Annotated in this window: 49 protein-coding genes (2 of these 49 running past the window's edge); 31 read left to right on the plus strand and 18 right to left on the minus strand. The window is 75.2% G+C overall.

Annotated elements, in window-relative coordinates; translation table 11 throughout:
- A protein-coding gene (locus tag VKZ81_RS33980; RefSeq protein ID WP_324245865.1) for a glycoside hydrolase family 78 protein crosses the window boundary here: on the plus strand, positions 1-1,228 show its final stretch. The gene continues 1,568 nt to the left of window position 1, outside the view; only the last 1,228 of its 2,796 coding nucleotides appear in the window; its start codon lies beyond the left edge, outside the window; it ends in the stop codon at positions 1,226-1,228.
- Here VKZ81_RS33980 and VKZ81_RS33985 read toward each other — a convergent pair.
- Positions 1,206-2,432: an MFS transporter gene (locus VKZ81_RS33985; RefSeq protein WP_324245866.1), complete on the minus strand. Its 1,227-nt coding sequence runs from the start codon at positions 2,430-2,432 to the stop codon at positions 1,206-1,208. The two genes, VKZ81_RS33980 and VKZ81_RS33985, sit on opposite strands and share 23 nt — an antisense overlap.
- 238 nt (positions 2,433-2,670) lie before the next feature.
- On the opposite strand from VKZ81_RS33985, the gene VKZ81_RS33990 reads away from it, so the two are divergent.
- Together VKZ81_RS33990 and VKZ81_RS33995 are read left to right on the plus strand one after the other, a co-directional pair.
- The gene (locus VKZ81_RS33990) at positions 2,671-4,629 is read left to right on the plus strand and encodes a hypothetical protein (RefSeq protein WP_324245867.1); all 1,959 of its coding nucleotides are present in this window, start codon (positions 2,671-2,673) and stop codon (positions 4,627-4,629) included.
- A gap of 10 nt (positions 4,630-4,639) precedes the next feature.
- Positions 4,640-6,196: an ABC transporter substrate-binding protein gene (locus VKZ81_RS33995; protein ID WP_324245868.1), complete on the plus strand. Its 1,557-nt coding sequence runs from the start codon at positions 4,640-4,642 to the stop codon at positions 6,194-6,196.
- A gap of 6 nt (positions 6,197-6,202) precedes the next feature.
- On the opposite strand, the gene VKZ81_RS34000 is transcribed toward VKZ81_RS33995, so the two are convergent.
- Both VKZ81_RS34000 and VKZ81_RS34005 read right to left on the minus strand, forming a co-directional pair.
- Positions 6,203-6,955 carry an IclR family transcriptional regulator gene (locus VKZ81_RS34000; RefSeq protein ID WP_324245869.1) on the minus strand — a complete coding sequence of 251 codons (753 nt, stop codon included), beginning with the start codon at positions 6,953-6,955 and terminating at the stop codon, positions 6,203-6,205.
- Positions 6,952-8,400, minus strand: coding sequence for an APC family permease (locus VKZ81_RS34005; RefSeq protein ID WP_324245870.1), 1,449 nt, complete (start codon positions 8,398-8,400; stop codon positions 6,952-6,954). The genes VKZ81_RS34000 and VKZ81_RS34005 overlap by 4 nt, the downstream gene beginning before the upstream one ends.
- A gap of 211 nt (positions 8,401-8,611) precedes the next feature.
- Between VKZ81_RS34005 and VKZ81_RS34010 the strand changes: the two genes are divergently transcribed.
- The 8 genes from VKZ81_RS34010 to VKZ81_RS34045 all read left to right on the plus strand — a co-directional run bounded on the left by VKZ81_RS34010 (position 8,612) and on the right by VKZ81_RS34045 (position 20,170).
- Positions 8,612-10,567, plus strand: coding sequence for a primary-amine oxidase (locus VKZ81_RS34010; RefSeq protein WP_324245871.1), 1,956 nt, complete (start codon positions 8,612-8,614; stop codon positions 10,565-10,567).
- Complete coding sequence (locus VKZ81_RS34015; RefSeq protein WP_324245872.1) at positions 10,557-12,140, plus strand: APC family permease; 1,584 nt, start codon at positions 10,557-10,559, stop codon at positions 12,138-12,140. Before VKZ81_RS34010 ends, VKZ81_RS34015 begins: the two co-directional genes overlap by 11 nt.
- Before the next feature lie 197 nt (positions 12,141-12,337).
- The gene (locus tag VKZ81_RS34020; protein WP_324245873.1) at positions 12,338-13,531 is read left to right on the plus strand and encodes a hypothetical protein; all 1,194 of its coding nucleotides are present in this window, start codon (positions 12,338-12,340) and stop codon (positions 13,529-13,531) included.
- Complete coding sequence (locus tag VKZ81_RS34025) at positions 13,528-15,933, plus strand: serine/threonine-protein kinase (protein WP_324245874.1); 2,406 nt, start codon at positions 13,528-13,530, stop codon at positions 15,931-15,933. The genes VKZ81_RS34020 and VKZ81_RS34025 overlap by 4 nt, the downstream gene beginning before the upstream one ends.
- A 3-nt stretch (positions 15,934-15,936) precedes the next feature.
- Positions 15,937-17,019, plus strand: coding sequence for a PP2C family protein-serine/threonine phosphatase (locus tag VKZ81_RS34030; RefSeq protein ID WP_324245875.1), 1,083 nt, complete (start codon positions 15,937-15,939; stop codon positions 17,017-17,019).
- Positions 17,016-17,195 carry a hypothetical protein gene (locus VKZ81_RS34035; RefSeq protein ID WP_324245876.1) on the plus strand — a complete coding sequence of 60 codons (180 nt, stop codon included), beginning with the start codon at positions 17,016-17,018 and terminating at the stop codon, positions 17,193-17,195. Before VKZ81_RS34030 ends, VKZ81_RS34035 begins: the two co-directional genes overlap by 4 nt.
- A 106-nt stretch (positions 17,196-17,301) precedes the next feature.
- A complete protein-coding gene (locus VKZ81_RS34040) occupies positions 17,302-19,341 on the plus strand; it encodes an acyltransferase family protein (protein ID WP_324245877.1) in 2,040 nt (679 codons plus the stop codon).
- Between the two features lie 10 nt (positions 19,342-19,351).
- Positions 19,352-20,170 (plus strand): right-handed parallel beta-helix repeat-containing protein, encoded by an 819-nt coding sequence (locus VKZ81_RS34045; RefSeq protein ID WP_324245878.1) that lies wholly within the window; start codon positions 19,352-19,354, stop codon positions 20,168-20,170.
- A gap of 15 nt (positions 20,171-20,185) precedes the next feature.
- Here the strand turns inward: VKZ81_RS34045 and VKZ81_RS34050 are convergent, their stop codons facing one another.
- A complete protein-coding gene (locus VKZ81_RS34050; RefSeq protein ID WP_324245879.1) occupies positions 20,186-20,602 on the minus strand; it encodes an archease in 417 nt (138 codons plus the stop codon).
- Complete coding sequence (locus VKZ81_RS34055; RefSeq protein ID WP_324245880.1) at positions 20,599-22,035, minus strand: RtcB family protein; 1,437 nt, start codon at positions 22,033-22,035, stop codon at positions 20,599-20,601. Before VKZ81_RS34055 ends, VKZ81_RS34050 begins: the two co-directional genes overlap by 4 nt.
- Before the next feature lie 485 nt (positions 22,036-22,520).
- Between VKZ81_RS34055 and VKZ81_RS34060 the strand changes: the two genes are divergently transcribed.
- Positions 22,521-23,690: a polysaccharide deacetylase family protein gene (locus VKZ81_RS34060; protein WP_324245881.1), complete on the plus strand. Its 1,170-nt coding sequence runs from the start codon at positions 22,521-22,523 to the stop codon at positions 23,688-23,690.
- 31 nt (positions 23,691-23,721) lie between these two features.
- On the plus strand, positions 23,722-24,627 hold the full coding sequence (locus VKZ81_RS34065; protein ID WP_324245882.1) for a TIGR03619 family F420-dependent LLM class oxidoreductase: 906 nt from the start codon (positions 23,722-23,724) through the stop codon (positions 24,625-24,627).
- On the opposite strand, the gene VKZ81_RS34070 is transcribed toward VKZ81_RS34065, so the two are convergent.
- Genes VKZ81_RS34070 through VKZ81_RS34105 form a run of 8 tightly spaced genes read right to left on the minus strand, consistent with a single transcriptional unit; the run spans position 24,596 to position 31,822 of the window.
- A complete protein-coding gene (locus tag VKZ81_RS34070; protein WP_324245883.1) occupies positions 24,596-25,369 on the minus strand; it encodes an alpha/beta fold hydrolase in 774 nt (257 codons plus the stop codon). The two genes, VKZ81_RS34065 and VKZ81_RS34070, sit on opposite strands and share 32 nt — an antisense overlap.
- Positions 25,370-25,389: 20 nt before the next feature.
- Positions 25,390-25,758 (minus strand): MmcQ/YjbR family DNA-binding protein, encoded by a 369-nt coding sequence (locus VKZ81_RS34075; RefSeq protein ID WP_324245884.1) that lies wholly within the window; start codon positions 25,756-25,758, stop codon positions 25,390-25,392.
- A complete protein-coding gene (locus VKZ81_RS34080) occupies positions 25,755-26,762 on the minus strand; it encodes a methyltransferase (RefSeq protein ID WP_324245885.1) in 1,008 nt (335 codons plus the stop codon). Before VKZ81_RS34080 ends, VKZ81_RS34075 begins: the two co-directional genes overlap by 4 nt.
- Positions 26,759-27,145: a VOC family protein gene (locus tag VKZ81_RS34085; RefSeq protein ID WP_324245886.1), complete on the minus strand. Its 387-nt coding sequence runs from the start codon at positions 27,143-27,145 to the stop codon at positions 26,759-26,761. Before VKZ81_RS34085 ends, VKZ81_RS34080 begins: the two co-directional genes overlap by 4 nt.
- Positions 27,146-27,203: 58 nt before the next feature.
- Positions 27,204-28,028, minus strand: coding sequence for a helix-turn-helix transcriptional regulator (locus VKZ81_RS34090; RefSeq protein WP_324245887.1), 825 nt, complete (start codon positions 28,026-28,028; stop codon positions 27,204-27,206).
- Positions 28,029-28,077: 49 nt separating this feature from the next.
- Positions 28,078-29,199 (minus strand): DUF3500 domain-containing protein, encoded by a 1,122-nt coding sequence (locus tag VKZ81_RS34095; protein ID WP_324245888.1) that lies wholly within the window; start codon positions 29,197-29,199, stop codon positions 28,078-28,080.
- A gap of 17 nt (positions 29,200-29,216) precedes the next feature.
- Complete coding sequence (locus tag VKZ81_RS34100; protein WP_324245889.1) at positions 29,217-29,459, minus strand: hypothetical protein; 243 nt, start codon at positions 29,457-29,459, stop codon at positions 29,217-29,219.
- Between the two features lie 35 nt (positions 29,460-29,494).
- Entirely contained in the window at positions 29,495-31,822 is a 2,328-nt protein-coding gene (locus VKZ81_RS34105; RefSeq protein WP_324245890.1) for a transglycosylase domain-containing protein, read from the minus strand.
- 277 nt (positions 31,823-32,099) lie between these two features.
- On the opposite strand from VKZ81_RS34105, the gene VKZ81_RS34110 reads away from it, so the two are divergent.
- The 10 genes from VKZ81_RS34110 to VKZ81_RS34155 all read left to right on the plus strand — a co-directional run bounded on the left by VKZ81_RS34110 (position 32,100) and on the right by VKZ81_RS34155 (position 44,373).
- Positions 32,100-33,485, plus strand: coding sequence for a hypothetical protein (locus tag VKZ81_RS34110; protein ID WP_324245891.1), 1,386 nt, complete (start codon positions 32,100-32,102; stop codon positions 33,483-33,485).
- Positions 33,486-33,594: 109 nt separating this feature from the next.
- Positions 33,595-35,646, plus strand: coding sequence for a threonine--tRNA ligase (gene thrS / locus VKZ81_RS34115; RefSeq protein ID WP_324245892.1), 2,052 nt, complete (start codon positions 33,595-33,597; stop codon positions 35,644-35,646).
- A gap of 20 nt (positions 35,647-35,666) precedes the next feature.
- Complete coding sequence (locus VKZ81_RS34120) at positions 35,667-36,242, plus strand: HIT family protein (RefSeq protein ID WP_324245893.1); 576 nt, start codon at positions 35,667-35,669, stop codon at positions 36,240-36,242.
- A gap of 50 nt (positions 36,243-36,292) precedes the next feature.
- Entirely contained in the window at positions 36,293-36,937 is a 645-nt protein-coding gene (gene pgsA, locus VKZ81_RS34125; protein ID WP_324245894.1) for a phosphatidylinositol phosphate synthase, read from the plus strand.
- Entirely contained in the window at positions 36,934-37,866 is a 933-nt protein-coding gene (locus VKZ81_RS34130; RefSeq protein WP_324245895.1) for a phosphatidylinositol mannoside acyltransferase, read from the plus strand. Before pgsA ends, VKZ81_RS34130 begins: the two co-directional genes overlap by 4 nt.
- 14 nt (positions 37,867-37,880) lie before the next feature.
- Positions 37,881-39,014, plus strand: a complete 1,134-nt coding sequence (locus tag VKZ81_RS34135) for a glycosyltransferase family 4 protein (protein WP_324246008.1) — start codon at positions 37,881-37,883, stop codon at positions 39,012-39,014.
- Positions 39,011-39,547: an NUDIX hydrolase gene (locus tag VKZ81_RS34140; protein WP_324245896.1), complete on the plus strand. Its 537-nt coding sequence runs from the start codon at positions 39,011-39,013 to the stop codon at positions 39,545-39,547. Before VKZ81_RS34135 ends, VKZ81_RS34140 begins: the two co-directional genes overlap by 4 nt.
- 75 nt (positions 39,548-39,622) lie before the next feature.
- Positions 39,623-40,549 (plus strand): pyridoxal 5'-phosphate synthase lyase subunit PdxS, encoded by a 927-nt coding sequence (pdxS, locus tag VKZ81_RS34145; protein ID WP_324245897.1) that lies wholly within the window; start codon positions 39,623-39,625, stop codon positions 40,547-40,549.
- Between the two features lie 624 nt (positions 40,550-41,173).
- On the plus strand, positions 41,174-42,037 hold the full coding sequence (locus tag VKZ81_RS34150) for a glycoside hydrolase family 16 protein (RefSeq protein ID WP_324245898.1): 864 nt from the start codon (positions 41,174-41,176) through the stop codon (positions 42,035-42,037).
- A 50-nt stretch (positions 42,038-42,087) separates the two neighbouring features.
- Positions 42,088-44,373 (plus strand): ATP-binding protein, encoded by a 2,286-nt coding sequence (locus VKZ81_RS34155; RefSeq protein WP_324245899.1) that lies wholly within the window; start codon positions 42,088-42,090, stop codon positions 44,371-44,373.
- A gap of 3 nt (positions 44,374-44,376) precedes the next feature.
- Here the strand turns inward: VKZ81_RS34155 and VKZ81_RS34160 are convergent, their stop codons facing one another.
- Positions 44,377-44,931, minus strand: coding sequence for a helix-turn-helix domain-containing protein (locus VKZ81_RS34160; RefSeq protein WP_324245900.1), 555 nt, complete (start codon positions 44,929-44,931; stop codon positions 44,377-44,379).
- Between the two features lie 53 nt (positions 44,932-44,984).
- Here VKZ81_RS34160 and VKZ81_RS34165 point away from each other — a divergent pair, with 53 nt between their 5' ends.
- From VKZ81_RS34165 to VKZ81_RS34180, 4 genes are all read left to right on the plus strand, one after another.
- Positions 44,985-45,665, plus strand: a complete 681-nt coding sequence (locus tag VKZ81_RS34165) for an AzlC family ABC transporter permease (protein WP_324245901.1) — start codon at positions 44,985-44,987, stop codon at positions 45,663-45,665.
- Positions 45,662-45,970, plus strand: a complete 309-nt coding sequence (locus VKZ81_RS34170; protein ID WP_324245902.1) for an AzlD domain-containing protein — start codon at positions 45,662-45,664, stop codon at positions 45,968-45,970. The genes VKZ81_RS34165 and VKZ81_RS34170 overlap by 4 nt, the downstream gene beginning before the upstream one ends.
- 135 nt (positions 45,971-46,105) lie before the next feature.
- Complete coding sequence (locus VKZ81_RS34175; RefSeq protein ID WP_324245903.1) at positions 46,106-46,657, plus strand: TetR/AcrR family transcriptional regulator; 552 nt, start codon at positions 46,106-46,108, stop codon at positions 46,655-46,657.
- A 1-nt stretch (position 46,658) separates the two neighbouring features.
- Positions 46,659-47,600 carry a glycoside hydrolase family 113 protein gene (locus tag VKZ81_RS34180; RefSeq protein WP_324245904.1) on the plus strand — a complete coding sequence of 314 codons (942 nt, stop codon included), beginning with the start codon at positions 46,659-46,661 and terminating at the stop codon, positions 47,598-47,600.
- Between the two features lie 79 nt (positions 47,601-47,679).
- On the opposite strand, the gene VKZ81_RS34185 is transcribed toward VKZ81_RS34180, so the two are convergent.
- The 3 genes from VKZ81_RS34185 to VKZ81_RS34195 all read right to left on the minus strand — a co-directional run bounded on the left by VKZ81_RS34185 (position 47,680) and on the right by VKZ81_RS34195 (position 51,133).
- On the minus strand, positions 47,680-49,788 hold the full coding sequence (locus tag VKZ81_RS34185; RefSeq protein ID WP_324245905.1) for an elongation factor G-like protein EF-G2: 2,109 nt from the start codon (positions 49,786-49,788) through the stop codon (positions 47,680-47,682).
- 123 nt (positions 49,789-49,911) lie between these two features.
- Positions 49,912-50,355: a hypothetical protein gene (locus VKZ81_RS34190; RefSeq protein WP_324245906.1), complete on the minus strand. Its 444-nt coding sequence runs from the start codon at positions 50,353-50,355 to the stop codon at positions 49,912-49,914.
- A gap of 13 nt (positions 50,356-50,368) precedes the next feature.
- Entirely contained in the window at positions 50,369-51,133 is a 765-nt protein-coding gene (locus tag VKZ81_RS34195) for a DUF4328 domain-containing protein (RefSeq protein WP_324245907.1), read from the minus strand.
- A gap of 112 nt (positions 51,134-51,245) precedes the next feature.
- On the opposite strand from VKZ81_RS34195, the gene VKZ81_RS34200 reads away from it, so the two are divergent.
- Entirely contained in the window at positions 51,246-52,646 is a 1,401-nt protein-coding gene (locus VKZ81_RS34200) for an NAD-dependent malic enzyme (RefSeq protein ID WP_324245908.1), read from the plus strand.
- Between the two features lie 454 nt (positions 52,647-53,100).
- Positions 53,101-53,733, plus strand: a complete 633-nt coding sequence (pdxT, locus tag VKZ81_RS34205) for a pyridoxal 5'-phosphate synthase glutaminase subunit PdxT (protein ID WP_324245909.1) — start codon at positions 53,101-53,103, stop codon at positions 53,731-53,733.
- Positions 53,734-53,736: 3 nt separating this feature from the next.
- Here pdxT and VKZ81_RS34210 read toward each other — a convergent pair whose 3' ends face one another.
- Positions 53,737-54,747, minus strand: a complete 1,011-nt coding sequence (locus VKZ81_RS34210; RefSeq protein WP_324245910.1) for an ABC transporter substrate-binding protein — start codon at positions 54,745-54,747, stop codon at positions 53,737-53,739.
- Between the two features lie 104 nt (positions 54,748-54,851).
- Here VKZ81_RS34210 and VKZ81_RS34215 point away from each other — a divergent pair, with 104 nt between their 5' ends.
- Together VKZ81_RS34215 and polA are read left to right on the plus strand one after the other, a co-directional pair.
- Positions 54,852-55,601: a YebC/PmpR family DNA-binding transcriptional regulator gene (locus VKZ81_RS34215; RefSeq protein ID WP_324245911.1), complete on the plus strand. Its 750-nt coding sequence runs from the start codon at positions 54,852-54,854 to the stop codon at positions 55,599-55,601.
- A 307-nt stretch (positions 55,602-55,908) separates the two neighbouring features.
- Positions 55,909-57,671, plus strand: the 5' portion of a protein-coding gene (polA, locus tag VKZ81_RS34220) for a DNA polymerase I (RefSeq protein ID WP_324246009.1). Its footprint extends 952 nt past the window's final position; the window shows 1,763 of its 2,715 coding nt (coding positions 1-1,763); the start codon lies at positions 55,909-55,911; its stop codon lies beyond the right edge, outside the window.

A 57,671-nucleotide genomic window follows, 5' to 3' on the forward strand; every position in this document is an offset into this window, starting at 1 on the left:
GCACGTGCTGCACGAGCGCTTCGGCGACCTCGGCGTGCTCGCCGCGCAGTACGACAGCATGCGCGACTGGGTGGAGGTGCTGCTGCGCCGCGCCGGCCCGAGGCTGCTGTGGGAGGGCGGGTTCCAGTTCGGCGACTGGCTCGACCCCGCCGCCCCGCCGGAGCGGCCCGGCGACGCCACCACCGACCGGGACCTCGTCGCGAGCGCGCACCTGTTCCGCTCCACCGACCTGCTCGCCCGCGCCGCCGCGCTGCTCGGCCGCGACGACGACGCCGCCCACTACCGGAAGGTGGCCGAGGAGGTGCGGGCGGCGTTCCTGCGCGAGTACGTCACCCCGGCGGGCCGGATGATGTCCGACACCCAGACCGCGTACGCGATGGCGCTGGTCTACGGGATCGTCACCGAGCCGGAGGACCGGCGGGTGATGGGACAGCGGCTCGCCGAGCTGGTCCGCGTCGCCGGGTACCGGGTGGCCACCGGGTTCGTCGGCACCCCGATCGTGCAGGACGCGCTCACCGACACCGGGCACCTCGACGCCGCCGCCCGGCTGCTGCTGCAGACCGAGTGCCCGTCCTGGCTCTACCCGGTGACGATGGGCGCCACCACGGTCTGGGAGCGCTGGGACAGCATGCTGCCCGACGGCACGGTCAACCCGGGCCAGATGACCTCGTTCAACCACTACGCGTTCGGCGCGATCGCCGACTGGCTGCACCGGGTCGTCGCCGGCCTCGCCCCGGCCGCCCCCGGCTACCGCGAGCTCGCGATCGCCCCGCACCCGCTGCCCGGCCTCGACCGGGCGCGCACCGCGCACGAGACGCCCTACGGGCGCGCGGAGGTGGGCTGGGAGCGGCGCGGCGACACGATCGTCGTCGACGCGGTGGTGCCGGCCAACACGACCGCGACGGTGCACCTGCCCGGCGCCGAGGAGTCGCTGTCGGTCGGCTCCGGCACCCACCGGTGGGAGGTGGCCGCGCCGTCGACCGACGGCGCGCCGGGGCCGGTCTCGCTCGACACGCCCCTGTCGGAGGTCGTCGACGACGTGGAGGCCTACACCGCGGTCATCGGCGCGATCCGCGCCCGCGATGCGGCGAAGGTGCGGTCGTTCCTCGACGAGACCCGGTGGCTGCCGGGCATGTCGCTCGGCCACGGCCTGGACCGGATGACCGCGGAGATCCGCGAGGACGTGCGCGCGGCGCTGGAGGAGATCAGCCGGCGGCGGGCCGGGTAGCGCCCGCCCGCGCGCCCGCCGCGACGCCGCCCGCCACCGCGAGCACGCCGATGGCGGCGAGCACGACCAGCAGCGGCGCGGTCCAGCCGCCGGTGGCGGCGTGGACGGCCCCCAGCACGGGCGGGGCGGTGGCGGCCACCGTGTAGCCGCCGCCCTGCACGAGCGCGGAGAACTGCCTGCTCTCGGCCGCGTCCCTGGCGACCCGCACGACCAGCGAGAAGATCACGACCAGGCCGCCCCCCTGGGCGAACCCGCCGACGATGCACCACGCCGTCCAGGCCGCGGGCGCGAGCAGCAGCCCGAGCGGGATGGCCGTCCAGGCGGCGCAGACGACGAAGACGGTGGCGCGGGCGCTGGTGCAGCGCAGGAGCACCGGCACCCCGAACGCGCCGCCGAGCGCGGCGATCTGGAACACCGACGCCGCCGCGCCCGCGGTGACCGCCGGCATCCCGAGCTCGTCGGCGAACAGCTCCGGCAGCCACGCGGTCACGCCGTAGTAGGAGAAGGCCTGCCCGGCGAACGCGATCGTGAGGACCCACGCCACCGGCCGCCGCCACCAGGCCACCCGGGTGCCCGCTTCCGCGGCCGGGGCGGGCTCGGGCCGGGGGCCGGGGCGGCGCCGGGTGGCCCACCACCAGACCACGGCGGACACGACGACCAGCGCGCCCCAGCTCGCGAGCGCGACGCGCCACCCGGTGGCGCCCGCGATCGGCGCCGTCAGCGACAGCGTGAGCATCGACCCGACGTTCAGCGCCGCCGTGTAGGCGCCGAGAACCGCACCCGAGTGCCGGGCGAGATCGCGCCCGATCACCACCGGGACGGCGACGTTGCCCGCGGTGATCGCGAACCCGAGCAGCAGCGTGCCGGCGATCGCCGCGGGCAGCCCGTCGAGCGAGCGCACGACGATGCCGGCGAGCAGCACGCCGAGCGAGATGAGCACGCCCCGGAAGAGCCCCGCCCGCGCCAGCAGCGCCGAGGCCAGCGGCGTGGCGAGCCCGAAGCACAGCACCGGGAGGCTGGTCAGCAGGCCGGCCGTGGCCGCGTCGATGCCCAGGTCGGCGCGGATCGGGTCGACCACGGCCGAGACGGCCACGAGCGGCCCGCGCAGGTTCAGCGCGAGCAGCAGGATCGCGGTGACGAGCAGCGCCGCCGACGCCGTCCGGGGGCCGGTGGTGGGCTGGGGCGTCGGGCGGGCAGCGGTCACGTGGGTCCATGCTCCCGCCCCGCGACCGCCGCGTCACGCGGAGGTGAGTGGACAGACAGCCGGACCACGCGATCGGGTGGCGCTCCGCGTCGGGGACGGCGGCGCCAGGAAGGTTTCGATCACGTATAGGTGCGCCGCTCCGGGTGGCGCTACCGGACGTGGTCGTGCGTATTCTCGGCGTCACTCGATCTTGTGGTGTCCCGCTCACGGACCGTCCACGGTGCCCAGGGGGTGGCAGTTGCCCGGCGATCCTGCGTCAGCGCTGATCGAGCTCGCCACCGACCTCGCCAACCGGGACCGCCCCGGAAGGGACCCCGACGACCTGCCCATCGTGGTGCTCTGGGGGGCGCGTGGTTCGGCGTCGTCGGAGCTGCTCACGCACCTGCACCGGGCCGCCGACTGGCGGGCGCCGCGCGCCCACCTCGACGGCGAGCTCCTGCCCGACCTGCGCCCGCACGAGGTGGCCAACCGCCTGGCGTTCCAGCTGGGGCAGCACGTCGCGCTGTTCGGCCGGGCCCGCTTCCCGCGCTTCTTCCTCGGCGTGCTGGCCGTGCGCAACCCGCTCGACCCCGAGTCGGCGCCCGACGCCACGGCGGCCCGGCGGGAGCTGCTGCGGCGGTACCTGCGCAACCGGCGGGAGGGACGGGAGTGGCTGCGCCGCTCCGCCAGCGCCATCGCGTCCCTGGCCGGGCTCACCGCCGAGCGCGCCGACGCGGTCGGGATGCTCGTCGACGGCGTGATGGAGGCCGGGCGGACCCTCGCCCTGCTGCGCGGCGCGGGCCTGCGGTGGTACGAGCAAGGGCTCGGCCACCCCGTGTCCGACGGCGCGGACGCGCTGGTCGAGCTGTCGGTCCGGGAGTTCCAGGGCGCGCACGAGTTCGTCGACGAGGTGCTCTGCCGCGCGTTCGTCGCCGACCTGCGCAGCGAGTTCGCCGGCGGCGCCGGCCCGGTGTACGAGCGCCACCGCAGCGCGCTGGTCCTCTTCGACAACGTGGCGACCGGACCGGCGGCCCGCTTCATCCGCATGCTCGCCGACCAGCGGGACGGCTCGGGGCCGCTGCTGGTCGTCGCCGCGTCGCACCGGCGCTTCCCGGACGAGGCCGCGAAGCACCCGGCGCTGTGGCAGCCGGACGACCTGACCGGCGCGTCGTGGGAACGGTGGTCGCGGCAGCGCCCGGCGCGCGAGGGCAGCCGCTTCTACCCGGTCTGGGTCGACCCGGTCGACGACGTGGAGGCCACCGCCGGCCCGCGGGAGCCCCAGGTGCGGGCGTATGCCGACCGGCACGGGCTGCTGCCCGCCGAGTACCCGGTGGTCGCGTTCGCCCGCCGGCTGACCGCGGCCCACCCGGCCGGCATGGACCTGGTCCTGCGTGCCGTCGAAAGCGCCCGCGAGGCGGCGGACGGCACGGTGGACCTGCGCCGCCTGTTCTCCTGGCCCGACGCCACCGGCACGCCGCTCGACGAGGCGGTGCTCGACCTCGTGCTCGGGCCCTGGACCGAGGACCTGCGCCGCCCGCTGGCGCTCATGGGGGTCGCCGTCGACCTGTCCGACGCGGGCATCGCCCCGATCCTCGCCGCCGAGAACCAGCGCATCGGCCGGTTGATCACCGAGTTCCGGGAGCGCGATCTGTGGGTCACCCACCGGGTCGCCGACGGCCGGGCCGATCCGCCCCGGCTGCACCCGTTCGCGCGGCGCGCCATCGCCCACCGGCTCGCGCGGCGGGGCGGCGTCGCCGGGCTGGACTGGACGAGCGCGCACACGCTGCTGCGCGACGCGGCCGCCGAACGCGGCAACGAGGTGACGCGGCTCTACCACGAGCTCGCCCTCGGCCGGATCGACGCGGTCGCCGCCGCGCTGTCGGAGGTGTTCGACCCGGAGGACCCGCGGGAGTTCTACGACGTGCTCCTGCGGGTCACCGCCGCGCCGTTGGCGCGGCCCGACCGGGCGGTAGACGCGACGTCCCACCACACCGAGCTGGCCTCCTCCGTCCCGGAGCGGGACGGGGCGGTGAGCTCGGCGCTGGTGGCGGCGCTGCAGCTGCACAGCGACCCGCTCGGTGACCCGGCGCACGACATGTGCGGGGTGGTCACCGCCGAGCTGGGCGACCTGTCGCGCAGCGCCCGCACCGGGCGGGCGTACCTGCTGGAGAAGAGCGGGGACTTCGCGGCCTGCTGGGACCGGTGGCACCGACGGTGAGGGGGAGAGGATGACCGGGGTTCACCCACAGCGCCGGACGCGCCCGCTGCACGGGCTGTTCGGGTGGTGGCGGGCGCTGCGGCCCCTGCTGCGGGGCGTCCTGGCGCTCGTCCTGGTGGTGGCGCTGGTCGCGCTCGGGGTGTGGGGCTACCGGGAGTGGCGCTACTGCGCCGCGGACATCGCCCGTGCCGACGGCAGCTGCGTCGGCATCACCGACGGCTCGCACGGTCCCGTGTTCGGTCCCGGGACCGCCGAGGCGTTGGCCCTCATCGGCGAGGAGAACGCCCGCATCGCCGCCGACCCGCAGGGCAGGGACGTCGTCACGGTCGCCTACCTGGTGCCCATCCCGCCGCCCGGCGTGGAGGACGACTACGCCGTCCGGCTGGGCGCCGACGTCATGGGGGCGGCCGTGGCCCAACGCCAGGCGAACCGCACGACCACGCTCGGCGACCGCCCGCTGATCCGCCTGCTGATCGCCAACGTCGGCGACTCGTCGGACCCGGCCCCCGAGCCGGTCCGCAGGCTGATCGCGATGGCGACCGACGACTTCACCGAGGAGAGGCTGATGGCCGTCGCGGTCAGCGGGAAGTCCCTCGACCCGCTGATCGGTGTGATCGACCAGCTGGTCGAGGCGAAGGTGCCGGTGCTGGTCTCGCACCTGACCGCCGAGCAGGTCACCTCCGCCCCGACCGCGGCGGACACCTCGCTGGCCCGGGTCGCGCCCACCACGTCCGACGAGGCCGCCGCGTTGGCCGCGTTCCTCAAACCGTCCACCTCCAGCGCGCTGATCGTGCAGAACAGCGACCGGGAGGACCGCTACGCCGCGAGCCTCGGCGACGGGTTCCGCGCCAGCTACCCCGACGAGGGGCACCGGATCGTGGCACCCGACGAGACCTACATCGGCGGCGCCAGTGCGGCCAACACCATGGACGACATCCTGGTCCACGTCTGCCAGAGCCGCCCGGACGTCGTGGTGTTCGCCGGCCGCGCCGCGGAGCTGGCGCCGTTCGTCGCCGCGCTGCCGCGGCGGACCTGCCTCGACCACCCGGTCCGGGTGGTCACCGGCGACGACGGAGCCAGCCTCGCCGAGGCGGTGGCCCGCGACGAGCCCGGGCTGCGCGAGGGGCTGCGGGCCAACGCGTCGGTGGTCTACACCGCGCTCGCGCACCCCGCGGCCTGGCAGGCCGCCCCCGACGCCTTCGCGCCCGGCACCGCCCAGTACCTGACCGACGGCTGCGAGGAGTGCTTCCCGGTCCTGTTCCCCGGCCAGAGCCTCGACGACGGCTACGCGATCATGGCCTACGACGCGGTGTTGACCGCGGTCACCGCGATCCGGCAGCCCGACGGCTCGGTCGCCACGCCGGAGGCGGTGGTCCAGGAGTTCAAGCGGCTGCACGGGCCGCAGGCGGTGGCGGGGGCGAGCGGCTGGATCTCGCTCGAGGCGGCGGGCAGCACCGTCGCCAAGGCCGTGCCGATCATGGAGATCCTGCCCGACGGCTCCACCCGGTTCCTGCAGCTCGGCTCGCCGACGGGCGCGCCGTGCCGCCCGGGGACGGCGCCCTGCTGATCCGGGTCAGGCGAGCAACGGGCTCAGCCGGTCGGCGTGCTCGCGCAGCAGTGCGACGAGCTCGTCGTTCGGCTCCGCGACCCGCTGCGGCGGCCCGGCGAGCGCGAGCCCGGCGACGAGTTCGCCGGTGCCCGGCGCGCGGACGGGCACGGCGAGGCAGCCCCGGTCCGGGCGCAGCTCGCCGCACTGGCGGGCGATCCCGGTGGCGGCGAACGTCGACAGCTGCCGGTCGAGCGCGCTCGCGTCGACGACCGTGTGCTCGGTGAACCGGCGCAGGTCGCGGGCCACCGCGCGCCAGTCCGGCTGGGCCGCGAGCAGCAGTTTCCCCAGCGCCGAGGCGTGCGGGTAGCGGGCGATGAGCGTGGGCTCGGCGGGCGGGTGGTCGGGGTCGGTGTCGACCAGCGTGACCTGCCCGGCGGTGAACGACGCGAGGTGCACGCCCCAGCGGACGAGCCCGCGCAGGTGGTCGACGACCGCCCGTGCCGCCGTGGGCGGGGTGGTGACGACCGGCAGCGACAGGCGCGCGGCGCGCCTGCCGAGGGCGAAGCCGCGCAGGTCGGGCAGCCGGACCAGGTACTCCTCGGCCACGAGCAGGTTGAGCAGCCGGTAGGTGGTGGCCTGCGGGAGCTTGAGCGCGGCCGAGATCTCCTTCGCGGTGACCCCGGGGCCCGCGGCGACCACCTCCTCCAGCACGGCCAGCGCGCTGCGCACCGCGCGGGGCTGGCGGCCGGACAGCGGGAGCGGGTCGAGGCCGCTCACGAGGCCCGCCCGACCGGTCCGCTCACCACGTGCACATCGGCCGCCGACGGCTCGTCGTAGACGCCGATGCCGGCGAGCTCGTCCGGCCGCGCGATGCGCAGCGCCGCGTACCAGGCGAGCGCGGCGAGCACCAGCGCGGCCAGGACCACCGGGACCGGCCCGCCCGCCGCCGAGACCACGAACGCGCCGCAGACCACCGCGAGCACCGGCACCGCCACCGCCGCCACCACGACCGGACCGGGCGTGAGCTCGCCGATGCGGCGCAGGAACAGCGGCGCGGCCAGCGCCACGAGCAGGTAGGCGACCAGGTAGCCGGCGGTCGCGACGCTGAGCAGCCCGCGCAGGACGGTGAGCCCGGGCAGCCCCGCCGCGAACAGCGCGGCCGGCACGGCGGCGCCGACGGGGACGGCCACGGCGATCGCGACGTGCGGGGTGCGGTAGCGGGGGTGGGTCGCGCCGATGCGCCGCGGCACGATCCGGTCGCGCGCCATCGAGAACAGCACGCGGACCAGCGCGTTCGCCGTGGCCAGGGTGCAGGCGACGAACGAGGTGGTGATGCCGAGGTCGAGCAGGACGGCGAGCCACGGCGTGCCGTGCGCCGCCGCGAGCGTGACGACCGGCTCGGGCTGGCCGCCCAGCGCGCCCGCGAACCCGACCACCTGCGTGTGCGCGGCGAGCAGCGACAGCAGCCCGACGAGCCCGGCCGTGCCCAGCACCGCCCGCGGCACGGACGCGAACGGCCTGCGCGCCTCGACCCCGAGCGTGGTGGCCGCCTCGAAGCCGATGAACGCCCCCAGCGCGGGCAGCACCCCGGCCGCGACCCCGACGAGGCTCCAGCTCGGCGTCTCGGCAGGCGCCGGGGGCGGGGTCGACGGCCCGGCCAACAGCACCCCGAAGATCACGAGCATCACCGTGATCGAGACGGCCTCGATCGCGAGCACGATGCGCGCCGACACCCGCACGCCGCGCAGCACGAGGCCACCGGTGAGCGCGGCGAGCACGAGCACCGCGGCGGTCCCCACCGCGGGCGGCGCGGCGAGCCCCACCCGGGTGAGGAACGCGCCCGTGTAGAGCGCCGCCCCGGCGAGCGCCGCCATGAGCAGCACCGCGTAGCCGGCCACGAGCGCCGCCCCGCACGCGAACGCGGCGCCCGGCCCGAGGCCCTTCGCGGTGAGGCTGTACAGCGACCCCGCCGCCGCCATCCGCCGGGTGAACGTCGCGATGCAGGCGCCGACCGCGAGCGCGACCGCGGTGGCGAGCGCGAACGACCAGACCGTCGCCGTGCCCGCCGTGGTCGCGACGATCGCGGGCACCGTGGCCATCCCGGCGGCAGGCGCCGCCGTGGACACCGACTGCGCGAGCACCTCGACCGGGCGGAGGTTGCGCCGGTCGAGACCGTGCACCGGGGAGCGGTGCCGCAGCCGCGCCAGAGCCCCGTTCCGCATGTCCACCTCCGACGGTCGGGACGCTAACCCGTCGATCGCGGCCGCGACAGGCGGGAACGGGTCGAATGAGAATCGCCGGGCGCTGATTCTCGCCGGGTGAGAGCCGTCACAGCGGCCTTTCGCGGCTGCGGAGACGCACCTTTGACCGCGGCGGCACGCGGCGGTGACGGTGCCTGACCAGGCTCTCGCCGACGACGCAGGGAGGATCCGCATGACGACCGTCGAGGACCGGCGCGACGCGACGACCGCAACCCCCGCCCACCCGCTCGCCATGACCCGCACCGCGGAGGTCGACCGGGTCCGGGAGGCGCTCGCCGCCGCGGGCCTGCTCACCGAGACCGTGCGCTTCGCGTTCTTCGCGCCCGAGGAGCCGCCGAAGGAGCAGGTGCTCGCCCACCGCGAGGGCGACCCCGTCGACCGGCGCTTCCGGGTGGTGCTGCTCGATCTCGCGACCGGCCGGTCGTGGGACACCGTCGTGTCGGCGACCAGCGGGCAGGTGGTCTCCTCCCGGGAGATCGACCCGCCGCGGGAGGGCCAGCCGCCGATCATCGACGCCGAGTTCGAGCTGATCGAGGACATCCTGAACGCCGACGAGGGCTGGGTCGCGGCGCTGCGCAAGCGCGGCATCGACCCGGCGACGGTGCGGGCCGTGCCGCTGTCGGCCGGCGTGTACGACTACCCGGACGAGGTCGGGCGGCGCATCGTGCGCTCGTTCGGCTTCCGCCAGGACCACGAGCGCGACCACCCGTGGGCGCACCCGATCGACGGGCTCGTCGCCTACGTCGACCTCACCGACCGGCGCGTCACCCGGATCGTCGACGTCGCCGCGCCGCCCGTCCCGGCCACCTCCGGCAACTTCGACGACCCCGAGGTGCAGGGCCCGCCGCTGGAGTCGCTGAAGCCGATCGAGATCACCCAGCCGGAGGGCCGCAGCTTCACCGTCGACGACGGCCGGGTGCGCTGGGGCAAGTGGGACCTGCGCATCGGGTTCAACGAGCGCGAGGGGCTCACGCTGCACCAGATCAGCTTCGACGGCCGCCCGGTCTGCTACCGGGCCTCGGTCGCGGAGATGGTGGTGCCCTACGCCGACCCGGCGCCCACCCGGTTCTGGCAGAACTACTTCGACTGCGGCGAGTACATGTTCGCCCGCTACGCCGACTCGCTGCAGCTGGGCTGCGACTGCCTCGGCGACATCCACTACGTCGACGCCGTGATCGCCGACGACCTCGGCCGGCCCAAGACGATCACCAACGCGATCTGCATGCACGAGGAGGACTACGGGGTGCTGTGGAAGCACTCCGACCTGTTCACGCAGTCGCGGGAGGTGCGCCGCCAGCGCCGGCTGGTGATCTCGTTCTTCACCCCGATCGGCAACTACGACTACGGCTTCTACTGGTACCTCTACCTCGACGGCACGATCCAGCTCGAGGTCAAGGCCACCGGCGTCGTGTTCACCGCCGCCTACCCGGAGGGCGGCAACGACTACGCCACCGAGGTCGCGCCCGGGCTCGGCGCGCCCTACCACCAGCACCTGTTCTCCGCCCGGCTGGACATGACCGTCGACGGCGTGCGCAACGCCGTGGAGGAGGTCGAGGCCGGACCGGTGCCGATGGGGGAGGGCAACCCGTACGGCAACGCCTTCCGGCAGCGGCGCACCCGGCTGACCCGCGAGTCGCAGGCGCAGCGCCGCGCGGACGGGTCGGTGGTGCGCAGCTGGCACATCATCAACCCGGAGAAGCGCAACGCGCTGGGCCGGCCCGTCGGCTACGCGCTCCTGCCGGAGGGCAAGGCCACCCTGCTCGCCGACCCGGCCTCCTCGATCCACGCCCGGGCGACGTTCGCCACCAACCACCTGTGGGTCACCCGCTACGACCCGGCGCAGCGCTACCCGGCGGGCGACTTCGTCAACCAGAACCCCGGCGGCGCGGGCCTGCCGGCGTGGGTGCAGGCCGACCGCGACATCGACGGCGAGGACGTCGTCGTGTGGCACACGTTCGGCACCACGCACTTCCCGAGGCCCGAGGACTGGCCGGTCATGCCGGTCGACTACACCGGCTTCACGCTCAAGCCGGTCGGGTTCTTCGACCGCAACCCGGCCCTCGACGTCCCGCCGACCCGGTCCGCGCACTGCCACGCCGGGCAGGAGGGCGCGGGCGATGGCCACTGAGATCAACGCTGAGATCAACACCGGGATCAACGCTGAGATCGGTACCGGGACGACCTCGGCCGTCACGCCCACCGCCGGCGGTGGCGGGTTCCACCGCACCCTCGGCCTGCGCGACGTCGTCGCGCAGAGCCTGTCGGTGATCGCGCCTGCGATGTCCGGGGCGTTCCTGACCTACCTGGCCTCGACGAAGGCGGGCGGGGCCACTCCGCTGGCGTACGTGCTCGGGACGCTCGCGATGCTCGCCGTCGGCGGGACCGTCGCGATGTTCGCGCGGTCGCTGTCCTCGGCCGGGTCGATGTACACCTACATCACCCGCGGCGGGGGCAGGGTGCTCGGGTTCCTCGGCGGGTGGTGCTACGCCGCCGCGTTCCTCGTGCTCGGCGGCGCGGTGCTGTGGGGCTTCGGGTTCTTCACCGCGAGCCTCGTCGCGATGCTCACCGGCGCCGACCCGGACTGGTACTGGTTCTCGCTCGGCGGGCTCGCCGTCATCGCGCTGATGAGCCTGTTCGACATCCGGACCTCCACCCGCACGCAGCTGGCGATCCTCGCGGTCACGATGCTCGCGCTGCTCGCGGTGGCCGTGGTGGTCATCGGGATCGGCTCGCCCGCGGTCAGCGTGATCGACGGGGCCACCCCGGTCGACGGTGCGGGCCGCAGCCTCGACCTGGCCGCGTTCTGGCCGTCCGCGGCGGGGGTGTCGTGGACGGGCGTGCTGTTCGGGCTGTCGTTCGCGATGTTGTCGTTCACCGGGGCCGAGGCGAGCGCGGTGCTGTCGGAGGAGACCCGCGACCCGCGGAGGACCGTCCCGCGCGCGATCATCGGCTCGATCGTCGCCGCCGGGCTGTTCTACCTGGTGATCACCTACGCGACGGCGATCGGGTTCGGCGTGCGGCAGGCGGCCACCGACTGGCCGACGTCGGTGGCGGGGCTCGCCGCCGTGGCCCCGAACGAGGTGGTCGGCGCGGTCGTGCTGGGCTGCGCGGCGCTCGCGAGCCTGTTCTGCGCGCTCGGGGTGCACATCGCGGTCTCGCGGGTGCTCTTCGCGATGGGCCGCGAGCGGGTGCTGCCCCGCTGGCTGGGTGTGCTGCACCCGCGGTGGGGCACGCCGTGGCGGGCGATCGCGCTCGACCTCGCGGTCTGGGTGCTGCTCGCCGCGCTCAGCATCGCGTTCACCAGCCGGGAGGGGCAGGTCGCGCTCGCCGGCGGGGTGGACAGCGGGCTGACCGGCGGGATCTTCCTGTTCACGTTCCTCGCCGGCGTCGGCACCCCGCTCGTCATGGGCGTGTACCTGATGCTCGGCGTCGCCGGCGTGGCGCAGGGCAGGCGGACCGGCCGCGCCGGGTTCGCGGTGACGGGCGTGCTCGCCGCGCTCGTCGGGGCGCTGGCGGTGGTCGGCGGGCTGTACTACTCGTTCGTGCCCGCCGCCCCCGGCGTACCGATCCCGCCGCAGACCGCGATGGTGCCGTGGGTCTGTCTCGCCGTCGCCGCGGCGGGGCTGGCCGTGGCCGCGTGGACCCGGCGGTACCGGCGTGACGTCTGGGCCGACATGGGCCGGATCTTCGACGAGGTCTGACCCGGGTGATCACCGGAGGTGGTCGGTCGGCCACCTCCGGTGATCACCGCGACGGGTGCGGGGCCGATCACCGCGCGCACGGACGGTGATCGGCCAACCCGTTGCCAAACCGTCGCTCGAGGCCATCCCCCCGGACGTGTGATCGCGCTACCCTCCCGGTTCGATGCGGTTCCGGGGGGCAGGGGCGTGATCGCGCGATGACGGCTGGGAGCGGCGCGGCGCCCTCCGGGGGGCTGGAGGCGGAGCTGGCGCGGCGCAGCGCCGCCGAGCCGCGGATCGCGACGTCGCTGGTCGAGCTGGAGCGCCACCCGGGGCACGCGCTGCTGTCGGCGGGCCGGCTCACCGGCCGCACCGCGCGGGAGTGGGCGGCCGCGAGCGCGGTCCTCGCGGGCCTGTGGCAGGACTTCGACACCTACCGGCGCACGCTCGCCGCCGCCCGCACCGCTCTCGACGGCGGCGACGAGGCCGAGCTGCGCCGCCTGCTGCGGGAGGCGTCCATCGAGGTCGGGCGTGCGGTCGTCGACCGCACGCTCACCGGCGTGGTCGAACGCGTCGACACGATCACCCTCGCCGAGCTGGCCGCCCGGATGGAGGCGGCGTTCGACCGCGTGCACGACCTGCTCGTCGAGGCCGACGACCGGCACGGGCGGTTCCTCGCCGCGATCGGGCCGGTCGCCGAGCGGCTGCGGGCGGCCCGCCGGCTCGCCGCCGAGCCGGCCGACCCGCGGGTGGCCGAGCTGACCGCCGAGGTCGAGGCGCTCACCGCGCGCGGCACCGGCGATCCGCTGTCGCTGGCCGACGCGCCCGCCGACGCCGCGATCGCCGCGCTCGCGGGCCGGGTCGACGCCCTCACCGCCGGCCTGGAGCGCACCGCCGCCGCCCGGGACTCCCGGGACGAGCGCCTGGCCCGGGTGGGGGAGGCGCTCGCGGAGCTGGAGCGGGCCCGCGCCGAGGCCGAGCGGGTGCGACTGCGCGCCGAGGACCTCGTGGTCACCGCCCCGCTCCCGCCCGCGCCCGACCGGGCCGCTGCGCTGCGGGGCGTGCTGGCCGCCCTCACCGACGGCCGCCTGCCCACCCGCCGGACCTGGACCGCCCGGGCCCGCGCGCTCGCCGACCTGGAGGCCCAGGTCGACGCCGCGGCCGCCGAGGTGCGCACCGCCCACCAGCTCGCCGACGGCCTGATCGAGCGGCGCACCGAGCTGCGCGGCCGCTTCGAGGCCTACCGGGCCAAGGCGAACCCGCTCGGAGTGTCCGAACGCCCCGACCTGCTCGCCCTCGACGGGGACGTGCGCCGCCTGCTGTGGACCGACCTCGCGGCCGCCACCCGCGCCCTCGCCTCCTACCAGCGGCTCCTCGCCGCGGGCGACGACACCGCGGGGAGGACCGCGTGACCGCACCCCGGGCGTGCGGCCGCCCGGGCTGCGACGGGACCATCGACGGCGGGTGGTGCGACACCTGCGGCCTCGCCCCGGCGGCGCCGGACGCCACCCCGCAGCCTCGGGCCACGGGCGCCGACGGCCGGCCCTGCGGCCGCCCGGGCTGCGACGGCACGATCGACGGCGGGTGGTGCGACACCTGCGGGCTCGCGCCCGCCGCCGACGCCGCGAGCGGACCCGCCACCGCGGCGGCGACGCCACCCGGCGGTTCGTCCACCAGCACCGGGGGCAGCCGGCCGACGCGGCGCGGCTCGGGGCGCACCAGCACGGGCACGTCCCGCAGGCGGCTCGGCGCGGGGCTGGTCGAGGTGCCGGAGGTGCCGCGGGTCGACCCGGCGAGCGCCATCCTCAGCGACCCGCAGGTGCCGGAGGACAAGCGGTTCTGCAGCACCTGCCACAAGCCCGTCGGCCGGTCCGAGAACGGCAGGCCGGGCCGCACCGAGGGCTTCTGCCCGCACGACGGCACCCGGTTCTCGTTCACGCCGAAGCTGAAGCCCGGCACGGTCGTCGCGGGCCAGTACGTGGTGCGCGGCTGCCTCGCCCACGGCGGCCTCGGCTGGATCTACCTCGCCACCGACCTCAACGTCGACAACCGCTGGGTGGTGCTCAAGGGCCTGCTCGACTCCGGCGATGCGCACGCGGTGGCCGCCGCGGTCGCCGAGCGGCGCTTCCTCGCCCAGGTCGACCACCCGAACATCGTCACGATCTACAACTTCGTGCAGCACCCCGACGAGGAGGGCACCCCCGTCGGCTACATCGTCATGGAGTACGTCGGCGGCTCCTCGCTCAAGCAGCTGATGGAGCAGCGCCGGCGCCCCGACCGCACGCTCGACCCGATGCCGGTGCCGCGGGCGATCGCCTACGTGCTCGAGATGCTGCCCGCCCTGGGATACCTGCACGAGCGCGGGCTGGCCTACTGCGACCTCAAGCCGGAGAACGTGATCCAGTACGACCGGCGGCTCAAGCTGATCGACCTGGGCGCCGTGATCCGGTTCGACGACCTCACCAGCGACGTCTTCGGCACGATCGGCTACCAGGCGCCGGAGATCGGGGCCGAGGACGTCGAGGACAACGGCCCGTCCGTCGCCTCCGACATCCACACCGTCGGGCGGACCCTCGCCGTGCTCGCGCTCGGGATCCCGCCCGCGCGCCGCGGCGTGCCGACCCCGCTGCCCGACCCGGCGGAGCACCCGGTGCTCGCGCGCCACGAGTCGTTCCTCCGGCTCCTGCTGCGGGCCACCGACCCCGACCCGCTGCGCCGGTTCGAGTCGGCCGACGAGATGGCCGAGCAGCTCGGCGGCGTGCTGCGCGAGGTGATCGCCACCGACCGCGCCGAGGGCGTCGACGACGGGACCGGCACGGACCGGCGCCCGATCCCGCCGCCGGTGTCGGCGGTGTTCGGGCCGCCGCGCGGCACGTTCGCGGCCCGGCTCTCGGCCGGGGACGGCTCCACCCCGCCCGGCCGGCCCGAGCCGCAGCGGGTGGCCGCGGTGCTGCCGGTGCCGCTCGTCGACCGCGACGACCCCGCCGCAGGCGTGCTCGCCGCCGCGGCGCCCGGCAGCCCCGCCGAGGTCCAGCGGGTGCTCGCCGCGACGCCGAGCCCCAGCCGGGCGCTGCACGTCGCCCTGGTGCGCGCCCACCTCGACGCCGCGGACCCGGCCGCGGCCGCGGAGGTCCTCGACCGGCTCGCCGCCGAGGACCCCGACGACTGGCGGCTCGACTGGTTCCGCGGCGTCACCGCCCTCGTCGAGGGGCGCGCCGACGCGGCGTGCGCGGCGTTCGACACCGTGTACGCCACGCTCCCCGGCGAGGCGGCGCCGAAGCTGGCGCTCGCCGCCGCCTCGGAGTGCGCGGCCCAGGACGAGGCCGCGGGCCGCTACTACGCGTTCGTGGTCCGGCCCGACCCGCGGGTGGCCGACGCCGCGTTCGGGCTGGCGCGGGCGCGGGTGCGGGCCGGGGACCACGTGGGCGCCATCGCGGCGCTCGACGCGGTGCCGGACACCTCCGGCGAGCACGTCGCCGCGCAGCTCGGCGCGGTCGAGGTGATCCTGTCGGACCGGTCCGGCGCCGAGCCGGGGGAGGACGAGCTGCGGGCGGCCGCGGCGCGGGTGGAGCGGCTTCGCCTCGACGCGGCCACCGCCCAGCGCGTGCGCACCCGCCTGTTCGAGGAGGCGGTACGGATCGTGGGGAACGGTGCGGTGGGCGCCCCGCTGCTCGGGTGCGCGTGGGACGAGCGGGAGCTGCGGCTGGCGCTCGAGGCGAGCCTGCGCGCGAGCGCCCGGCTCGCGTCCGACCCGGGGCAGCGGATCCTCCTGGTGGACCGGGCGAACGCCGTGCGCCCGCGGACGTGGGTGTAGCCGATGACCGACACCGCTCCCGACACCGCGTCCGGCACCGGGCCCGCCGCGGCCTGCCCCCGCTGCCGGGAACCCGTCGACGAGCACCGCTTCTGCGAAAGCTGCGGCCACGACCTGTGGCTGCGCCGCGGCGGGGCCGCCCGGCCCCCGACCGGCCCGTGCCCCGGGTGCGGCGCCAACGGCGCGAGACCCGCGAGCGGGATCGGGGTGGACGCGGCCGGCGAGGACTACTGCGGCACCTGCGGGCTGCGGCTGCCGGACGGCACCGAGCACGTCGAGGCCGACCTCGGCCGGATCGCCGGGGTGAGCGACCGCGGGCTCGTCCACGTCCGCAACGAGGACGCGATGGCCGTCGGGCTGCTCGCCGCGCCCGGCCGCCCGCCGGTGATCGCGGCCATCGTCTGCGACGGCGTGTCCACGGTGGACGCCCCCGAGCTCGCCTCCCGCGCGGGCGCCGACGCCGCGCTGGAGCGGCTCCTGGGGCCGGGCGGCCCCGACATGGCCGGGGCGGTGGCCGCGGCGGCGGCCGCGGTCGCCGAGCTGGCCGAGGCGCACCACCGCAACCCGCCGTCGTGCACGCTCGTGGCCGCCGTCGTCGAGCCCGGCGGGGAACCGGGCGGCGAATCGGGTGGCGGACCGCTCATCACCGTCGGCTGGGTCGGCGACAGCCGGGCCTACTGGCTCGCCGCACCGGACGCGGCCGAGCCGTCGCGGCTGCTCACCGTGGACCACTCCTGGGCGGTGGAGATGATCTCCACCGGCGCGCTCGACGCGGAGACCGCGCTCGCCGACCGGCGGGCGCACGCGATCACCCGGTGGCTCGGGGCGGGCGGCGAGCCGGAGCCCGACGTCGTGACGCTGCGCCCGGCGGGCCCCGGCCTGCTGCTGCTCTGCTCGGACGGGCTGTGGAACTACGTCCCGCGACCCACCGATCTCGCCGAGGTGGCGCTGCCCGCGCTCGCGCGCGGCGGCCCGGCCGAGGTCGCCCGCCTGCTCACCACGATCGCACTGGACGCGGGCGGGCGCGACAACGTCACGGTCGTCGCCGTGCCCGTCGGGCCGCCGGAGGAGAGGAGGACCGGATGAGCGGCTCGCCCGCGCCGGGGACGTTCACCGTCGAGGTCGACCAGAACAGCTACCTGCCCGCCGGTGGGACGCGGGTGGACGCGATCGTCACGGTCACCGCCACCGACGGCGCCGCCGGCGTCGAGGTCCAGGCTCACGCGTCCCCCCATGGTCAGGACCTGGCGGACCCAGCCTAGGAGCGAACGCGACGGGCGGAGGTCGAGATCTGATCAGGATCCGGGCGCGCGAGGGCCCGGCGGAGCGGCTTCTAGGATTGGCACGATCGCGGAGAGGGAGGACTGGATGACGCCGCGCGACCAGCACGGGGGGCTCCCCACCGCGGGTGTGGGGCAGAAGACCGGGTTCCGCCCCGAACTCCAGGGCCTGCGGGCCCTCGCCGTCCTCCTGGTCGTCGTCTACCACGTCTGGATCGGCCGCGTCTCCGGCGGCGTCGACGTCTTCTTCTTCGTCTCCGGCTACCTGCTCACCGGCCAGCTGCTGCGGGCCGCCGAACGCGGCGAGCTCGACGTGCGGGCACGGTGGATGCGCAGCCTCGCCCGCCTCGTGCCGGCCGCGGCGGTGGTGCTCGTCGCCACCGCGGGGGCGGCCGCGCTCGTCCTGCCGGAGGGCCGGTGGGGCCAGACCGTGCGCGAGATCGCGGCCGCGGCGCTGTTCCTGGAGAACTGGCAGCTCGCGGCCGACTCGGTCGACTACGCCGCCCGCAACAACGTCGTCAGCGTCGCCCAGCACTTCTGGTCGCTGTCGGTGCAGGTCCAGGTGTTCCTGCTGTGGCCGCTGCTGTTCGCCGTCGTCGCCATCGCCTGCCGCGGCGCGGCGGACAAGCTGCACCGCACCGCCACGCTGGTGCTCGCCGGCGTGTTCGCGACATCGCTGGTCTACTCGATCGAGCTGACCATCACCAACCAGCCGCTCGCGTACTTCCACACGCTGACCCGGCTGTGGGAGTTCGCCCTCGGCGGGCTGCTCGCGCTGCACGGGCACCGCATCGCGCTCACCCGGCGCGGGCGCGTCGCGGCGGGCTGGGCCGGCGTGGTCGCGCTGGTGGCCTGTGGCGCGGTCATCCCCGTCGCGCACGCCTTCCCCGGGATCGCGGCCCTGTGGCCGACCGGCGCCGCAGCACTCGTGCTGCTCGCCGGCCAGACCGGGGCGGCGCTGGGCGCCGACCGCCTGCTCGTCGCCGCGCCCGCCCGCTACCTCGGCGACATCAGCTACGCGCTGTACCTGTGGCACTGGCCGCTGCTCGTGCTGTACCAGCAGGGCTCGGGGCGGCAGGACGTCGGGCTCGCCGCGGGCGCGCTCATCATCGCCGCGGCCACGGGGCTCGCCGCGCTCACCTACGAGTGTCTCGAAAAGCCCCTCAACCGCCGCCGGGGCGGGCTGCGCCGCCAGGTCCGGATCACCGCCGCGGGCACCGCCGCCGTCCTCGCCGTCGCGCTCGTCTGGCAGCTCGCCGCCGTGTCACGGGCGGACACCGAGGCCGTGCTCGGCGACGACGCCCACCCCGGCGCCCGCGCGCTGCTGTCGGACGAGGAGGTCCCGCCGGCGCCGTACCTGCCGTCGGCGGTCGCGGTCACCGAGGACTGGGTGCGCATCGAGCGGTGGGACTGCACGCAGATGTCGGGCTTCCCCATGGACATGTGCGCGCAGCCGCTGCCCGTCGCCGAGGACACCCAGGAGCCGCTGCCGCCCGACCGCCGGATCGTCGTGGTGGGCGACTCGCACGCCCAGCAGCTCACCGGCGCGCTGCTGCCGATCGCGGAGCGCAACAACTGGCAGATCATCACGATCGTGCGTGGCGCCTGCCCGTTCTCCACCGCGTCCGAGGTGGTGCCGGACGACCAGGACTGCCTCGCCTGGAACGCCGCTGCCGCCGAGGAGATCATCGCGATGCGGCCGGACGCCGTCGTCACGCTCGCCTCGCGCGACGTCCGCGCCGGGCAGACCGAGCAGACGCCCGCCGGCTTCGTCGAACAGTGGCGCCGGCTCGACGCCGAGGGCATCCCGGTGATCGCCCTGCGCGACAACCCCCGCTTCGACCACTCGATCCCCGACTGCGTGCAGACCCGCCCCGACGACATCGACGGATGCGGCGGGGACCGCGCGGAGTTCTACGCACCCACCCCGCCGTGGGCGGGCCTGCCCGACGTGCCGGACAACGTCACGTTCGTCGACACGGCCGATGCGGTGTGCGACGCTCACCGCTGCCCACCGGTGATCGGCAACGTGCTCGTGTACATGGACGACAACCACCTCACGGCGACCTACAGCACGTCCATGTCGGACCTGCTGGCCAGCCGGATCGAGGAGGGCCTGGGCTGGTGAGGAGGTAGCGGTGACGGCGACGAGCCGGCGGCGGGTGCCCGGGTGGTCGCTCGGGCTGCTCGCCGCGCTGGCGCTGGCGTTCCCGCCCGTCGCGATCGTGGACACCGCACCCGCGGCCGGGCAGGCCGCGGACTGCTCCGCCGAGCGCGTCGTCTGCATGACGGGGGACACGACGTCGCGGATCGAGGTGACGACGCCGGGGACGGTCGTCGACGGCCGCGGGTTCTCCTCCGTCGGGATCACTGTGAACGCCGACGACGTCGTGGTGCGGAACTTCGCCTTCCGCGACTGCGCCGGCAACTGCATCTGGATGAAGGGCGAGCGCAACGTCGCCCAGGACAACACGGTCTCGCAGGTGTACTACGCCGGCGACGACATCGACGGGCTGCGCTTCTTCGGCGACGACACCAAGATCCTGCGCAACCGGTTCGTCGACATCCTGAAAGGCCCGAAGCACGACTCCCACCTGGACTGCATCCAGACGTGGGCCTCGCCGCAGACCGGTGGGGGCAGCGCCCACGTGGTGATCGCGGGCAACGAGTGCCGCGACCCGAACTTCCGCCAGTGCGTGATGGTCGAGGGCCCCGGCTCCACCGACGGCGGTGGCGGCGGCCCCGGCGCCACCCGGGACTGGATCATCGAGGACAACCACTTCGAGTGTTTTGCGAACCAGACCATCGCGTTGCGCGACGCCCACGGCTTCGTCATCCGCAACAACACGTTCGCCGGGCGCGGCAACAAGGCGATCCAGCTGGCCGACGGCACGTCCGGCATCACGATCCGCGACAACGTCCTCGGGCCGGGGTACCGGAGCCTCACCGGCGACTGAGGCTCACACGTCGCCTCACACGTCGATGGTGGCCGCGCACCACCAGCCGTCGTCCCTCGGCTCGCAGCGCAGGTCGTTCAGCGTGACCGCCTTGGGCGCGGCGCCGATCACCTCGACCTCACCCACCGGCGCGACCCGCAGCCGCAGCTCCACGCCGGTGGGGCCGGGGGTGAGCTCGGCGCCGCACGGCACCACCGAGTGGGCGTCCAGCAGGTAGATCACCTCGTCGAGCACGGCCGCCAGCAGGTCGGCGTCGGCGGTCGCGTCCAGGCGGGTGGTGATCGTCTCCATGGGGGCGGCGCCCGCGGTGTCGGCGAACGTCGCGACGAGCCCGGCCACCGCCTCGGCCAGGCAGTCCTCCCGGGTCGGCCCCCACGCCTCGACGCGGACGTCGGCGGTGTGCTCGACGGCGCGGTGTCCGCGGGCCGTCATCCCTTCACCACACCCAGCGGGACCAGGCGGGCGACGGCCCGGCACAGGCCGGCGCCCTGCGCCGCCGCGACGACCGCGTCGACGTCCTTGTACGCCTCGGGCGCCTCCTCGGCGAGCCCGCGCGCGGAGGCACCGCGCACGGCGATGCCGTGTCCTTCCAGCCGCTTGCGCAGCGCACCACCGGTGACCGCGCGCGCCGCTTGTTTCCGGCTCTGCACCCGGCCGGCGCCGTGGCAGGTGGAGGAGAAGGCTCCCCCGCCGGTGACCCCGCGCAGCACGTAGGACGCGGTGCCCATCGAACCCGGGATGAGCACCGGCTGGCCCGCGTCGCGCAGGGCGGGCGGCAGGTCGGGGTGGCCCGGCGGCAGGGCCCGGGTGGCGCCCTTGCGGTGCACGCACAGCCGGCGGCGCTCGCCGCCGACCTCGTGCTCCTCGAGCTTGGCGAGGTTGTGCGACACGTCGTACACCATGCTGAGCCGCTGCCCGGTGACGCGTTCGAACACGTCGGAGGCGGCCTCGGCGAGCAGCTGGCGGTTCGCGCGCCCGTAGTTGGCGGCCGCGGCCATCGCCCCCAGGTAGGCGCGCCCCTCGGGGGACTCGACCGGGACGCACGCCAGCTGGCGGTCGGGCACCGAGATCCCGTACTCGCGCATCGCCCGGTCCATGATCCGCACGTGGTCGGTGCAGATCTGGTGGCCGAGCCCGCGCGAGCCCGTGTGGATCATCACGCACACCTGCCCCGGCGCCAGCCCGAAGGCGGCCGCGGCGGGCTCGTCGAGCACCTCGTCGACCGCCTGCACCTCCAGGAAGTGGTTGCCCGAGCCCAGGCTGCCGACCTGTTCCAGGCCCCGCTCCACCGCGCGGGCGCTCACCTGGCCGGGATCGGCGTCGGCGACGGCGCCGCCGTCCTCGCAGCGCTCGAGGTCGCGTTCCTCGCCGTGGCCGCGCTCCACCGCATACCGGGAACCGCCGAGCAGCACCCGCTCGAGCTCGGCGCGGCCGGACAGCCGCCACACCGCGCCCGACCCCGCGCCCCGGGGGATCGAGCGGTCCAGGCCGTCCATCACCCGCTCGATCGGCAGCTCCGACCGGTCCATGTCGGCGGTGAGCAGCCGGACGCCGCACGAGATGTCGAACCCGACCCCGCCCGGCGACACCACCCCACCGCGCTCCACGTCGGTCGCTGCGACGCCACCGATCGGGAACCCGTAGCCCCAGTGCACGTCCGGCATCGCGTAGGACGCCTCGACGATGCCCGGCAGCGTCGCGACGTTCACCACCTGCTGCAGCGACCCGTCCTCCGCCGGGTCGGGGAGGAGGTCGCGGGAGGTGAAGATGACGCCGTCCACGCGCATGTCGCCGCGCGCCGGTACGCGCAGGCGGAAGGGGGCCTCCTCGACGACCTCCACGTCCACTGCCGCTGGTGTCCGCATCAGGTCCTCCCTGCTGACATCGTAGGCAGGTACCCGCTCGGGCACATGGCCAACGCGGCGGTGGTCGTGGGGGTTCCGGGTGCCTCGTGGGACCGCTGCGGGGCCCAGCCACGTCCTCGCTGCGGAACCGCTGCGTGAACCCGCCGACCTCCTGGCGGCGCCGGTTGTACGGGCAGGTTTCCCCGGGCAGGTCGCGGGGCCTGCCCGGATACGCCCGCGGCGCCGCCAGGAGGCGGTTCCATTTTTCGGGTTCCGCGGAACCCGACTCGAGAATGGGCCTGCAACCACGCCACTCGGTTGTGACCCCAACCAGCCCCCCGAGGTGGCCAGGCGCGCCGACCGGCAGCCGAATCCGGGATCGAGTCCCGCGGAACCCGCCGGGAGAAGGACACGAAGCGGCCTCCGCCACCGGTCCGGGTGGATCTTCTCGCACGGTCGGGCTACTGGCGCGGCGGGCGGCCTTCTCCGCTGGTCACGATGCCGCCGTGGGGGACGGGCGTCGTGGCGGGAGACGGGTCGGCGAGTGGTTCCTGCTCGCCGCGGCGCTCGCACTGGTGTGCGGGCTGCTGGCGGGCCGGGAGCTGCCCGAGCCGGAAGCGGACGCCGCGGCGCTCGACGCAGCACCCGCGCCGGCGGCCGATCCGGTGGACGTGCAGACCGAGCGGGCGGCCGCCCGGCTCGCGGCCTGGATGCGCCCGCTCGCGCCGGGGGAGCGGCCGCCGCAGTTCGTGCTGTTCTCCTTCGACGGCGTCGGGTCGCACCGGCACTGGGAGCGGGTGCTCGCGCTGGCGGGGGCGTCGGAGGCGCGCGTCACCGGGTTCCTGTCCGGGGTCTACCTGCTGCCGGACTCAGAACGGCGGCGCTACCGGCCGCCGGGGAGGGCGGCCGGGCGATCGGCGATCGGGTTCGGCGGGTCGCGGTCCGAGGTCGACACGCTGATCGCGGACCTCATGGAGGCCCGCCGGCGCGGGCACGAGATCGGCACCCACTACAACGGCCACTTCTGCTCGGGTGACGAGCCGAGCGTGGGGCGCTGGTCGACCGAGATGTGGAACGCCGAGCTCGACCAGTTCTTCGCGTTCGTCGAGGCCGCGCGCGAGCGGGGGCTCGACCTCGGGCCCGGGGCGGTGAAGGGCGGCCGGACGCCGTGTCTCGAGGGCCGGTGGTCGCAGGCCTACGCCGCGATGCGGGCCCACGGGTTCACCTACGACACCAGCCGCCCGACCGACGGGATCGTCTGGCCCACCAATGAGAACGGCATCTGGGAGTTCTGGATGCCCTCGGTGCGGGTGCCCGACCTCGGCCGGCAGGCGCTGCTCATGGACTACAACCTGTGGATCGCCGTCAACGGCGGCCGCGACCAGCCGGAGCGGGCGGCGGAGATCAGCGACACGGTGCTCGGCGCCTACCGGGCCGCCTACACGGCCGCCCGGGACGGCAACCGCGCTCCGCTGGTGATCGGCAACCACTTCAACCGGTGGTCCGGGGGCGGGTTCTTCGACGCCGTCGAGCGGTTCATGGCCGAGGTGTGCCTGCAGCCCGAGACGGTCTGCGCCACCCACTCCGACGTCGTGGCGTGGATGGAGCTGCAGGACCGCGAGGTGCTGGACGCCTGGCGGGCCGCGCCCCGCGCCCGCGTGTCCCGCACGCCGTAGGCCGCGCGGCCGCCCGCCTAGGGTGATCGGCATGCGGATCGGACTGGGCGCCCCCGTATCCGGGGCGTGGGCCACCCCCGAGAACCTCGCGCGGGTGGCCGAGGAGGCCGAGCGCCACGGGTACGCGTCGCTGTGGACGCTGCAGCGGCTCCTGGTCGGCGCCGACCAGGACCTGCCGCCCGTTTACCACAGCGTGCTCGACCCGATCACCGCCCTCGCGTTCGCCGCGGCGCGGACCTCCCGGATCCGGCTGGGGGTCGGCGTGATCAACATGCCGTTCGTGCCGCCCGCCTACCTCGCCAAGCAGGCGGCGACGCTCGACGTGCTGTCGCACGGACGGCTCGACCTCGGCCTCGGCGTCGGCTGGTCCCCGCCGGAGTTCACCGCGACCGGCGCGTCGACCGCCCGTCGCGGCCCGCGCGCCGTCGAGTACGTGCAGGTCCTGCGCACGCTGTGGGCCGACGAGGTGAGCCGCTTCGACGGCGGGTGCTACGTGATCCCGCCGAGCCGCGCGCTGCCCAAGCCGGTGCAGCGGCCCGGCCCGCCGGTGCTGCTGGGCGGCGGCGTGCCCGCCGCGCTGCGGCGCGCCGGTCGCATCGCCGACGGCTGGATCTCCAGCAGCGGCGCCGACCTCACCCGGATCGCCGACGACATCGCGCTGGTCCGCCGGGGTGCCGAGCAGGCCGGGAAGGACCCGGCGGCGGTGCGGGTGGTCGTCCGAGGCGTGGTGCGGGTGGACGGGCGCACCGACCGGCTGCTGTCCGGCCCGTACGACAAGATCCGCGAGGACGCGGCCTGGCTCGCCGAGCGCGGCGTCACCGAGCTGTTCTACGACCTGAACTTCGACCGCGCGGTCGGCAACCCCGCCGCCGACCCGGACGCCGCCGTCGAGCGCGCGATGACGATCATCCACGCCCTGCGCCCAGGAACCGCGTGATCGCGGCCTCGACCTCCTCCCGGCGTTCCAGGTGCGGGGCGTGGCCGCAATCGAGGACCTGCAGCGTCACCGGCCCGGCAGCGCGGTCGCGCACCTCCTCCACGTGCACGACGGTGCCGTAGGGGTCGGCCGTGCCCTGCACACCCAGCACCGGGCAGGTGATGCCGGCGAGCTCGTCGCGGATGTCCCAGTCGCGGAACGCGTCGTCGAGCCAGCCGTCGTTCCAGTTCCAGAACGTGACGTCCGGGTCGCGGTGGTGGCGGGCCATCCGGGCGCGCAGGTCGCCGTCGACGAAGTCGCGCCGGGCCTGCTCGATGCCGCGCAGCCCGACCTCCTCGACGAACACGTGCGGCGCGAGGACCACCACCGCCTCGACGCCTTCCGCGGTGCGCGGGTCGGCCGCGTGCAGCAGGGCGATCGAGCCGCCGTCGCTGTGCCCGACGAGCACGACGCGCTCCAGCCCGAGCGCCGCCCGCACGGCCGGGACGACCTCGGCCGCCTCGTCGTGCATGTAGCGGGGGGTCCGCTTGCCGGGCGGGAGGTCGGAGCCGCCGTGCCCGAGCCGGGAGAACGCGACGGCCCGCCGCCCGGTGGCGGCGGCGAGGCGGTGGTGGAACCCCCGCCACAGCCGCACCGAGCCCAGGCCTTCGTGCAGGAACAGCAGCGGGGTGAGGGCGGGGTCGCCGGGCACGTCGTCGTACTCGACGCGCCCGCCCGGCACGTCGACGAGCGGAAGGTCCACGCCCGGCAGCGTGCCTGCCGCTACGCGGGTGCGTCCAGCCGGGCGGCGAGGCGCTTCGGCGCCACCTGGCGGTAGGCGTCGGTGACGAGCTCCTCGATCTCGGTCCAGTCCACGTCCGGCACGTCGAGGTACACGCCCACCCAGCCGCGGACGCCCACGTAGGGCGGGCGGAAGAACCTCCGCGGGTCCGCGGCGACGAGCTCCTCCTGCACCCCCGGCGGGGCGGCGCACCAGAACGCGAGCCGGTCGTCGTGGTGGTGGTCGGCGAACATCACGAAGCTCTTGCGCACGAACCAGGTCGGCTCGCCGTGGCTTCGCCGCTCGGTCACCTCGGGCAGCGCCGTGCAGATCGCGCGGAGCCGCTCGAGCGGTGTGGCCCGCGCGCTCACGCGGGCACCGCCCGCAGCACCGAGTAGCCCGACCCGGCCGCCCGCGTGACGCTCTCCAGCCGCAATCCCGCCGCGGTGAGCAGGCCCGCGAACTCGGTCTCCGTGCGCTCCCGCCCGCCGGTGCACACGAGCATGTTGAGGTCGCTCATGAGGAGCATGCGCTGGTCGGCGAGCACCTGCGGATCGTCGCGCAGGACGGGCTCCACGAGGAACAGCACCCCGCCGTCCGGCACCGCCGCGCGCACCCGGGACAGGATCACGGCGCTGCGCTCGTCGTCCCAGTCGTGGATCACGCTCTTCACGACGTGGGCGTCCGCGGTCGGGACCTCGGCGAAGAAGTCGCCGGTGACGACCGTGCACCGCTCGGCCACCACGGGGTCGCCGACGCCTGCCGGCGAGTCGAACAGGATCCCCTGCAGGTGCGGGTGCGCGTCGAGGAACGCGGCGAGCAGCGTGCCGTCGCCGCCGCCGACGTCGGCGAGGGTCGTGACGCCGGTCAGGTCGCACGCGGCCACGATGCCGGGCGCGGCCGCCCGGGTGCCCTCCGCCATCGCCTCGGTGAAGATCGCGTTCAGGTGCGGGTCGGCGGCCATGTGGGCGAACGAGGTGAGGCCGGTGAGCCTCTCGAACGCCACGCCCCCGGTCCGGACGCTCCACTCCAGCTCGCCCCACGACCGCCAGACCACGTCGCCGCAGAACAGCTGCGCCAGGTTGGCCATCGAACCGGGGACCCCGGTGCGCAGCAGCTGCCCGGCGGGGGTGAGCGCGTACCCCCCGGAACCGCTCACGCCGACCAGGTCCAGCCCCACCGCCGCCCGCAGCAGCCTGCGCAGCGCCCCGGGGTCGGCGCCGGTGCGGGTGGCCAGCGCGTCGAGGTCGAGTTCGCCGTCGCCCAGCGCGTCCGGCACGCCGAGCCGCGCGAGGGTCTGCACGACCTGCGCCGGGAAGAACCCGAAGACCAGCGCCGCCAACCGCTCCCGCTCGGAGACCACTGCGGCGGTCACGGCTTCACCTGCGGCCGGTAGCTCCCGACGGAGAAGATGTTGCCCTCGGGGTCGCGCACCGCGTACTCGCGCGAGCCGTAGGGCTGGTCCACGAGTTCCTGCACCACCTCGGCACCGGCGGCGACGGCGCGATCGTGGTGGGCGTTCACCTCCTCGGCGGAGTCGAGGGCGAGGTACACGACCGCGCGGCCGGTGTCGAACGGGTCGTTCCCTGCGCGCCGCGTCCCGATCATGAGAACGTCGTCGCCGAAGCTCAGCTCGGCGTGCGCGACGGTGCCGTCGTCGGCGAGGTGGACGTTCTGCTCGACGAACCCGAGCGTGCCCGTGAGGTACGCGATCGCCGCCCGGGCGTCGTCGTAGCGGAGGGTCACGTGGATGCTCATGCCACCCGACCGTAGGAACCACGGGGCGCCGTGGCTTGGACGAATGGGAACCGCGGGCTCAGCCCCACTCGACCAGGTACTCGGTGGGCGTGCACCCGGCCAGCGCGCGGAACTCCCGCACCAGGTGCGCGTGGTCGGCGTACCCGCACGCGGCGGCGACGTCGGCGATCGAGCGCACCGGGACCGACGCCGTGTCGGAGGGGCCTGGGCCGTGGACACCGGCCGGGGCCAGCAGCCGGGCGGCGCGCTGGAACCGCAGCACCCGGGCGGCCGTCTTCGGGCCCAGCCCCACCTGGCGGCGGAAGCGGGTGAGCAGGTGGCGGCGGCTCCAGCCGGTGGCGGCGGCGAGCTCGTGCACCTCGACCCGGCCCCCGTCGGCCACGAGCCGCCGCCACGCCCACGCGACCTCCGGGTCGGGGCGGGCGGTGGACGCGTCGAGGCGGCGCAGCAGCGCGTCGTCGATCAGGGCGAAGCGCTCCCGCCAGCCCGGCGCCTCGGCGAGCCGGCCGGGCAGCCCGGCGAGCTCGGGCACGTCGAGCTCGGTGAGCTGCGGCGTCGCGTTCGTGAGGTCCGACAGCGGCCTGCCGAGCAGGGCGTAGGCGCCGAGCGGGCCGAGGTCGACCTGCACCCCGTGCTGGAGGCCGACGAACTCGGTGCGGACCGGGGCGTCGTGCATGCCGGCGAGGAACGACGCGGGCGCGAGGGGGCCGGCCGGGCCGTGCAGCCGCAGCCGCGGGCCGAAGCTGATGATCAGCGTGCACGAGGCGGCGGCCGCCTGCCGGCGCAGCACGGGGGTGCGGCTGTGCTCGCGGTAACCCAGGTAGCGCAGCACGTACCCGGCGAGCGCGGGGTGCGGCCGCCCCGGGGTGTACTCCCCGTCCACGGCGCCAGCGTGGCAGGCGCGGCGCGGGCGCGCCACGCCCGCGTGCCGGTCAGGAGTGGTGCGCCGCCCGGTGCGCGGCCAGCACGTCGCGGCCGAAGTCGGCCTCGGGATCCCGCCACACCGCGTGGGCGTGGTTGGCGCCCCGCTGGGTGTTGTCCCACTCGATGAGCAGCCGCGGGCCCTGCAGCCGGTAGTAGTGCGGTTCGCCCGGCTCCGTGGAACCGGCCCACGCGAGGTGCACGGCGTCGAGCGCGGCCGGGTCGTCGTAGCGGGGGAGCGGGGAGATCCCCGGCGGCACGCGGTCGAGGTAGGTGCCGAGCAGCGCGTGCAGCAGCTCGCGTTGCGCGGCGTCCAGCTCGGCGCCCGGGACGCCCTTCGGCTCCGGGGTGATCGCCAGCGCCTCCTGCTCGCCGCCCTGCATGCCGGTGACCGGGGTGGCCCCGCGCGGATCGACGTGCGGGCCGCCCGGCCGCCACAGCGCGCTGCGGTCCAGCCCGCTCACGACCTGCGGGCTGTTGCCCGCCACGATGTCGTCGGGGGCCCGTCCGAGCAGCAGGGCGCGCGCGGCGAGGTCCGGGTGCAGCGAGCGCACGAGCTCGCGCGCCAGGTCCTCGGCCACCCCCAGCGGCCGCAGCGCCGCGCCGCCCAGCAGCGGGGAGCGGGCCGGGTCGGCGCCGAGGAAGCAGGGCGTGGTGGCCACGACCCGCCCGTCCACGACGAGGTTGTGCAGCGACACGTGGTGGCCGCCGAACCGCCACCCCCACGGGGCCGAGCCCCCGGGCTCGCCGAAGACCCGCAGGAAGTAGCGGCCCGGGTCGCGGCCCCGCTCCCAGCCGAAGTCGACGGTGAAGCCCTCCGTGCGGTCGAGCACGTTCTCCAGACCGAGCACGGTGGCGACCGTGTTGTACCCGGCCTCGGACAGGCCGGTGGCGAGCAGCCGCATCACGAGCCGGTGCTGCGCGGGTCGCTGCTGGTGGAAGGTGAGGCCGCCGTGGTCGGTGGGCGTGTAGAACCACCGGGTGCGCTCGCCCTCGGCCTCCTCGCTCGTGCCGGGTGGGGGGCCGACCGCCACCTTCCGCTGCTCCGGGTCGAGGGACTCCAGCCACGCCGAGGCCGCCTCGGCCATCCGATCCGCCACGTCGCGACCGACGTCGGTCACCGCCTGCGCCATGGCATGACCTTAACCGCCTACACCGCCGGCATGGGTGGCCCGCCGAGCCCACCCCGGGCGCGGCCGAGCCGGATGTCGCACCGGACCTTCTCCGGGTCGAGGCCGGTGAGGTCGACGATCAGCGACCGCGCCGCGTCCTCGGCGTCAGGCATCGCCGGGGCGGTGGTGGCTGCCTCGATCTCCGGCACGTAGAGCACCAGGTGCCGCTCCGAGAGCCAGGCCACCACCTCGAACGTCCGCTCGCCTGTGTGCGCGGCCACACCGTCCACGGTAGTCGGCGAACGCGCTGCCGTCGTCAGCCACAAGGAGTGATCGAGCAGTCCTCGTCCTCCTCGTCGGGCTCGTCGGCCCCCTCGTCGCTGAAGAAGCCGGGCCGCTCGGGCTCCTCCGGGACGAGCTCCTGCTCCTCCGGCGGTGGCGCGGGCACCGGCCCGGGCGGCGCTCCTGGCTCCGGCGCCGACGGCGGCTGCTCCGGCGGGACGGATGGGGGAGCCGACGGCGGCGGGGTCTCGTTGGCCCCGAGCGGGGACGGCGGCTTCCCGATGGGCCGCAGCGGCGGGAAGTCCTCGACCGGGGTGCCCGCCAGCGCCTTCGACATGGCCTCCTGCCACACGTCCCCCGGCAGGCTGCTGCCGCGGATCGGCCGGCCGCGCGCGGTGCGGATGGGGGAGTTCATGTCGGTGCCCAGCCACACCGCGGTGGACAGCGACGGGGTGAACCCGGCCATCCACGCGTCGTTGTTCTCCCCCTCGAACCGCGACTCGACGGTGCCCGTCTTGGCCGCGACGGGGCGCCCGCCCGGCAGGGCGAGGTCGTCGTGCTCGGCGACGTCGAGCATGGACTCGACCACGTTGCGCGCCACCCGCTCCGGGAAGCGGCGCTCGCCCTCGGTGGAGGCCTGGTAGAGCACGGTGCCGTCGGCCGTGACCACCGACGCCACGAGGTGCGGCTGGCGCCACACGCCGCCCGCCGCGAGCGTCGCGTACGCCGAGGCCAGCTCGAACGTCGACACCTCCTTGTTGCCCAGCGCGATGCCCTCGGTCGGGTTGTCGAGCGGGGAGGTGATGCCCGCGGCGCGGGCCGCGGCGGCGACGGCCTCCGGGCCGATCTTCTTGGTGAGCGTGTGGAACACGACGTTGTTCGACACGGTCATGGCCTGCTTGAGGTCGCACTCGTCGCAGTCGGCGCCCTCCGCGTTGCGCAGGCCGGGTACCTCGCGCCCGTCGAAGACCTCGCCGAGGCCCACCGGCGGGTCGCGCAGCAGCGCGGCGAGCACGACGAACGGCTTGAACGTCGAGCCGGCGAGCTTGCGCACCTGCGCGTAGTCCAGGCCGAGCCCGTTGTCGCCGCCGTAGTAGGCGAGGACCGCTCCGGTCCGCGGGTCGATCTGCACCACGGCGCTGCGCAGGTTCACCGGCTGCTTGTCGAGGGCGTCGTGCGCGGCGTCGACCACCTGCTGCTGGCGGCGGGGGTCGATCGTCGTCGTGATCCGCAGGCCCTGCTGGGCGACGTCCTGCTCGGTGAAGCCGAGGTCCTCCAGCTCGGCGGTCACGGCGCTGACGATGTGACCGCGGCTGTCGGTCGGGACGCCGCGGGCGAGCGCCCGGCGCGCCTGCGTCTGCGGGAAATGCGCGCCCGCCCGCTCGGCCGGGTCCATCCAGCCCTGGGAGACCATCCCGTCGAGCACGAAGTTCCACCGCGCGACGGCCCGCTCCGGGTTGACCGCCGGGTCCCAGCGGGACGGCGACTGGATCAACCCCGCCAGCAGCGCGCCCTCGGTCGGGGTGAGCTGGTCGACGTTCTTGCCGAAGTAGGCCTGGGCGGCGGACTGGATGCCGTAGGCGCCGCGGCCGAAGTAGATCGTGTTCAGGTAGTCGGCGAGGATCTCGTCCTTCGTGCGCTGCTGGGAGAGCTTGACCGCGAGGACGACCTCCTTGTACTTGCGCCACAGCGTCTGCTCGTCGCCGACGAGCGCCTTCTTCACGAACTGCTGCGTGATCGTCGAGCCACCGCCCACGCCGCCGCGCAGCTGGTTCCAGGCCGCGCGCGCGATGCCGGTGAGGTCGAAGCCCGGGTTGGAGTAGAACGAGCGGTCCTCCGCGGCGAGCACCGCATACCGCACGTGCACCGGCACCTGCTCGAGCGACACCTTGATCCGGTTGCCCTCCTCGGGCACCAGCCGGGTGAGCGGGGTGCCGTCGGCGTACGAGACGACCGTGACCTGGTTGTTCACCGCCGCGTCCGGGGTGGGGACCGGGAAGGCCAGGTAGCCGATCGTGAAGGCGAGCACGGGCCCCAGCAGGACCACCGCCGCCGTCCCGACGAACGCCCGCAGCAGCATGCGCCTCCGGCGCGCCCGCGGGGAGAGGCGGGCGGCGCGCGCGGGGGCTTCGGCGAGCGGCAGGACGTCGGTGGCCTCCGGTGCGCGGTGGCGCGCGGTGTCCATCCCCGGCGTGCCGTGGCCCTGCGCGCGGGCCCGCTGCGCCCGGCTGCGCTGCGGCTTCGGCGGCTGCCACCAGCCGACCGGGTGGGTGCCCCGCCGCGACCGCTGCGTCGGCAGCCCCAGGCCCCGCACCCCGGGCCCGGCGGAGCGGGAGGAGCGCCTCGGACGGGCTCCGTGCACGCGTCGCACCTCCCCTTACCTGCCCTGACCAGCACTCCCCGCCCGACGGCGGGGAGGACGTGAGGTCCAACGGGCGCCGCCGCGACGGCGGTGTGGCGCAGGCCCCGACATCACCCGATGGGCTTGCGCAGAGTGATCGTCGACGCACCCGGTGGGCCACGATCGTCACGCTCGGTGATCATCCGTCCGTCGGACGGCCGCGTGCCCGGTCGGCGCAGCGGCGACGGCCGAGCGGGTGGACATCGGTTGCTCCGCCACGCCGCGCGATGCTGCGCGGATGCTCCCCACTCCTCGTGACCGCAGCGCGCCCGAGGCGGTGCCCCCCGAACCACCCCCCGGCCCACCGCCGCTGGAAGCCCGGCTTGCCGCGCTCGTGCGGGCCGCGGGGGCGCAGGCGGCGCACGCCGTCGACGGGGCGAGCGGGCAGGTGCTGGCCCGCGTCGGCCCGGCCGACGGCGACGACCCCGCCGCGCTCGCCCAGCTCGCGCGCGCTGCGCAGGCCCTCGCGCGGGGGCGCGGCGAGCGGATCGAGGACGTCGCGGTGGCCCTGGGCAGCGCGTCCCTGCACGTGCTGCGCGAGTGCGACGGCGTGGTGCTGCACGCCCGCCTGGACCCCGCCCGGGGCGACATCGCCGCCGTGCGGCGCGGGCTCGCCGGCCTCGGGCGCGCGGTCGCGGGCGGCACGGGCCGGGAGGCGGCGCCCGCCGCGCGCCCCGCGGCCCGGCGGGACGAGCTCCGACGCCACCGGGCCGCCGAGGACGCCTGGCCGTACTCGCTGCCGCGGACGCGGCGGGACCCGGCGGAGGCCGAGCCGGGGCGCGACGAGGCGCGCGGGGTGGAGCGGTCCGCCGCGGCGTCGACGGAGCCGGGGATGCGGCCGGCCACGCCCCCTCCCCGCCCGGCCCCGCGCACGGCGCGGGGCGGCGGGCGCGAGACCGGTCCGGAGCCGCCGCGGGCCCGGCCGGACGCCCCCGCGTCGCCGGCGCACCGACGCTCGACGCCGGAGAACCCGGGACCGCCCGCACCCGCCGCGGCCCGTTCGACGCCACCCCTTTCGACGCCACCCCTTTCGGCGCCACCCCGCTCCCTGCGCGAGCGCGACGCGCGCGAGCCCGGCCGGGGCGCGCCCGGGCCGGCGATGCCCGGCGTCGAGCCGCCCGGCTCGCCGCCGGGCCCCGAGCCGCCGCGGCAGGACCCGCCGCGCCGGCTCCCCGCACCCCGCCCGGCCCCGCCCCCGCGCCAGGCCCGTTCGCAACCCTCCGAGCCCCAGCAGCCGGCCACCGAGCACATCCCGCGACAGCGCCCCTCGGAGCGCCTCTCGGCCCGCCCCCCGGACCGCCCCTCGCCCCGGCCGCGCCCGGAGAACCGGGCGGAGCGCCCGCCGGAGCCACCGTCCGTCCCGCTGCCCCGGCACGCGCTGCGCGCCGACGGGGACGGCCGCGACCCCGCGATCGTCGCCGTCGACTCCGGCCGGGCGGATCCGGCGACGGGCGCCCTCGCGCTGCTCGCGCTGCCCGCGCTACCCCGGCGCAGGCGCGCCGCCCCCGCCCACGCCGCCCCCGCCCCCGGGGCGGTCGTCACGCCCGCGGTGCTGAACCTGCCGTGGTCGGACGACCTCTCCACCATGCGGCGGACCCTCGCCGGACTGCGCCGGCTGGCCTGACCGGCGCCGGTGCGGAAACCGGCTCGCAGGCCGTGGGGGGCGCCCGACTAGCATCGACGGGCCTCGGGCGGTCGGCGCCCGAGCTCGACAGATCCCCAGGAGGTTTCCCGTGTCCGCGCCCGCTTCTCGTCCTGCGTCCGCCCCGGTCCGGGTGCCGGCCGGGACGACCGCCGGCACCGCGGTACGGGAGGCGGGCCTGCCCACCACCGGGCCGTCCGCGGTCGTCGTCGTGCGCGACGCAGACGGGCAGCTGCGCGACCTGGCCTGGGCGCCGGAGTCCGACGTCGAGGTGGAGCCGGTCCCGGCCGACACCGACGAGGGCCGCAGCGTCATCCGCCACTCCGCGGCGCACGTGCTCGCGCAGGCCGTGCAGCAGCTGCACCCGGAGGCGAAGCTGGGTATCGGCCCGCCGATCGCCGACGGCTTCTACTACGACTTCGACGTCGACCGGCCGTTCACCCCGGACGACCTGCGCAAGCTCGAGTCGGCGATGAAGAAGATCATCAAGTCCGGCCAGCGGTTCTCCCGCCGCCGCTTCGACTCGCGCGACGAGGCCCGCAAGGAGCTCGCCCACGAGCCCTACAAGCTGGAGCTGATCGACCTCAAGGGCGCCCCCGGCGAGGACGTCGTGGAGGTCGACGCCTCCGGCGAGCTCACCATCTACGACAACGTGCACGCCCACACCGGCGAGACCGTCTGGTCGGACCTGTGCCGGGGCCCGCACGTGCCCACCACCCGCTACATCCCGGCGTTCAAGCTGATGCGCTCCGCCGCCGCGTACTGGCGCGGCGACGAGAAGAACCCGCAGCTGCAGCGCATCTACGGCACCGCGTGGGAGAGCCAGGAGGCCCTCGACGCCTACCTGCAGCGGCTGGAGGAGGCCGAGCGCCGCGACCACCGCCGCCTCGGCGCCGAGCTGGACCTGTTCTCGTTCCCCGACGAGATCGGCTCCGGCCTCGCGGTGTTCCACCCGAAGGGCGGGGTGATCCGCAAGGAGCTGGAGGACTACTCGCGGCGCCGCCACGAGGAGGCGGGCTACGAGTTCGTCAACACCCCGCACATCACCAAGGCGCAGCTGTTCGAGACCTCGGGGCACCTGTCCTGGTACCGCGAGGGCATGTACCCGCCCATGCACCTCGACGAGGAGCGCGCCGCCGACGGCACCGTGCGCAAGCCCGGGCAGGACTACTACCTGAAGCCGATGAACTGCCCGATGCACAACCTGATCTACCGCTCGCGCGGGCGGTCGTACCGGGAGCTGCCGCTGCGGCTGTTCGAGTTCGGCAGCGTCTACCGCTACGAGAAGTCGGGCGTGGTGCACGGGCTCACCCGGGCGCGCGGCTTCACCCAGGACGACGCGCACATCTACTGCACCCAGGAGCAGATGCAGGGCGAGATCCGCTCGCTGCTGCAGTTCGTGCTCGACCTGCTGCGCGACTACGGCCTCGACGACTTCTACCTCGAGCTGTCCACCCGCGACCCGGAGAAGTCGATCGGGTCCGACGAGGACTGGGAGCGCGCCACGAACGCGCTGCGTGAGGCCGCCGAGGCCAGCGGGCTCGACCTGGTGCTCGACCCGGGCGGCGCCGCCTTCTACGCCCCCAAGATCAGCGTGCAGGCCAAGGACGCGATCGGGCGCAGCTGGCAGATGTCGACCATCCAGGTCGACCTGATGGAGCCGGGGCTGTTCGACCTGGAGTACACCGCGGCCGACGGCTCCCGCCGGCAGCCGGTGATGATCCACCGGGCGCTGTTCGGGTCCATCGAGCGGTTCTTCGGCGTCCTCACCGAGCACTACGCCGGCGCGTTCCCGGCGTGGCTGTCCCCGGTGCAGGTCGTGGCGATCCCGGTCACCGACGAGCAGGTGCCCTACGTCGAGGACGTCGCACGGCAGCTCAAGGCGCACGGGGTCCGCGTCGAGGTGGACGCGGGCGACGACCGGATGCAGAAGAAGATCCGCACCCACACCCTCCAGAAGGTGCCGTTCCTGCTGCTCGTGGGCGGGCGCGACCAGGAGGCGGGCGCGGTGAGCTTCCGGTTCCGCGACGGCAGCCAGCTCAACGGGGTCCCGGTCGCCGAGGCGGTGACCACGGTCGTCGACTGGATCCGCAGCCGCAACAACGCCTCGCCGAACGCGGACGCCCTCGCCGCCACGTCCTGAGGCGTCCTTAGGATCGGCGCATGAGCGAGTCGGGCGAGCCGACCTACGAACCGCGTGACGGCGTCGGCACGCCCGACGGGTTCCGCAGGCTCTGGACCCCGCACCGGTTGGCCTACATCAAGGACGCCGGTACGGAGGGCTGCCCGTTCTGCCGCATCCCGAAGCTGCCCGACGAGGAAGGGCTCGTCGTGGCCCGCGGCACGACGGTGTACGCGGTGCTCAACCTGCACCCGTACAACCCGGGGCACCTGATGGTGCTGCCGTACCGGCACGTCGCGGAGCTGGAGGACCTCGAGCCGGCGGAGTCGCACGAGCTCATGTCGTTCACCCAGGCGGCGGTGCGGGCGATGAAGCGGGTGGCGGCGCCGCACGCGTTCAACGTCGGGATCAACCTGGGCGCGGCGGCGGGCGGCTCGCTCGCCGAGCACCTCCACCAGCACGTGGTGCCGCGCTGGGGCGGCGACGCCAACTTCATCGCCGTGATCGGGCAGACGAAGGTGATCCCGCAGCTGCTGTCGGAGACGCGGGCGCTGCTCGCCGAGGCGTGGCCGGCGCCCGACCCGGCTGAGCATCGCCCACCGTGTGAACGGCAGTAGGCTTGGCAGGGTAGAGGCGGGTCGCCGCCCCGGCGATCAAGCAGGAGTCCATGCTCAACGTCTTCGCCCGCGTGCAGGTCAACCGCGCGACCGAGCCCGTCGGCCGGTGGCTGGTCGCGCGGAAGGTCACGCCTGACGTCGTCACGGTGGTCGGCACCGTCGGGTCGGTCGCCGCGGCGCTGTGGTTCCTGCCACAGGGCCAGCTGTTCGCGGGCGCGGCCGTGGTCGCGCTGTTCGTGCTGCTCGACCTCGTCGACGGGGCGATGGCGCGGGCCCGCGGCTACAGCACGCCGTTCGGGGCCGTGCTCGACTCCACCTGCGACCGCATCGCCGACGGCGCCCTCTTCGCCGCCCTCACCTGGTGGTGCCTGGGCGTCGGCGGGGAGCGGGGGCTCGGCGTCGCGGCGCTGCTGTGCCTGGTGTCGGGCCAGATCGTCTCCTACATCAAGGCACGGGCCGAGGGGGCGGGCCTCTCGGCCGACGGCGGCCTCGTCGAGCGCGCGGAGCGGCTGATCGTCGCCCTGGTCGGCTCCGCGCTGCACGGGCTCGGCGTGCCCTACGCGTTGCACGTGGCGCTGTGGCTGCTCGCGGCCGCGTCGGTGTGGACGGTCGGCCAGCGGCTCGCGGCGGTGCACCGCAGCGCCCGGGACGCGCAGGCCGGCCCCGTTCCACCCGACCCGGCCCAGAACCCGTGAGCGCCGCCCGCCTGAGCCCGCAGCCGGCCCGGGAGCGGCTGGCCGACCTCCAGTACGCGCTGGCGTGGCGGCTCGCCCGGGCCCTGCCGGCCGGGGTGACCGGACGCGCGTTCCGGCTCGCGGCCGACCTCGCCGCCCTGACCGGGGCCGGCCCGGCCCAGCGGCTGCGGCGCAACCTCGCCCGGGTCGTCCCCGACGCCTCGCCCGCGGAGCTGGACGCGCTCGTGCGGGACGGCCTGCGCAGCTACGCCCGCTACTGGTGCGAGATGTTCCGGCTGCGGCCCGGCGACGCCGCGGCGGTACACGCCCTGATGGACCGGGGGATGAGCGGCACCGGCCCGTTCTACGCCGCGCTGGCCGAAGGCCGCGGCGTGGTGTTCGCCGTGCCGCACAGCGGCAACTGGGACGCCGCGGGCGTGTGGGTCGTCGAGACGCTGCGCCGGCTCGGGCGCGAGCCGGTGTTCACCACCGTGGCTCAGCGGCTGCGCCCCGAGTCGCTCTACCGCCGGTTCCTCGCCTACCGCGAGGCGCTCGGGTTCGAGGTGGTCCCGGCCGAGGCGGGCACCGCCGCCCACCGGGCGCTCACGCGGCGGCTGCGCGCGGGCGGCGTGGTGTGCCTCGTCGCCGACCGGGACCTCACCGGCTCCGGCATCGAGGTCTCGTTCTTCGGCGAACCCGCGCGGTTCCCGACCGGGCCCGCGCGGCTCGCGGCGCTCACCGGGGCGGTGCTCATGCCCGCCTACCCCCACTTCAGCCCGGACGGGTGGGTGGTGCCGATCGCGGACCCGATCCCGGTGGACCGCACCCCGCACGCGGTGGCGAAGGCCACCCAGGCGATCGCCGACGCGTTCGCCGACCTCATCGCGCAGGCACCACAGGACTGGCACGCGTTGCAGCCGCTGTGGACGGCCGATCGGGAGCCCCGGTGAACGCGCAGGGCCCGCTGCGGGTGGGCATCGTCTGCCCGTACTCCCTCGACGTCCCGGGGGGCGTGCAGGCACACGTCGTTGGCCTCGCGGCCGCCCTGGAGCGGCTCGGGCACAGCGTGAGCGTGCTCGCGCCCGCCGCGGAGGGCACGGCGGTGCCGGGGTTCGTCACCCCCGCCGGGCGCTCGGTCGGCGTGCCCTACAACGGCTCGGTGGCGCGGGTCGCGTTCGGGCCGCTCACCTACGCGCGGGCCCGTCGCTGGCTCACCGAGCACACGTTCGACGTGCTGCACCTGCACGAGCCGACGACGATCAGCGTGTCGGTGCTGGCGCTGCTCGCCGCCGAGGGCCCGATCGTGGTCACCTTCCACACCGCCACGGAGCGGTCGCGGGCGCTCGCGGCGTTCGGCGGGGTGCTGCGGCCGCTGATGGAGAAGGTCACCGCGCGGATCGCGGTGTCGCCGGTCGCCCGGCGGGTCCAGGTCGAGCACCTGGGCGGCGACGCCGTCGAGATCCCCAACGGTATCGACGTGGGTGCGTTCGCGCGCGCGGCGCCGCTGCCCGGGTACCCGCTGCAGGGCACGGTCGGATTCCTCGGCCGCTTCGACGAGCCCCGCAAGGGCATGTCGGTGCTGCTGGACGCGGTGCGGCGGCTCGCGCCCACCCGGCCCGACCTGCGGGTGCTGGTCGCGGGCAGCGGAGACGCGGAGTGGCTGCGCCACCGCGCGGGCCCGGTGGCCGACCGGCTCGACATCCTCGGCCCGGTCGACGAGCCCACCAAGGCGGCCGCGCTCCGCTCGGTGGAGGTGTTCTGCGCCCCGCACACCGGCGGCGAGAGCTTCGGGATCGTGCTCGCCGAGGCCATGGCCGCCGGGGCGCCGGTGCTCGCGAGCGACCTCGACGCGTTCCGCGCGGTCCTGGGCGAGCCCGAGCCCGCCGGGGTGCTGTTCCCGGCGGGGGACGCGGCCGCGCTGGCCGAGCGGCTCGCGGCGCTGCTCGACGACCCGGCGCGGCGGGCCGCGCTCTCGCGGGCCGGCCGGGCGCGGGCGGCCGCCTTCGACTGGCCCGCGGTGGCCGCGGCGGTGCTGCGCGTGTACCGCGCCGCCATCGCCGCCGACCCGCGGCGGATCCCGATCGGAGGGGCGCGATGACGCTGCTCGCATGGCTGCTCGTCGTCCTCGCGGTGCTCCTCGTCGCCGCGGTCGTCGTCCTGGTCACCACCCGGGCGCGGCGGCTGGACCGGCTGCACGTGCGCATCGACGCCGCCCGCACCGGCCTGGAGGCGGCGTGCGAGCGGCGGGCGAACGCGGCGCTCGCGGTCGCGGACGTGCTCGCGGGCCTGGCCGGCGAGCGGGAGCGCGCCGCGGGGGTGCGCGCCGCGGCGCTCGGGGTGCGCGCCGAGCGGGTCGGCGACGGCGACCGGGAGGTCGCGGAGAACGCGCTCACCCGCGAGCTCGCGGCCGTCCCGCGGGGGCCGCTGCCGCCGGACGTGCGGGCCGAGCTGGAGGAGGCCGAACAGCTGCTCGTCATCGCCCGCCGGGTCTACAACGATGCGGTGCGCGACACCCGCGACCTGCGTTCCCGGCGGTTGGTGCGCTGGCTGCACCTGGCGGGGACCGCGCCGATGCCCACCTACTTCGAGATCGCCGACCCCGGCCCGGGTGTGACGACGGCCGCCCGATGAACGGGCGGGCGGGCCCACCCGGCTGACGTACCATCGGGTGGATCGCAAGCCGTCGAAGCGAGAGGTAGACCCGCCGTGTCGTCCCCCGAGAAGGCCACCACCGAACCCGCGCAGAACGAGTCGGTGCTGGGCACCGCGCGCGTCAAGCGCGGGATGGCGGAGATGCTCAAGGGCGGCGTGATCATGGATGTGGTCACCCCGGAGCAGGCGAAGATCGCCGAGGACGCCGGGGCGGTCGCCGTCATGGCGCTCGAACGGGTGCCCGCCGACATCCGCGCCCAGGGCGGCGTGGCGCGCATGAGCGACCCCGACATGATCGAGGGCATCATCAACGCCGTCTCGATCCCGGTGATGGCCAAGACCCGCATCGGGCACTTCGTCGAGGCGCAGGTGCTGCAGTCGCTCGGCGTGGACTACATCGACGAGTCCGAGGTGCTCACCCCGGCCGACGAGGCCCACCACATCGACAAGTGGGCGTTCACCGTGCCGTTCGTGTGCGGCGCCACCAACCTCGGTGAGGCGCTGCGCCGCATCGCCGAGGGCGCGGCCATGATCCGGTCGAAGGGCGAGGCGGGCACCGGCAACGTCGTCGAGGCCACCCGGCACATGCGGGCGATCCGCTCGGAGATCCGCAGGCTGACGACGCTGGACGAGGCCGAGCTGTACGTGGCCGCCAAGGAGCTGCGCGCACCGTACGAGCTGGTGGCCGAGGTCGCCAAGGCGGGCAAGCTCCCGGTGGTGCTGTTCACCGCGGGCGGCATCGCCACCCCGGCCGACGCGGCGATGATGATGCAGCTCGGCGCCGAGGGCGTGTTCGTCGGCTCGGGCATCTTCAAGTCCGGCGACCCGGTCAAGCGGGCCGAGGCCATCGTCAAGGCCACCACGTTCTACGACGACCCCGACGTCGTCGCGAAGGTCTCCCGCGGGCTCGGCGAGGCGATGGTCGGCATCAACGTGGCGGAGCTCCCCGAGGAGCAGCGGTTGGCCACCCGCGGCTGGTGAGCGGCGGCTGAGGGTCACGCCGACAGGTCCACCTCGGTTCCGACCCCCTCGGTCCGGGCCCGGGCCGGACCAGCAGGAGCTCCGCGGTGGCGAGGTCCTGCAGCCCGGGGCCGACGGAGTCGAAGAGGGTGATCTCCGCCTCGGACGTCCGCCTGGGGCCGTGCGCGGGCCGAGCAGCAGCGCCGTCACCACCACCACGGCGACGCAGCCGTAGCCGAGCGCGGTCTGCCCGAACTGCGCCGGGCCGAGCACGGGCACGTCGTGCAGCAGCGGGACCTCGACCCGGTCGAACGCCGGCACGACGGCGCCGCGGTCGGTGAGCACGTGCCGGGCGCCGAAGGCCGTCGCGGCCGGGGACGCCGAGTGCGCCGCCCGGCTGATGTTCGAGCACGTCAACTCCGGGCGGGAGCAGAGCATCGAGCTCACGAAGGGGTGGGCGGCGGTCGACCCGGTCGAGGCCACCCGCAGCAGACGCCGCCGAACCGGGGACGAGCGTGTTCACCGGGCCCTTCGCTCGATCGGGTCGAGTTCACCCCCCGGTGAGGTGACCGGGGCGGCCCCGGTAGTGGTCGCCGCTTAACGTCCGCCCTGTCCGAGTTGTGACTCGAGGGGCGGGAGTGACGGATGAGGCGGTCCCTGACCATCGCGGCCATCGTCGGGGCGGTCGTGCTCGGCAGCGCCTCCACCGCCGCGGCACAGCCGCCGCAGGACCCGCCGCCACCGCCCGCGACGCCCGGCACGTCGCGGGGCCACGAGACCAGCGCCGCGTTCCTGCACAACTGGGGGGAGCCGGTCCGCGTCGAGGAGTTCGACGGGCGGCTCGGCCCGGGCTGGAACGTCTACGACGGGCCCGGGCACGCCGGGAAGGGCAGGCGCACCCCGTCGGCCATCAGCTTCGCGGACGGGATCATGACGATCACCGGGAGCCCCGAGGGGGACACCGCGGGCATGGGCTGGGAGCCGGGCCAGATGTACGGCCGGTGGGAGGGCCGGGTGAAGGCGCCGGCGAGCGACGAGTCCTACAACGCGCTGCTGTTGCTGTGGCCGGACGCGGAGGACTTCCCGGTGGGCGGCGAGATCGACTTCATGGAGATGCTCGACCACACCCGTCAGAAGACGAACATCTTCCTGCACTACGGCAAGGACAACGACCAGATCTCCGGCGAGGTGGAGATCGACGCCACCCAGTGGCACAACTGGGCGGTGGAGTGGGCTCCCACCCACATCGCCGCGTTCGTGGACGGCAAGGAGTGGTGGCGCACCGAGCGCACCGAGATCTTCCCGCCGCGCCCGATGCACCTGTGCGTGCAGCTCGACTGGTTCCCCGAGGACGCCGTCGGCGAGGTGCAGGAGTCGTACATGCTGGTCGACTGGGTCAAGCAGTACCGGTACCCGGGCACCGAGGAGGCAGAGGGCGCCCCGCTCACCGAGGGCAGCCCGGACGGGCCGAGGTCGTCCCAGCGGGCGCAGTCGGGCGCAGCGCGCTAGATCGCGGGGGCTTGCGGGCGCCGGTGGGGCTACCGGCAGAGTGAACCCCCGTGGAGGCGAGTGACGGCCCGTCGGTCGGGTCGCTCCTACGGCGGTGGCGCGCCCGGGCGCTGCTCACCCAGGAACAGCTGGCGGAGCGGGCCGGGCTGAGCGTGCGGACCATCCGGCGGCTCGAGTCCGGCGGTCCGGCGGGACGCGCCCAGCGCAGTTCCCTGCAGCTGCTCGCTGACGCGCTGCACCTCGACGAGGCCGACCGGGCCGCGCTCGCGGCGGCCGCGGACGGCGCCCCGACCGCGGCCGAGGTCCCCGAGCCGGCCGCCGGCGCGGTCCCGCGGCAGCTCCCGGCGGGCGTGCCGGGGTTCGTCGGCCGGGACGCCGACATCGCGCTCCTCGACAAGATCATGGCCGTCGACGGCGCCGGGGGCGACGCCGCGCCGGTCGTCATCTCGGCGGTCGACGGGACGGCGGGGATCGGCAAGACGGCGCTCGCCGTGCACTGGGCGCACCGGGTGAAGCAGCACTTCCCGGACGGTCAGATCTACCTGAACCTGCGTGGGTACGGCCCCGGCGAGCCGGTCGAGCCGTCCGACGCCCTCGCCGCGATGCTGCGCGCCTCGGGGGTCGACCCGGATCGGATCCCCGCGGGCGTCGACGAGCAGTCCGCGTTGCTGCGCAGCACGATGGCCGGCCGACGGGTGCTGGTCGTGCTCGACAACGCTCGCGACAGCGCGCAGGTGCGGCCGCTGCTGCCGGGCAGCGGGGCGTACGTCCTCGTGACGAGCAGGCGGAAGCTGCGCGCGCTGTCGGTGCACCACGGGGCCCGCACCCTCACCGTCGACCTGCTGCCGGAGCAGGACGCGCTGGAGCTGCTCGCCGAGGCGGTGGGCCGGGAACGCGTCGCCGCCGAACCCGAGGCGGCGACGCGGATCGTGCGGCGGTGCGCGTGCTTGCCGCTCGCGCTCCGCCTGGCCGCCGAGCGGGTGGGTGCGGCCCCGGGCGCACCGCTGCGGGAGCTCGCGGCGGAGCTGGACGACCACCGCGGCCGGCTCGCCGCCCTCTCCGTCGACGACAGCCCGGACACCGACCTGCAGTCGGTCTTCTCCTGGTCCTGCGACGCGCTCGACCCCGAGGCCGCCCGCATGTTCGACGTGCTCAGCCTGCACCCCGGCGGCCGGGTCGGCGTGCGGGCCGCGGCCGCGCTCGCCGGCGTCGCCCCGGCGCGGGCGGTGGCGCCCCTGCGGCGGCTGGTGGACGCGAACCTGCTCGAGGAGCGGTTCCCCGGGCGCTTCGAGCTGCACGACCTGCTGCGCGAGCACGGCCGCGCCCGCGCCGAGCGCGACCCCGAGCTGTGCACGCGGGCCCGGGGCCGCCTGCTGCAGTGGTACGTCCACTCCGCGGTCGCGGCCCGGGCCCACGTCGTGACGACCCCGCACGACATGCCGATCCCTCCCGAGCCACCGGGCGGCATCGAGCCCGAGCGGTTCACCGACCACCGCGCCGCCGTCGCGTGGCTCGACGCCGAACAGGACGCGATGGTCCAGGTCGCCCGGTGGGGCGACGACGCCGACCAGCGGCGGGCCGCGGCCGCGCTCGGCCAGCTGACCTGGCACCACTTCTACATGCGGGGTCTGTGGCACCAGATGCGGGTGATGGGGGAGGTCGGCGTCGAGCACGCGGTCGCCGTCGGCGACGCCCTCCTCGAGGCCAAGATCCGCAACGGGCTCGGCCAGCCGTACGGCCACCTCCCCGGCTGCGCCGACGAGGCGATGCGGACCTGCGAACGCGCCCTCGCCATCTTCGAGCGGCTGGGCGTGCGGCACGGGCAGGCGGCGTGCCTGCTCAACCTCGGTGCGGGCTACAGCACGTCGGGTCGCCACGGCGAGGCACGGGCGGCGCTGGGGCGGGCGAGGGACCTCTACCTGCAGGACGGCAACGAGCTCTACGCCGCGTTCGCGGAGAACAACCTCGCCATCGCGCTCGTCGAGCTCGGCGAGCTCGACGAGGCGCTCCGGACCGCGCAGCACGCCCTCGAGGTCATCCGGGGCGGGGCGGAGCCGTTCCGGCTCGTGCCGGTGTTGAACCGGCTCGGCGAGGTGCACGCGGCGCGGGGCGAGGACGCGCTCGCCGTCCAGGCCTACCGGGAGGCGGTGGCGGCGGCCGACGAACTGGACGTCAGGTACGAGGTGATCCCGACGCGGGTCGCGCTGGGGCGGCAGTTGTCCGCGGCCGGGGCCCACGAGGAGGCGATGCGGGTGTGGCGGGAGGCGCACCGGCTCTGCCTCGAGCGCGGCGACCCGACGACCGAGGAGGTCGAGCGGCTGCTCGGCATCCGGTAGATCTCAGACGTACTCCATCACCAGCACCGCTGCTGCCCCCGGGGTGAGCGCGGCGTAGGTGTGCGGGCGGTCGCCGGGGAAGCGCGCGTAGTCGCCCACGCCGAGCTCCACCTCGCCGCCGACCGGCCCGGCCCGCCACCGCCCCGCCGTGACGACCATGTGCTCGACGGTGCCGGGGATGTGGCTGTCGGCCTCCCGGTCGGGTCCCGGCTCGGCCGTGATGACGTGCAGGTCGCGCCGCACGCCGGGGGGACAGGCGGCGAGCAGGGTGCTGGCGAACGGGGCGCGTTCCGACGCGATCGCCGTGCCCTCGCCCGCGCGCAGCACGTGCACCGGCGCCGTGGGCGGGTCGACCAGCCTGCTGAACGGGACCTCGAGCGCGACGGCGAGCGCCCACAACGTCTCCACGCTGGGGTTGCCGGTGCCCGCCTCCAGCTGGGACAGCGTCGACTTGGCGATGCCTGCGCGGCGGGCGAGCTCGGTGAGCGAGATGCCGAGCCGCTCGCGCTCCCTGCGCAGCGAGGCCGCGATGACCGAGAGCGGGCCCGTTCGATCCATCGGACTCCTTGTTCGACTTGACGAACACGCGTGCGTCGTTCACTGTATCGGACATGCGTTCGCTGACCCGAACACTCCGGTCGGACGACGTCCGGGACGCGCTCGCGCTGGCCGCGGCGGTCGGGGTCGTCGGCGCCTCCTTCGGCGCGCTGGCCGGCACCGCGGGGGTGTCGTTCACCCTGATGGTCGCGCTCTCGGTGGTGGTGTTCGCCGGCGCGTCGCAGTTCCTGGTCGTGGCCGTGGTGGCCGCGGGCGGCAACGTGTTCGCCGCCGTGGCCGCCGGGCTGCTGATGAACGCCCGGCACGTCCCGTTCGGCCTGGCGATCGGCGGCACCATCGCCGACCGCTGGCCGGCCCGGCTGCTGGGCGCGCACCTGCTCGTCGACGAGACCGTGGCGTTCTCCCGGGCCCGGGGGAGCGGCCCGCGCGCCCGCGCCGCCTACTGGACCTGCGGGATCCTGCTGTTCGTCTTCTGGAACACCGGCGCGATCGTCGGGCGGTTCGCCGGATCCGCCATCCCGGACCCGGCCGCGTTCGGCGTCGACGCCGCGTTCCCGGCCGCGCTGCTCGCCCTGCTGCTGCCCGCGCTGCGGAAGGCGGACGCCCGGCGGGTCGGGGCGGCCGCGGCCGTCGTGGCCCTCGCCGCCACCCCGTTCCTGCCGGCGGGCGTGCCCGTGCTCGTCGGTCTCCTCGGGCTGCTGGCGGCGCGCACCGTGCGACAGGAGGCGTCATGAGCTGGTCGGCCGTGCTCGTCCTCGGCGTCGGTACCTACCTGATGCGGCTCGTCGGGATCGTCCTGCGGGACCGGCTGGCGATGCCGCAGCGCGTCGAGCGCTACCTCGACCTCGGCGCCACGGCGCTGCTGGTGGCGCTCGTCGCCACCGCCACGCTCACCGAGGGCGGCGGCTTCGCCGGCTGGGCGCGGCCGGCCGGGGTGCTGGTCGGCGCCGTGGCCGCGTGGCGACGGGTGCCGTTCGTGCTGGTGGTCGTGCTCGCCGCCGCGACCACGGCGGGCCTGCGCCTGCTCGGGGTCCCGTGAGCGCGCGCGGATCGCCCACGACCGGGCACGTCCTCCGGCGCCGTTGGGCCCTGAGCGGCCCTACACCTCGCCGGCGGTGCGGTCAGCGGACTCCGGGAGCGGAAGAAGGAGCAGACCAGGCAGCGCATCGCCGCGGTGGCGCTGCGGCTGTTCGCGGAGCGGGGCTACGAGGCGGTGACCGTCAGCGATGTCGCCGAGGCCGCCGAGGTGGCCAAGGCCACGCTCTTCACGTACTTCCCCACCAAGGACGCGCTCGTCCTGGACGGCGTGGCCGACGACGACCTGGCGGGGATCGTCGCCCGCCGGCCCCCCGGCCGGTCGCCGCTGGACGCGCTGCGGGCCCACTACCGCGCGGCGGCGGCGACCGAGGCCGCCGCCGACTTCGACGCCCTGGTGACGCGGGTGCGGGTGATCCTGGACAGCCCCACGCTGGCCGGCGCTGTCATGAGCCGGCTCGACCGGCAACGCCACGCGCTCGCGCTGGAGTTGACCGAAGCGTACGGCGAGCCCGCCGCCGCGATCGTCGCGGCGCAGATCGTCGCGGCGTGCAACGCCGTGCGGGAGCTGTACCTGCAGCGTCTGCGCGCCGGCGCCTCGTCCCGGGAGGCGGGCCGGCGCCTGGCCGAGGACGTGGAACTGGCTTTCGACCTGCTGCAGCACGGCTGCCGCCCACAGGAAGGACGGTGAGATGCGGGCTCGAGGCATCAACTACGACACCGGCACGTTCCCGGGTGGGCAGCTCACCCGCACGACCTTCGCGCCCGCGACGGTGCGGGACGAGATGGCCGTGATCGCGGGCGAGCTGCACTGCGACGCGGTACGCATCTGCGGGCGCGAGCCGGAACGGCTGGGGGCGGCGGCCGGCGCCGCCGTCGACGCGGGGCTGGAGGTCTGGTTCTCGCCGTTCCCGGTGGACCTCACACCGGAACAGATGCTGCCGCTGTTCGCCGACTGCGCGCGGCGCGCCGAGGCCGTGCGGCGGCGCGGCGCCGAGGTGGTGTTCGTCGCCGGGTGCGAGCTGAGCACGTTCGGGACCGGCTTCCTCCCCGGCGACACGTACCTGGCCCGGCTGCAGGCGATGACCACTGCCGACATGGCGTGGTGGACCTCGCTGGGGCCGGTGCCGGAACGACTCAACGACTTCCTCGCCCAGGCGGCGGCGACCGTCCGCGCCGAGTTCGGCGGGAAGGTCACCTACGCGTCCGGCCCGTGGGAGGCCGTCGACTGGGACCCGTTCGACGTCGTCGGCGTCGACGCCTACCGGACCGGTGCCGACGGCGACGGCTTCCGCACCCACCTGCGGGAGTTCTTCCGGCACGGCAAGCCGGTGGCGGTCACCGAATACGGCACCTGTGCCTACCGCGGCGCCGCCGACCGCGGCGCCATGGCCTGGCAGCCGCCACCGGACGCCGTGCCGGACGAGGACGAGCAGGTCCGCTACCTCACCGAGCTGCTCGACCTCTTCGAGGAGGAAGGCGTCGACACCGCGCTGTGGTTCTCCTTCGCCAACTACGACAAGCCCGCCGCGCGGGACATCGCCTCCTACGGCGTGGTGCGCGTGCTCGACGAGACGCGCTGGGAGCCGAAGAAGGTGTTCCACGCGATGGCGGCGCGGTACGACCGTCGCTGATCCGTCGGCCGTCCGGCTGTCCAGCCGCCCGGGCCGGTGGATCAGCCGTCGCGCTTCAGCAGCGGTGATCCGACGGCGGTCAGTGGCCCGGTGCCACGTCGTAGCGGGCGAACCGCCGCGTGAACGTCGCCGAGCCCGCGGTGAGCGCCCGCAGGTCCACCGCGTAGCGCAGCAGCTCGACGCTCGGGACCTCCGCCTGCACCAGCGTGCGGCCGGGGCCGGCGACGTCGGTGCCCATCACCCGCCCGCGCCGCCCGGACAGGTCGCCGAGCACCGAGCCCAGGTGCTCGTCGGGCACCCGGATCTCCACCTCGTCGTACGGCTCGAGCGTCACCACGCCGCACGCCTGCGCCGCCTCGCGCAGCGCGAGGGCACCCGCGGTCTGGAACGCCGCGTCGGACGAGTCGACGCTGTGCGCCTTGCCGTCCACGAGCGTGGCGCGGAAGTCGACCACCGGGTAGCCGTCCTCGGTGACCCCGCGCTCGGCCTGCGCCCGGATCCCCTTCTCGACGCTGGGGATGAACTGGTTGGGGATGGCCCCGCCGAAGATCTTGTCGATGAACTCGATGCCCGATCCCCGGGGGAGCGGCTCGAACTCGACGTGGCACACGGCGTACTGGCCGTGGCCACCGGACTGCTTGACGTGGCGGCCGGTGACCCGCGCCTTCTTCGCCAGGGTGGTGCGCATCGGCACGCGGACCGGCTCGGTGTCGACCTCCGCGCCGCCCGCCCGCAGCCGGGACAGCACGACGTCGGCGTGCGCCTCGCCCATGCACCAGAGCACCGTCTGGTGGGTCTCCTGGTTGCGTTCCAGGCGCAGGGTCGGGTCGGCGGCCACGATCTTGGCGAGGGTCTTGACCATCGCGTCCTCGTCGCCGCGCGTGCGGGCCACCACCGCGACCGGCAGCAGCGGCTCGGGCAGGTCCCAGCACGACAGCAGCAACGGGTGGTCGGCCGAGGAGACCGTGTCGCCCGTCTCGGCGGTGCCGAGCTTCGTGAGCGCGCAGATGTCGCCCGCGATGCACGCGTCGACCTCGCGGAGCGTCGCGCCGAGCGGGGTGTAGACGTGCGCGAGCCGCTCGTCGGCGTCGTGCCCGTCCGGCTCACCCGTGCGCTGGGTGGGGATGCCGCTCGGGTGGCCGCTCACGTGCACCGTCGACTCGGGTCGCAGGGTGCCGGAGAACACCCGCACCAGCGACACCCGGCCGACGTAGGGGTCGGCGGAGGTCCGCACGACCTCGGCGGCGAGCGGGCCCTCCGGGTCTGCGGTGAGCGGCGGGTGCTCGGCACCGTCGATGCCGGTGACCTGGGGCAGCGGGTGCTCCAGCGGCGACGGGAACCCGCCGACCATCACCTCGAGCAGCGCGTCGAGCCCGATGCCGGACGCCGCGCAGACCGGGATGACCGGGTGGAACGTGCCGCGGGCGACCGCGGTCTCCAGGTCGTCGATGAGCGTCTGGAGCTCGATGTCCTCGCCGCCGAGGTAGCGGTCCATGAGGGTCTCGTCCTCGGACTGCTCGATGATGCCCTCGATCAGCGAGGCTCGCGCCTCCTCGGCGCCGGGCGGGGCCTGCCCGGCCGGGGTCTGGGAGAGCAGGCCGTACAGGCCGGTGAGGGTGTCGCCGTCGCGCAGCGGGAGGTAGAGCGGGGCGACGCCGTTGCCGAACGCCTCCTGGCAGGCGGCGATGGTGGCCTCGATGTCGGCGCGCGGGTTGTCGCACCGGGCGATGACCACCGCGCGCGGCATGCCCACGGCGGCGCACTCCTCCCACTGGGCGACGATCGTGGGGTCGATCGGGCCCTCGCGGCCGGCGCTCGCCGGCACGACGAACAGGGCCGCGTCGGCGGCGCGCAGCCCCGCGCGCAGCTCACCGACGAAGTCGCCGTAGCCGGGGGTGTCGATCAGGTTGATCTTGGTGCCCTGGTGGAACAGGGGAGCGACGGACAGGGCGACCGATCGCTGCTGGCGGACGGCGGCCGGGTCGTGGTCGCAGATCGTGGTGCCGTCGAGCACCGTGCCCGCTCTGGGGATCTCGCCGGTGTGCGCGAGCAGCGCCTCCACCAGCGTCGTCTTCCCGGACCCTGACGGTCCGACGAGAACCGCGTTGCGCAGCCGGGACGGATCGCTGACGGTGGGGGCCGTCCCACGGCTCCCCGCGCGCTGCCCGGCGTCTGCTCTGACCGCCATCGAGGACCACCTCCGCGACGCTGCGTGTGACGTGTTGGCCATCACACACCCGTCCCACAGCGGCCACAACCCCTGCCGGCGTGCTTCGACCGGCAGGGGTTGTGGCGGCGGTGCGGCTTCGGCTCACGCGCGCGGGCGGGTGGCCGCCGCGAGCACCTGCGCCACGGCGAGGAAGGCGAGCGCGACGCCGACGCCCACCCCGATCACCGCGACGCCCCCGGCGCGGCTCAGCGTCGGCAGCGCCACCAGCAGCACGAAACCGCCGAGGGCGCGCAGGCACGCGATCATGAGCAGCGCGCCGCGGGGCGGCTCGGCGACCAGCCAGGCCAGCGCGACCCACATGAGCACGGCCGGCGTCGCCAGGAACAGCAGCCCGATCACCACGAGGAGGACGGCCATCAGGCGGTCGATGGCCTCGGCGCGCTCGGAGGACAGCCAGACGACGCCGCCGCCGACCACGAGGAGGGCGAACAGGCTCACGGCGCAGGTGGCGATCCCGCAGAGGACGAGCGCGGCCATCGGCCTGCGGGCGGGTGCCCCGGGGGGCGCCTCGACGGGCCGGGTCATCGCGATCGCCCCGTCAGGCCCGCTGCGCGGGGAACAGCAGCTCGGTCTGCTGGCGGCTGACCCGCCGGACGATCACGGCGAGCAGCGCGATCATCGGCAGGACCACCAGCACCAGCACCGTGTTGCCCAGCGCGATGCCCAGGAAACCCTGCAGCGCCTCGCGGCCTCCCTCGACGAGCGAGCCGTCCGGGTCGTAGGTGAGCGTGTACTCCGGGCGCACGTACCTGGTGACCAGACCGGCGACCGCGTTCCCGATCAACAGCCCCCACCACACCCGGACGAGGCGGAGGGTCGCGTCGGCGGGGCGGTGCGGGCTGCTACCGGCGACGATGTCCTCGAGGATCGGCCGCGACCACCAGTAGTTCGCGAACGGGACGAACAGGCCGCCGACGGAGAAGGCGGGGGAGAACCGGAACCGGTACCCGGGCGAGAGGATCCCGGCGTTGGTGCGGGCGCGGTGGACCCAGACGAGCAGGACGACGGCGGCCGCCACCGCGAACGGGGCGGCGACCAGCAGGAGGGACAGGGGCCCGGCGAACGGCGAGTACTCCGCCCAGAACTCCTCCCCGGTGATCCGGCCGCTGACGTGGTCGGACAACAGCCGGTAGTCGGACCAGTCCACGTAGAGGCTGCTCGCGTACGCCAGGCCGCTGAGGCCGAGCAGCACGGCGGTGGCGGTGCCGAGCCCGTCGACCCGTCGCGGCCGGGTCGTCGCGGCGGACGGCACCGTGGACGCGGCGGGCACCGTGGTCGGGGCGGGGTCGGGGGCGGTGGTCATGCCTACCTCCTCGGGCGCGGGGCTCGTGACACCGCGGACGACCTGGGTCGACGTCGATCCGTTGGGAGCTGTGGCGCACGTCACGCCATGGTGGCGTCGATAAGGTGCGGGGGTGCCAGTTCCCGGTCCCGGATACGCGATCACCGCGCGGGTCGAGGTGCCCGCCTCGGCCAGCGCGGCGGGCGACCTCACGATGGCGGTGGGCCGCGCCGGCGGCGTCGTCACCGCGTTCGACGTGGTCGAGTCCCACACCGCCACGCTCGTCGTCGACATCAGCTGCAACGCGCTGAACGAGGAGCACGTCGGCGAGATCACGGCGGCGCTCGAGGCGCTGCCCGGCGTGCGGGTGCGCAAGGTCTCCGACCGCACGTTCCTCGTGCACCTCGGCGGGAAGCTCGAGGTGCAGTCGAAGGTGACGCTGCGCAACCGCGACGACCTCTCCCGCGCCTACACCCCGGGCGTGGCGCGGGTCTGCCAGGCGATCGCGGCGAACCCGGCCGACGCGCGCCGGCTCACGATCAAGCGCAACACGGTCGCCGTCGTCACCGACGGGTCGGCCGTGCTCGGGCTGGGCAACCTCGGCGCCGCGGCCGCGATGCCGGTGATGGAGGGCAAGGCGGCGCTGTTCAAACGGTTCGCGGGCGTGGACGCGTGGCCGGTCTGCCTCGACACCCAGGACACCGAGGAGATCATCCGGACCGTCCAGATCCTCGCCCCCGCCTACGGCGGCATCAACCTCGAGGACATCGCCGCGCCGCGCTGCTTCGAGATCGAGGCCCGGCTGCGGGAGCTGCTCGACATCCCCGTGTTCCACGACGACCAGCACGGCACCGCGGTCGTCGTGCTGGGCGCGCTGCGCAACGCGCTGCGCGTCGTCGGCAAGGACCTCGCCGACTGCAAGGTCGTCGTGTGCGGGGTCGGCGCGGCGGGCTCGGCGATCATCCGGCTGCTGAAGTCGAACGGTACGGCGCCCGGTGACGTCGTCGCCGTCGACATCGCGGGCATCGTCCACCGCGACCGCCCCGGCCTCGACGCCAACCTGCGGTGGATCGCCGACAACACCAACGCCGAGCGGATCACCGGCACGCTCGCCGACGCGCTCGTCGGCGCGGACGTGTTCATCGGCGTCTCGGCGCCCAACCTCTTCGGCGCCGACGAGCTCAAGACGATGAACCGCGACGCGATCGTGTTCGCGCTGGCCAACCCCGAGCCCGAGGTCGACCCCGCCATCGCCACCGCGCACGCCGCCGTCGTCGCCACCGGCCGGTCGGACTACCCGAACCAGATCAACAACGTGCTCGCGTTCCCCGGCGTGTTCCGCGGGCTGCTCGACGCCCAGGCCCGCGACATCACCGACGCCATGATGGTGGCGGCGGCGCACGCGATCGCGGACGTCGTGGCCGAGCCGAACCCGTCGTTCATCGTGCCGAGCGTGTTCGACGCGGCCGTCGCGCCCGCGGTCGCCGAGGCCGTGCGCGAGGCGACGCAGCAGCAGGACGTCGCCCCCGTCTGAGGCGCGAGTCGCGGTGTGAGCCCTGGCGAGTCGCGGGCTGGGTGTCGGCGAGTCGCGCGCTGAGCCCCGGCGAGTCGCGCTCGTAGCTCGGCGAGTCGCGCTCTGGGTGAGTCGCGGTGTGGGTGCGCGCTCGTCGCGCAGCCGGCGAGCGGGCGAGTCACGCTGCCGGGTACCGGCGATACCTGACCGCGTGCACGAGCCGCCGACCGACCGGCGCACGACCCGACGGGGCGAGCTCGTCCGAACCCCGCCCCGTCTGCAGCCGGGCCGCGACTCGCCCGCGGTGGGCCCGCGACTCGCCCGCGGTGGGCCCACGACTCGCCCGCGGTGAGGCAGCGAGTCGTGCGCGCTGAGGCCGCGACTCGTGCGCGCTGAGCCCGCGACTCGCCGGGGCTGGGGGCGCGACTCGCGCGCGCCGAGGCCGCGACTCGCGGGGGCCACGTAGGCTGGAGGCGTGGTTCCGGTGATCGGGGTGCTCGCGCTGCAGGGTGACGTCCGCGAGCACGTGGCAGCGCTCACAGCCTGCGGCGACGTGGGGGCGGTGCCGGTGCGGCGCCCCTCCGAGCTCGACGCGGTGGACGCCCTCGTGATCCCGGGCGGCGAGTCCACCACGATGAGCCGGCTGCTGCAGACCTTCGACCTGCTCGACCCGCTCCGCAAGCGCATCGTCGACGGCATGCCCGCCTACGGCTCGTGCGCCGGGATGATCCTCCTGGCGAGCGAGGTCCTCGACGGGCGGCCCGACCAGCAGCAGCTCGGCGGTCTCGACGTCGTGGTGCGCCGCAACGCGTTCGGCCGCCAGGTCGACTCGTTCGAGACCGACCTCGACTTCGCCGGCCTCTCCGGCGGGCCGGTCCGCGCGGTGTTCATCCGGGCGCCGTGGGTGGAGTCGGTCGGCCCGGCCGTCGAGGTGCTCGCCACGGTGCCGGCGCGCACCCTCTCCGGCGCCGACGCCGGCGCCGCGGCCGGCCGCGTGGTCGCGGTGCGGCAGGGCTCGGTGCTGGCCACCGCGTTCCACCCCGAGCTCACCGGCGACCTGCGCGTCCACGGCCTCTTCTGCGAGATGGTCAAGGCCGCGGCCGGCTGACGGTCACAGCCGCGCGAGCGCGGCGTCGAGCTCGTCCAGGCAGGCCATGGCCGCCGACACCGAGTAGCCGTCCCACCAGGCCACCGGATCGAGCTCGACCACCCGCCCCGCGCGCACGGCGGGCAACTGCTGCCACAGCTCGCCCGAGGTGTACCGCTGCGCGGTGGCCGCGGCGTCGACGGCCGACCCGCCCCCGCCCACGAAGTAGAGCAGCACGTCCGCGTCGGCGGTGACGCCCACGGTCTCGTCGGTGAGCGACACGTAGGTGGCGCTCGGGCCGGGCGTGTCGGTCGACGGCGGGCGGCGGATGCCGGCGTGCGCGAGGATCGAGGCGCCGAAGATCTCCCCGCGCACGATCCGCAGCTCCGACGACGTGAAGCGCAGCAGCGCGACCGTCGCGCCCGCGATCAGGTCCGCGTGCCGCGCCGCGACGTCGGCGACCCGCGCCGCGTACCGGGCGAGCCCCTCCTCGACGCGGGGGAGCGCGCCGAGCACGTCGCCGATGGCGCGCACCGACTCGCGCCAGTCCTGCCCGGCGCCCGCGTTGCGGTAGGCCACGGTGGGGGCGATCCGGCTGAGCTCGGGGTAGGCCGGTTCCACCCGCGGGACGTTGCCGATGATGAGGTCGGGCCGCAGCGCCGCGACGCGTTCGAGGTCGAGCTGGTTGAACCCGAGCGGCTCGAACCCCGGGGGCGGCGCGGGCACGTACGGCGGGACGGAGACGGCGCCGTCGAGCGTCTCGGACGCCACGAGCGGCGCGCCCAGCTCGAGGCCGACCTGGAGCGCACCGTTGGAGTCCAGCGACACGACCCGCTGCGGGGCGACCGGCACCTCCGCGGTGCCGAGGGCGTGGACGACCGTGCGGGTGCGACCGGGCTCGAGCGCGGGCTCGGGTGCGCCACCGCAGGCGGTGAGCAGCGCGGCCAGCCCGGCGGAGGTGATCAGCGTGCGCCGGGTGAGCTCGCTGCGGAGCGCGTCGAGGCCCGGCTCGTCGGGGGCGAGGAGGAGCGGCACGGCATGATGTTAGGTGAGGCTGGCCTGAGTCGGTGGGGTCGGGATCGCGATGCCCGCCGCCGGTACCATCGACGAGTTCTGTGCACGGCGAAGGGACTTAGACGGTGAGCGGCCACTCCAAATGGGCGACCACGAAGCACAAGAAGGCCGTCATCGACGCTCGGCGCGGCAAGATGTTCGCCAAGCTGATCAAGAACATCGAGGTTGCCGCACGCACCGGTGGCGGTGACCCCGACGGCAACCCGACGCTCTACGACGCCATCCAGAAGGCGAAGAAGAGCTCGGTGCCCAACGACAACATCGAGCGCGCCATCAAGCGCGGGTCGGGTGTCGACGCGGGTGGCGCCGACTACCAGACGATCACCTACGAGGGCTACGGCCCCAACGGCGTCGCCATCCTCGTCGAGTGCCTCACCGACAACCGCAACCGCGCCGCCACCGAGGTGCGCCTCGCGATGACCCGCAACGGCGGGACGATGGCCGACCCGGGCTCGGTGGCCTACCTGTTCAACCGCAAGGGCGTGGTGATCGTCCCGAAGAACGGGCTCACCGAGGACGACGTGCTCACGGCCGTTCTCGACGCGGGCGCGGAGGAGGTCAACGACCTCGGGGAGAGCTTCGAGGTCGTCTGCGAGGCCGGCGACCTCGTCGCGGTGCGCACGGCGCTGCAGGAGGCCGGCATCGACTACGACTCGGCCGAGCCCACGTTCCTGCCGTCGATGTCGGTGCCGCTCGACGCCGAGGCGGCCAAGAAGGTCTTCCGGCTCATCGAGGCGCTCGAGGACTCCGACGAGGTCCAGAACGTCTACGCGAACTTCGACGTCTCCGACGAGGTCATGGCCGAGGTCGGCTGACCCGGGCCGCCCGACTCGCCGGACTCCACCCGCTCCGAGCGCACCTCACCCCGCCGGCGGTGTGTGAAGCACATCCCGGGTGTGTGGATTCGCCTCGGCGGCCGGCGGGCCCGCAGCTGCGTCACGGACGGCGCTCCCCGCCCGAGGGGGGCGCCGTCCGGCTTTTCGCGCAGGCCCCGGCGGGGCCGGGCACGGTGGGAAACACTGTCGGGGGGTGGTCCTACACTCGCCTCCCGTGAGCGCCGCCACCACCACGTCCAGCAAGCCCGGTGCGGAGCAGGCCGCACCACCGTCGACGGGGAGGCGGTTGCTGCTGCTCGACGGCCACTCGTTGGCCTACCGCGCGTTCTTCGCGCTGCCGGCGGAGAACTTCCGCACCGGCACCGGCCAGACCACGAACGCGGTCTACGGCTTCACGTCGATGCTGATCAACATGCTCCGCGACGAGCAGCCCACCCACGTCGCGGTGTGCTTCGACGTGTCGCGCAAGACGTTCCGCGCGGAGCGCTACGCCGAGTACAAGGCCAACCGCACCACCACGCCCGACGACTTCCGCGGCCAGATCGAGCTCATCAAGGAGGTCCTGCACGCGCTGAACATCCCCACGTTCGGCGTGGAGGGCTACGAGGCCGACGACCTGATCGCCACCCTCGCCACCCGGGCCGAGGCCGAGGGCTTCGAGGTGCTGATCAGCACCGGCGACCGCGACACGTTCCAGCTGGTCACCGACAACATCACGGTGCTGTACCCGAAGCGGGGCGTCTCGGAGATCACCCGGGTCGACCCGGCGGAGGTGATGAAGCGCTACGGGCTCACCCCGGCCCAGTACCCCGACTTCGCGGCCCTGCGCGGCGACCCGAGCGACAACCTGCCGAGCATCCCCGGCGTCGGGGAGAAGACGGCGGCCAAGTGGGTCCGCGAGTACGGTTCGCTCGCCGAGCTCACCGACCGCGTCGACGAGGTCAAGGGCAAGGCGGGCGACGCGCTGCGCGCGCACCTCGCGGGCGTGCTGCTCAACCGGCAGCTCACCGAGCTGATCCGCGACGTGCCCCTCGACGTCACCCCGGCCGACCTCGCGGTGCGGCCGTGGGACCGCGACGCGGTGCACCGGCTGTTCGACGAGCTCGAGTTCCGGGTGCTGCGCGAGCGGCTGTTCGCCACGCTGCAGAGCGCCGAACCCGAGGCCGACGGCGGCATCGAGGTGCAGGGCGGGGCGATCGAGCCGGGCGGGGCGCGGGCCTGGCTCGACGCGCACGCGCGCGACGGCCGCCGGGTCGGCGTCGCGTTCGCCGGGGTCAAGGGCGGCCCCACCACGGCCGACCTGGCCGGGATCGCGCTGGCCGCGGGGGAGCCCACGGTCGAGGCGCGGGCGGCGGGGGCCGCGGCGGGTGTGCCGCAGGCGGGCTACTTCGACGTCACCCGGCTCACCCCGGACGACGAGGAGGCGCTGGGCGAGTGGCTGGCCGACCCGAGCATCCCGAAGGCGGCCCACGACGCCAAGCTCGCGCTGCACGCGCTGCGCGGGCGGGGCTGGCGGCTCGCCGGGCTCACCAGCGACACCGCGCTCGCCGCCTACCTCGCCCGGCCCGGCCAGCGCAGCTTCGACCTGGCCGACCTCGCCGTGCGCTACCTGCGGCGCGAGCTGCGCTTCGACGGCGAGGAGGACAACGGCCAGCTGTCGCTCCTGGGCGGCGAGGAGGAGGCCGACAGGGCCTACGCCCAGACCCAGATGGTCGCCGCGTCCGCCGTCGCCGACCTCGCCGACGCGCTCGACGCCGAGCTCGCCCAGCGCGGCGGCACGGAGCTGCTCGCCGAGATCGAGCTGCCGCTGGAGTACGTGCTCGCCGACCTGGAGGCCGCGGGCATCGCCGTCGACCAGGAGGCCCTCTCCGCGCTGGAGGCGGAGTTCGCCGCGCAGGTCCGGCAGGCCGCGCAGAACGCCTACGCCGTGATCGGCAAGGAGATCAACCTCGGCTCGCCCAAGCAGCTGCAGGTCGTCCTGTTCGACGAGCTGGGCATGCCGAAGACCAAGCGCACCAAGACCGGCTACACCACCGACGCCGACGCGCT

It is taken from the genome of Pseudonocardia sp. (assembly GCF_035305885.1).
In the GTDB taxonomy this organism is placed as follows: Bacteria; Actinomycetota; Actinomycetes; order Mycobacteriales; family Pseudonocardiaceae; genus Pseudonocardia.

Excerpts from the sequence above, each read along its gene's own strand:
- VKZ81_RS34195 (WP_324245907.1), bottom strand. The coding sequence starts at position 51,133 with ATGACCACCGCCCCCGACCCCGCCCCGACCACGGTGCCCGCCGCGTCC.
- VKZ81_RS34035 (WP_324245876.1), top strand. The coding sequence starts at position 17,016 with ATGAGCGGCTCGCCCGCGCCGGGGACGTTCACCGTCGAGGTCGACCAG.
- VKZ81_RS34095 (WP_324245888.1), bottom strand. The coding sequence starts at position 29,199 with ATGGCGCAGGCGGTGACCGACGTCGGTCGCGACGTGGCGGATCGGATG.
- VKZ81_RS34085 (WP_324245886.1), bottom strand. The coding sequence starts at position 27,145 with ATGAGCATCCACGTGACCCTCCGCTACGACGACGCCCGGGCGGCGATC.
- pgsA (WP_324245894.1), top strand. The coding sequence starts at position 36,293 with ATGCTCAACGTCTTCGCCCGCGTGCAGGTCAACCGCGCGACCGAGCCC.
- VKZ81_RS34055 (WP_324245880.1), bottom strand. The coding sequence starts at position 22,035 with ATGCGGACACCAGCGGCAGTGGACGTGGAGGTCGTCGAGGAGGCCCCC.
- VKZ81_RS34050 (WP_324245879.1), bottom strand. The coding sequence starts at position 20,602 with ATGACGGCCCGCGGACACCGCGCCGTCGAGCACACCGCCGACGTCCGC.
- VKZ81_RS34160 (WP_324245900.1), bottom strand. The coding sequence starts at position 44,931 with ATGGATCGAACGGGCCCGCTCTCGGTCATCGCGGCCTCGCTGCGCAGG.
- VKZ81_RS34110 (WP_324245891.1), top strand. The coding sequence starts at position 32,100 with ATGCTCCCCACTCCTCGTGACCGCAGCGCGCCCGAGGCGGTGCCCCCC.
- VKZ81_RS33995 (WP_324245868.1), top strand. The coding sequence starts at position 4,640 with ATGACCGGGGTTCACCCACAGCGCCGGACGCGCCCGCTGCACGGGCTG.
- VKZ81_RS34165 (WP_324245901.1), top strand. The coding sequence starts at position 44,985 with ATGCGTTCGCTGACCCGAACACTCCGGTCGGACGACGTCCGGGACGCG.
- VKZ81_RS34120 (WP_324245893.1), top strand. The coding sequence starts at position 35,667 with ATGAGCGAGTCGGGCGAGCCGACCTACGAACCGCGTGACGGCGTCGGC.
- VKZ81_RS34040 (WP_324245877.1), top strand. The coding sequence starts at position 17,302 with ATGACGCCGCGCGACCAGCACGGGGGGCTCCCCACCGCGGGTGTGGGG.
- VKZ81_RS34150 (WP_324245898.1), top strand. The coding sequence starts at position 41,174 with ATGAGGCGGTCCCTGACCATCGCGGCCATCGTCGGGGCGGTCGTGCTC.
- VKZ81_RS34030 (WP_324245875.1), top strand. The coding sequence starts at position 15,937 with ATGACCGACACCGCTCCCGACACCGCGTCCGGCACCGGGCCCGCCGCG.
- VKZ81_RS34185 (WP_324245905.1), bottom strand. The coding sequence starts at position 49,788 with ATGGCGGTCAGAGCAGACGCCGGGCAGCGCGCGGGGAGCCGTGGGACG.
- VKZ81_RS34010 (WP_324245871.1), top strand. The coding sequence starts at position 8,612 with ATGACGACCGTCGAGGACCGGCGCGACGCGACGACCGCAACCCCCGCC.
- VKZ81_RS34170 (WP_324245902.1), top strand. The coding sequence starts at position 45,662 with ATGAGCTGGTCGGCCGTGCTCGTCCTCGGCGTCGGTACCTACCTGATG.
- VKZ81_RS34180 (WP_324245904.1), top strand. The coding sequence starts at position 46,659 with ATGCGGGCTCGAGGCATCAACTACGACACCGGCACGTTCCCGGGTGGG.
- VKZ81_RS34190 (WP_324245906.1), bottom strand. The coding sequence starts at position 50,355 with ATGACCCGGCCCGTCGAGGCGCCCCCCGGGGCACCCGCCCGCAGGCCG.
- VKZ81_RS34020 (WP_324245873.1), top strand. The coding sequence starts at position 12,338 with ATGACGGCTGGGAGCGGCGCGGCGCCCTCCGGGGGGCTGGAGGCGGAG.
- VKZ81_RS34005 (WP_324245870.1), bottom strand. The coding sequence starts at position 8,400 with ATGCGGAACGGGGCTCTGGCGCGGCTGCGGCACCGCTCCCCGGTGCAC.
- VKZ81_RS34140 (WP_324245896.1), top strand. The coding sequence starts at position 39,011 with ATGACGCTGCTCGCATGGCTGCTCGTCGTCCTCGCGGTGCTCCTCGTC.
- VKZ81_RS34015 (WP_324245872.1), top strand. The coding sequence starts at position 10,557 with ATGGCCACTGAGATCAACGCTGAGATCAACACCGGGATCAACGCTGAG.
- VKZ81_RS34065 (WP_324245882.1), top strand. The coding sequence starts at position 23,722 with ATGCGGATCGGACTGGGCGCCCCCGTATCCGGGGCGTGGGCCACCCCC.